The following is a 57,671-nucleotide window of genomic DNA, read 5'->3' on the forward strand; positions in this document are numbered from 1 at the left end:
TTGGAATGAGTATACCTTTTAAGCCGCCTCAATATATTGCTATCAAATATATTCACATAAGTGGGAAAAAAAATGGTAGCAATAGTTGAAGCTATAGATTTAAAAAAAACCTATATGCTTGGAAAAGTGCCGGTTGAAGCACTCAGAGGCATAAACCTCCACGTCGCCGCCGGCGAATTCGTATCGATCCTTGGACCATCCGGAAGCGGCAAGTCCACCATGCTCAACCTCATCGGAGCACTCGACAAGCCAACATCAGGCAGGCTCCTAATCGACGGCTTAGACGTCGCAATGCTCAACGATAACCAACTCTCCGAGCTGCGACTCAAAATAGGCTTTGTTTTCCAGTTCTTCAATCTCATCCCCAGGTTAAGCGCCCGCGACAACGTAGAGTTAGCCCTATCCATCGCTAACGTACGCAAACGAAAAAGACGCAGACGCGCAACCGAGCTTCTTGAAACAGTGGGCCTCAAAGACAGGATGAAGCATAAACCCACTGAATTAAGCGGTGGACAACAACAACGAGTCGCAATCGCAAGGGCGCTAGCTAACGACCCCAAGTTCCTGCTGCTTGATGAACCCACAGGAAACGTTGACTCAAAAACAGCAAAGGAGATTCTGGATTTAATCCACCTGCTAAACAAAGAAAAAGGAGTCAGCATAATCATGGTTACCCACGACGAAAAACTAGCCCATGAAGCCACAAGAACCATCCGGATGGTTGACGGTCAAATATCCGAGCAAGTGGTGAATTAAGATGCGGTCCAGCGATATCTTCGGTTACTCTTTCAATGCCATTCGGCTCCGCAAACTCAGAGCTGCTTTAACGACGCTGGGCGTTGTCATCGGCATCGCCGCCATCGTGGCGCTGCTATCCATCACCCAGGGGCTGGAGGCGTCACTGACAAGCCAGCTAAACGAGGGCTTAGCCGCAGACACCCTTGTCGTCACTGCCGGCGGCGGCTTTGCTGATTTCTCAAACCAGGGATCCACCAGCGGCGGCGGCTTTTCTGGCTTATCAAATGATGATTCGGGGTTTGCACTCTACCTCAACGACACCGAAATAATCAGTGACCTCTCCCCCGATATTGTAGCGACAGCAGGCGTCATCAGCCACAGCGGATACGTGCAAACCGCAGACCTTGATGAATCCGTAACCATCTACGGCGTTGACTTCGCAACCTACGAGGAAATCTACAGCAACACCTTCGTAGCTCAAGACGGCAGCATACCCTCCAACCCCGACTTAGACGAGGCCATCGTGGGCGCTAGGGTTGTTGACCCCGGCGACAACAGCACCCTCTACTTCGGCGTCGGCGACCACATCAACCTCACATGGACCAACTCGTCAGCTTACCCGCTTACCAACCAAACCACCACGATGGTTGTTTCAGGCGTGCTAGAAGAAGTCGGCGGCTTGACCCTATCGGGTCCATCGGACAGCGGCGTGTATATTCCCTTAGAGAAAGCCGAGGACTTTTTAGGCTCCGCCAAATGCAGCATGATAGTATTGAAGCTCACAGACAGCAGCGACGCCACGATAGATTCGGTAACTGAAGCGATTAAGGACCACTATGGCTCTAACGTCTCGGTTTTATCTTCCACCTCGATGCTCAGCATGATTAACACAATCTTTAGCACCATACAACTGTTCCTCTTAGGCATCGCAGGCATCTCGCTGCTAGTCGCCGGCGTAGGCATAATGAACATCATGATTGTCTCCATGATTGAACGCACACGCGAAATCGGCACGCTCAAAGCGTTAGGCATGAAAAGCCGCACGGTGCTCTCGATTTTCCTGGGCGAATCAGCCATCATAGGCGTCATCGGCGCCGTTATCGGGATAATCGCTGGTTACGGCTTAGCAGTGGCTGTTGCACAAATCTTGGGCTCAGGGCTACTGGGCGGAGGCGGCGGATTAACCATCACTCCCACGTTGACTCCGCTAGTGCTTTTGGGCGCCTTCGGCTTCGGTATAGGCGTCAGCGTTATCTTTGCCCTGTACCCCGCATGGAAGGCATCAAAGCTCAAGCCCGTAGAGGCGTTGAGGTACGAATAAAGGTGAATAAAATGAACGGAAAACAAATGTATAAAAAAACTCGTAGCTTCGCAGCTTTAGCGGTGCTCTGCGCCATGCTGGCTATGCCCCTATTGGCGGTTGCGGACGCATCCACCGTCGCCATCATAAATGTTGCTCCAACCAGCGACAGCAAAGTAATCACTGTAATCGGCAACGGCTTTGACCCAAGCGAGCAGGTTTACCTTGCCTTGGCCAACGCAACCACCGGCGTGGTCGTGTATAACTTCACCGAATCCATAACCACCAGCAGCATGGGCTTATTCACCAAAGAAGTAACCCTGCCCACCCTGCCCTACGGCAACTACTACATAGTCGCAAAAACCTCCACCGTCACCGCCTACAAAGAATACAGCCTAGCATATGCAGCTAACCCCAAAATCGCGGTGACACCCCCAAACAGCAACATCATCAAAGTCGCAGGCATCGGCTTTAGCCCCGCTGACATCGCGGCTTTCACTTTACTGGGGCAGTACTACACTTCAGCCTTCAACTTCACCGACTACGCCTTCGCCGACGCCCAAGGCAACTTCACAGCAACCCTGATAATCCCAACCAGCCTCAGCGGCAACTACACCCTACTGGCCGCAACCCGAACCGGGTTAACAGCAAACGCATCCATAACTGTGCCGGATTTAACTGGACCCAAAGGCGACACAGGCGAAGCGGGGGATCGGGGACCAAAAGGCACAGCGGGCATAGATGCGGAGGCTGCAGACGGCACTTTAGTCTATGTGGCTATAATCATAAGTGTCATAGCCGCAGTTGTCTCTGTGGCTTCTTTACTAAGAGACCGCGAACCCGACGAGGACTAAACCCGCCAAGCCGGAATCAGAATTACTCCCTTTTCTTTTTGTGGCTGCCAGACAAATGGTTTGAGGCATTTCGCCCCTGTCAATATTCAATCATTGAGCATATAAATATCCGTACTTGATATTTATTGTAGCAGTAACGGCGATTTATGATTAGAAAACGACGAGGCTCCTACTTGAATAAAGCAAAAAACATGTTTCTTTCTGATGGCTGCAAGGAATCAGGAATCGACATGCGCGTGCTCCTCGAAGCTGCCCTGGCGGGTATCGAAGGCTCCTTTTTTGTTCTCGATACAAACTACCGATACGTGTTTTTTAACATCTTCCATAAAGCGCGAATGAAGGGTCTCTACGGCATCGACATTGCGCGTGGACTAAATATTCTCGAATGCATACCCAATGCCGTTGACAGAGCAAAACTCAAGGCCAACGTCGATGAAGCATTGACTGGAAAATCCGTTGAGGAACAGACAAAAATCAGCGGCGACAAACAAAAACCAACATGGGTTTTAGCCCGCCATGCCCCCGTAAAAGCTGCCAACCGAAAAATAGTGGGGGTCTCCGTTTTCACTGTGGATTTAAGCAAAGAATTGAAGATGCAGGCTGCTTTGCGTGTGAGTGAAGAAAAATATCGCCAGATCGTCAACGCCGCACACGAGGGCATCTTGATACTGGATACGCAGGGCAAAGTCACATTCGTTAACAAGATCTTGGCAGATTGGGTCGGCTATAAAGTCGAAGAGCTGATGGGCAAAAGCGCATTCAAATTTGCTCCAAAAAAAGAGCTCCAGCAAGCCTACAGTCACTGGGAAAAACGCAAGTCGGGGGCACCCGAAAGCTATGATTTCAAAGTCCAAGCAAAGGACGGATCGGATGTCTGGCTGATAATAAGCGGTGCACCACTCAAAGATGGCTATGGTTACTTTGCGGGTACTCTGGCGATGTTTTCCAACATTACTGCTCGCAAGAAAACCGAAATTGCCTGCAAAGAGGCTGAAGAGCGATTTAGAGCTTTGGTTGAGAGTACGAGTGATGTTATTTGGCAGGTGGATGAGGATGGAGTCTACACCTATGTTAGCCCAAAAATCAAGGACGTTTTAGGATATGACCCAACTGAAGTGGTGGGTAAGACTCCGTTTGATTTGCTTGCTCAAGAGGACTGTGAAAAAATTCTCAGTCAATATGTAGATATCGCAAACAGGAAGGAGCCCTTCTATAATCTTGAGAACTGGAATGTAGCTAAGGACGGGTCACTTGTGCTTCTTGAGACCAGCGGCGTCCCCATTATAGATGAGAAGGGACAGTTGAGGGGCTACAGGGGGATCGATAGGGACATCACTGACCGCAAAAAAGCTCAGGACACCCTAGGAAAATCTGAGGAAAAATTCGCAAAGGCCTTCAATAACAGCCCCATAGCTATAACTATAACCCGGCTAGAAGATGGAGCAGTTTTAGATATTAACGAATCTACCTATAGCTTGTTTGGTTTCAGCCGAGAAGAAGCGATTGGAAAAAGCAGCACAGATTTAGGTATATGGGGAAACGCTGATCAACGCGTCAATTTCACAAGGACTCTTCTATCCGACGGATACCTTCGTAACCATGAATATGAGATGTACCGAAAAGGCGGAGACAAAGTAGTTGTGAATGTATCCGCTGAACTTATAGAGATCAACGGGGAAGACTGCATTTTATCCTCGTTTATCGACGTTACCGAACGCAAGCGAATGGAAGCGCAGATAGAAGAGTATAACAAACGTTTGGAAGCGCTTGTTGCACAGCGCACGGCGCAGCTAAGGGAAGCCGAGCGGTTAGCCGCTATCGGCCAGACAGCCGGTATGGTTGGGCATGACCTGCGCAACCCCCTGCAGACAATCGTTGGAGAACTGTATCTTGCCAAGATTGAGATATCCGACATAGATGACAGCGACCCAGGGAAAGCAAAAATGCTCGAGAGCCTGCAAAACCTCTCTGACCAAGTCAGTTATATGGATAAGATCGTTTCTGATTTGCAGACTTTTGTTAAGCCGGTTACGGTTCAGAAGCAAATGCTTGATTTAAAGCAACTAATCAGCGGGGTCTTAACGCAGGTGGATGTTCCAAGGAACGTTGAGTGCACCTTAGATGTTAAGGCTTTAAGCGCTTATGCTGACCCTCAACTGCTAAAGAGGGTGCTGATTAACTTGGTGACTAATGCCGTACAAGCGATGCCTAATGGCGGGAGATTAACCGTAGCGAGTACATACATTGACGGTCAAAAATCCGTGGAGGTAGTGGTTAGTGATACTGGAACTGGAATTTCTGATGAGATAAAACCGAAACTCTTTATGCCGCTCTTCACCACCAAAGCCAAGGGACAAGGCTTCGGGTTAGCTGTCTGCAAGCGGGTTATAGAGGCGCAGGGAGGCAATATCCGCTTTGAAAGCACAGAAGGGCAGGGAACCACATTTTTTGTTACTCTCCCAACCAACTAACCGTTGGATAAAAAAGGCGGCCCCGCAAAACGCCATCACAGCCTTTTCCACAGGAGTCATGTATAGAGCAGGCTTCCTCTGTCTCCGCCAGAGGTCTCAAACGTAGCTCACTTAGAGTCAACGAAAAGAAAAGATTGACTTAGGGTTTTTGGTTATGGTTAGGCTTGTTTTTGGGTTTGTTTGGTTTTAGTGGGCTGGTAAATCATTAGGCCTTCGTCTTCTTCCTGCATCGAGAGCTGATATTTTTGTGCTATCGATGATACTTGTCGTTTGCGCACGTTGGTGAGGAATGATTTGATTAGGATGGTGTAGCCGTCGGCATGTTGGACGTTGTTTTTTATTTCGATTTGCTGCTTGTCTGCTTGGGAGAGGTCCATGCATGCGTCCTGTATCTCGTTTATGCAACTGAGTGCCTGAGTTCGCTTCATATCGGTCATCAACCTATCTTTATGTTGAATGCGGGATAAAAGGGTTTGCAATTCATGCCTTTGAGTGCTTGTTTTGATTTTTAGCATGCATTTAGCGGATAAAATTGTCTTAATTATCGAGTATGATGTCTTGAATATTAACAGCCTTCGGCTAACTCGCCATATTTGTTACAGCAGCAGTGAACCCACAACGTCTTTTATTGTTTAGAAAAATTCTAATCCTGTGTGGAAAAGCGTTCTGGTGCCCGACAAGTTAGGCGGGTCCGGCTGCTGAAGCCGAATTGGCATATGGGTCGAATATTTTTGTGCCGCTCGACCTCAGCACATGGCTGAATCCGCTTAACACTCTTTTTGTGGAAGCTTCTGTTGTTGCCTAACTACAGTCACATGATTATTTATGCTTCAATACATACATTATATGATAACGGAAAGGGTTGGCTTAAAAGCAGGTAATTGTTTCCCCTCTCTCTTCCTGAATTTTACCTGCTTTTAAGTTAACTTTCCCCTCTCTCAACCTTCTAATTTCATTGGTCAGAACCAATTAAAACTTATTTGCGGGTTAACGTTAATTCGCTTTTTCTTATTTGATGGGGCCACATTTGATTTGGTGGGTGGTTTGGCGCTTTTTGGTATGTTTATGGTTGACTGCAGGTTTTTTTATTTATTTGCTTTTTGCCCTATGTCTTTTTGGCATTTATGTGCTTAAAGGATTCATGTTAGCAAGCAAGCGTTCCCTTATTTTAGCTATTTTTCAGTACTCACTCCATGTGAGTGAAGCTTAAAGCTAATTCTGATATCTAAATGGCTATACATTAGGAGAAAAAACCAAATGAAAATGCTAAAAACCAGATATACAAGAATAATGGCTATATCAATTGCAATACTACTAATGATATCTGCCGGAGCAACAACACTACTGCCAAGCGCCAGCGCACACACCCCTCCATATGAAATCAGCACTTACGCCGCAGTATCCGCCCAGCCTCCAATTATCGGGGTTGGACAGTCAGCCCTAGTCTATGCTTACCTTCGAATGAACCCACTATCCGGTTCAACGATGTTTAACACCTTTAGAAACCACAACTACACCATCACCATCACAGATCCAAACGGCAAAGCAGAAGTCTACCACTGGGATACAGTGGAGGATACAACCGGTGTTCAGTTCTTCCGCTTCACACCTACAGTTGTTGGTCAATATAACATCAGCTTCCTGTTTGGTGGAAACGTGCTTAACTCAACCTGGTTTGACACAACCACTGCATCTGCTGTTGGAGACAAATGGCTTCCAAGCACTGCTAACTGTACATTGATTGTTCAAGAAGACCCCGTGAAAGAGTTCCCTGCTAGCTATGCTTTGCCTGTTGAGTACTGGACGCGTCCAATTTATGGCGAAAACAACTACTGGTTTACCATCTCGTCTGACTGGTTAGGAATAGGTTCAGTGTGCCTCTCTGATGTGAGCTATGGCACAATAAGCACTGTTCCAATGAGTCAATCGGGGATTCAGAGGTATCCAGGTGACGCAGTCGGTTCTTTGACTAGCCACGTTATGTGGACTAAGCCGCTTCAGGAAGGCGGTGTTGTTGGAGGCGACAGATTTGAGACCGCTGGCGACACTTACTTTGAGGGTTCTGCATACAACAACCGATACACCAATCCCATCATCATGTACGGACGCTTATTCTACAGAGAACCAGTTTCCTTTACGGGCGTAAGCAGCGGAGACAGTGTCTGCGTTGATTTACGGACTGGTGAGGAAATTTGGAGACGCAGCGACCTTCCAGCTATTGCCTGTGGCTATACCTTTGATGTTCAGTCACCTAACCAGCACGGCGTTTACCCTGCGTGGCTTTGCACAAGCGCAAGCAACTTTGGTAACGTCTATGACATGTGGACCGGCAAGAACCTCTTTAACGTGTCAGGTTCACCGTCGGGCTTTTCAGTGCTTGGTCCTCAGGGTGAATTGCTAAAATACAACGTCTTTAGCAACGGCACAACTGGCTACTTCCTTTCGCTATGGAACTCTTCCAAACTCTTCCGAGGCGCAGGCTACACTGGCACAGGAAACACCATTACCATTGACACTTCCACTGGCGGTTCCAGAACAACATATGCCTTGGTCAACACAACCACCTACGTTAACAACGTCAAGACAGTTACAAGCGAGAACGTTTCAACTACTGTATTGGGTTCAACCACAGTCAACGCAACCATGAGCATACGCTACGAGTACCTAGATGCTAACACCCAGAACGTATCCTTATCCTGGTGTAGAGCGGCACCTACGGTTTTGGCAGTGAAGTACGCGGATTACATGCTTTGCAGAAACGGATCCTACTCAAGCAACTCTGGTGTGACACAGAACACTTCAGGCACAGTCTATGTGACAAGCGCAAACTGGACGTACTACAAGATTAACTTGAATTCGTCTAAGGGCGCAATCGGCAGTATTCTTTGGACCAGTCCAACCATCACGCACAAGAACGATGAATCCTACACTTTCGGTGGCTTTGATCCAGTCGCTGAGGTTGTAACTGAAGTTAGCAGAGAGACACAGAACATTAAGGGCTACAGCACTAAAGATTCTGATAAGGGCAAGCTGCTTTGGGAAACCAACAAGGTTAACACTTTAAACCAGCAGGATATTACGCCGCTTGACTACTTTGGCAACCCCTACTTCCCGTATTACTCTACTCAGACGGCCTACGGTAACATTTATGGTCTTGCTTATGGCGGTGTTATGTACTGCTATAACTTGACTACGGGTGTTAGAACGTGGACTTATGGTAACGGTAACACAGCGGGTAACACTACTGACACGGGCACTTCGGTTCCAGGCTACTTCCCATCCTACATACAGGCTGTTGGTAACGGCGTTATCTATGCGGTTGCGACACAGCACACTATCATTACACCAATCAGCAAAGGACAAATGTCATATGCGGTCAATGCGACTTCGGGCGAGTTGATCTGGGAAATCTCAGATTACACTGGTTCATTTAACACCTTTAGCTATGCTATGGCTGACGGCTACTGCAACTGGCTTAACGGCTATGACAACAACATCTACACTGTCGGGCGCGGTCCAACTACGCTGTCGGTTTCTGCTCCAAACCTTGCTGCTGCCTCAGACCAGCCAATAGTTATCACTGGCTCGGTTCTAGACATCAGCGCGGGTTCAAAGCAGGATGAGCAGGCAGCGCGGTTCCCCAATGGTATTCCATGCGCTTCCGATGCAGCTATGAGTGATTGGATGGGCTATGTCTATCAGCAGAAGCCTTTGCCTTCTACCTTTGAGGGTGTCACAGTTGACATCAGCGTGGTGGATGCAAACGGTAACTATCGCAGTATTGGCGAGGCGTTGACTGATGCGAAGGGTAACTATAACTTGGTTTGGGCGCCGGATATTCCTGGCACTTATCAGGTTATTGCGACTTTTGCCGGTACTAATGGGTATTGGCCTTCGTCTTCGACGACTGCCTTCTCTGTGATGGAGGCTGCTCCTGCAGTTACTGCATCGCCGACTCCGGCACCTTCGATTTCGGATCAGTATTTTGTTCCGGCGATCGCTGGTTTGTTTGCCTTTGTGGCAATCATCGGCGTCGTTATCATCCTGGTGCTACGCAAACGACCATAAAACAGTGCAACAACAAATCTTCCCCCTTTCCTTTTTTTGTTTAGTTTAAATCAACCCTATTATCCAAGCAAGGGCACCGCTTCACAAGATTAGACCTAAAATCTCTTATACCCACGTTTGTTTCTTTCCATCGATTGATATGCCCACGTTTGAATGTCCAGTTTGTCACCGAAGAGTCCGAGGGGAATACGAGGTCAGCTGCACCGGCGATGTTAAACGCAACGTGGAGAAGGCTCCTTGGTGCTGTGGCCGAGAAATGATTGAATCCCTCGATGATTAGTCCTGCTGTTTTATGTTCTCAATAAAGTTGCTGAGGAACTGTTTTAGGTTCTGGTGCAAGCGGATAGCTGGTTGGCGGAGTCCCTCGGTGAATTCGGGGCTTGGCTGGAAGTACCCGTGCTGTGTTAGGTAGAAGATTACGCTGGAGTAGTCGCCGGCTATGGCGCAGTCAATTTCTTGCCGGCCCAGTTCCCGGTAGGCGTAGTAGCGGTGGTGTCCATCTAGAACAGCGTAGAGTTCTTTGCGTGGATGCTTAACGACGATGATAGGGCAGATTTTTTGGTTTGTTACGATTCTGTTTTTGTAGGCTTCGATGCCCTGCCGTGACACCTTCGAGTCTGCAACCACCATGTCGATGGGTAAGCAAACCGCATATTTAGCGGGGTGAAAGAAGACGTCGGCGTTAACTTCGCTTTTTCCGCTAAACCAGTAGGCGACGTCATGTTTGATAGAAGAAAATAATTCAAAAACCGTCATCCCAAAGAACCCGCTGATGCAGTATCTTGGTTTCTCAGGAAAATAGATAAGGCTTTCATTGCCCGCTAACCTGACATGCCGAGCAGCGATGTGTATTTTTATACTTAAACTTCCACTTTATTTATGTGCAGACGGTTCTGACTTTTGAGGTTGTCGCCAGCTTGCTTTTAGCGATTCTGCTTGGCGGCATCGTGGGTTTTGAGCGGGAAGCCATCCATAAACCAGCTGGGCTTCGAACCCATATGCTGGTCTGCCTGGGCGCCTGCCTCTTCACCGTTGTCTCCTTAGGCTTCAGCATGGATCCGGCGCGGGTAGCAGCGGGGATAGTGGCGGGCATCGGGTTCATCGGCGCCGGCACCATCTGGGCAGACAAGGATAAGGTGCAGGGTGTAACCACCGCGGCGAGTCTTTGGGCTACCGCTGCGATAGGTTTGGCTGTGGGCGTCGGCGATTTTCTGTTGGCTGCTTTGGTAACTGCTCTGGTTTTTGCTGTTCTGTCCTCTCGGTACCTGTTCAAAAAGCTCGGGGTTGAAGAGAACCCGTAGGTTACTTGTAGGGTTTTATGATGCCTTTTTTCTCTTTGATGCTTGCCTGAGCCGCCGCCAGCCTTGCCACGGGGACGCGGTAGGGTGAGCAGCTTACGTAGTTTAGGTTGATGCGGTGGCAGAATTCGATGGAGCTTGGTTCGCCTCCATGTTCACCGCAGATGCCTATTTTGAGTTCAGGGCGGGTTTTGCGTCCATACTCCACCGTAATCGCCATGAGTCTGCCGACGCCTTTGACGTCGAGGATTTCGAAGGGGTTGTCTTGGAGGATTTTGTGTTCGTTGTAGAAGGGGAGAAACTTGTTTTCGGCGTCTTCCCGTGAGAAGCTAAAGGTCGCCTGGGTCAGGTCGTTGGTTCCGAAGCTGAAGAACTCCGCCATCTCCGCCAGTTTACCCGCCCGCATGCAGGCGCGGACCACCTCGATCATGGTGCCTACCGAGTAGGGGATGTCTATGTGCAGTTGATCTTTGACTCGGTGTTCCACACGGCGGATCATGCCGTAGACGCGGTTGAGTTCTTGGCTGGTGCAGACCTGCGGAATCATGATTTCCACCTTCACCGGGAAAGCTTCCTTTATGAGTTCGCCGACGGCTTGGAAGATGGCTTCGATTTGCATCTCGTAGATTTCAGGGTAAGTTATGCCTAACCTGACGCCGCGGTGCCCCAGCATCGGGTTAACTTCGCGGAGGCTGCGGATCTTCTGCAATGTCTCCATTTTCTTGTTAAGTTCCGAGGTTTCCAGTGTAGCGAGGTTTTGCAGTGCATGCTCGTTTTCGGTGAGGGCTGGTTCAAGGCTGGGATCTATGCTGCGTAGCAGTTGGGGAAGCTCGCAGAGTCTGCTCAGGGCGTCTTGGCATTTCTGGAGGGTGTCGATTTGGCGTTCCACGGCTTGCTCTGTGGGCAAGAATTCATGCAGCGGCGGATCCAGCAGGCGAATAGTAACGGGGTTACCTTCCATGGCGCGAAGAATCTCCACGAAGTCCCTTCTCTGGAGGGGCAGCAGCCGAGTTAACGCCTCCAAGCGTTCCTCTCTGTTATCCGCTAAAATCATGTCTTGGAAGAGCCCGATGCGGTCAGCGGCGTTGAACATGCGTTCAGTGCGGCATAGCCCGATGCCCTCGGCGCCGAATCGCAGCGCCTGCTCCGCATCCTGGGGGGTATCGGCGTTTGCCCGCACGCCTAGCCTGCGGAATTTGTCTGCCCAGCCCAGCACCGTCTGCATTTCCTCTGAAAACTCAGGCTCCACCATGGGAACCTCGCCCAGCCACACCTTGCCCGAGGTGCCGTCGATGGTTATGAGTGTGCCCTCTGTTAGGGTGGTTGCGCCGACCTGCGCGGTTTTCTTGTACTGATCAATTTTGATGTCTTGAGCTCCTGAAACGCAGGGTTTACCCATACCTCTGGCTACAACTGCGGCGTGGCTGGTTTTACCGCCGACCGAGGTGAGGATGCCCTGTGCAGCGAAGAAGCCGTGGATGTCTTCGGGTTTAGTTTGTTCGCGGACCAAGATGACTTTTTTGCCTGCTTTGCCCTGGCGTTCGGCTTCGTCGGCGTCGAAGACCACTTCGCCTGAGGCTGCGCCGGGGGATGCGCCTAACCCGGTGGCCAGCGGCAGCAGGGTGTTGGCGGGGTCGATTTGGCGGTACATCAGCTGGGTAAGCTGTGATGCGTCGAGGCGTAGCAGCGCGTCTTCTTTTTGGATTAAGCCTTCGTTTTCCATGTCTACGCTGACTTTGATGTTGGCTGCCGCGTTCATTCTGGCGTTGCGGGTTTGAAGCATGTAGAGTTTGCCTTCTTGGATGGTGAATTCCATGTCTTGGGGCTCATGGAAATGCTGCTCTAATGTGTGGCGTACGCTTTGGAGTTCACTATACATCTGGGGCAGATCCCGGCGCATCTCCACGATGGTTTTGGGGGTGCGGATGCCCGCGACTATGTCTTCGCCCTGTGCCTTTAGCAGGTAGTCTCCGAAGAGCTCGTTTTCTCCGGTGGCGGGGTCGCGGGTGAAGGCTACGCCTGTAGCGGAGTTTTTGCCCATGTTGCCGAAGACCATGGTTTGCACGTTGACGGCGGTTCCGTTGGCGATTTTGGATGTGATTTTGAATTCTCGCCGGTAGTCGACTGCTCGTTTGCCGTTCCATGAGGCAAAGACGGCTTCTATGGCGAGGTAGAGTTGTTGGTAGGGGTCCTGTGGGAGGGGTTTGCCTGTTTTCTGTTCGATGATGTGTTTGTAGATGCTGACGAGTTCCTTCATGTCAGCGGCGTCAAGCTCGGTGTCTGCTGTGGCGTGGCGGTCCTGCTTGAGTTTCTCCATGGCTGAGTGGAATTCTTCGTCGCCGATGTTGAGTACGATGCTGCCGAAAAGCGAGATGAAGCGGCGGTAGCTGTCATAGCCGAAGCGTTCCTCTCCGCTGCGTTTTATAAGACCCTCCACGGTGCAGTCGTTTATGCCCAGGTTAAGCACGGTGTCCATCATTCCGGGCATGGATATGGCTGCGCCGCTGCGTACCGACACCAAAAGCGGCTTGTCGGGGTTGCCAAAACCCAGATCCATGTCGTGTTCGACTTCTGCCATGGCGGCTTGTATTTGGTCGGCTAGGCCCTGGGGGAACTGGAAGCCAGCTTGGAAGTATTCAAGGCAGGTTTGGGTGGTTATCACAAAGCCCGGCGGCACCGGCAGGCCAAGCTGAGTCATCTCGCAGAGTCCCGCGCCTTTGCCTCCGAGGAGTTTTTTGTCTTTTCCATCTCCTTCACGGAAAAGGTACACATATTTTGGGGCGGCGCGGATTGGGCGTTGTTGCTGTGTGGCGGCGGAGCTGGTTTGTTCGATCAAAATTGTCGTCCTCACTTTAGCCTAAATTGGGCGTTGAAATAAACCTATGTGACTGCTAAGCCATGCCCACAGAGACTTAGTCAAAGATTCGACGCGGTTTGTTTTGGCGTAAACCTAAAAAATCAGTTTGCCTTAGATTGTATGTAGTTTTGGGTGGTTTTGTGTTAGCTCAATCTGATGTTGTGCAAAGTGTAACAGAGTATCTGCAGCGTAAGGGTTATGAGGTCTCTGCTGAGGTGGGCAAGAACTCTGTTAGCGTTGAGCTGGCTGCGGTTCGTGACCGGGACCATTTTTTAATCGAAGCCATATGGGAAACAGGGCAGCCCAGTGATTGGGACATAATCTTTGCTGTGGGCAAGCTTGTTAAGCGGATGAAGATGCAGGGGGTTTGGTTCCACTATGCATTGGCTATGCCTAAGGATTATTTTCGGTTTCTGCGGGAATTCGAGTTAGCCGGGGTTGAGGCGCTTGGTCTGCACCTGTTTTTGGTGGAGAGCTTCTATACCCTCACGGAGCTGGATCATAAAGAAACGGTTGAGTTGATAAAGGAGCTTAAGGCAGGTAACGTGTCGAAGCTGAATCTGTGGGGCATCAACTACTACTGAGCCCGCTTTTGTGTTACTGTTAATATGTTTGTTTCTTGTTTTGTCTAGCTGGTAAAGATGTTTTTTGTGTGGTTGCGCTGCTTCTTTTCTGGCCATCGATTAGCACTCATATTAGCGGTGGGCATAGCTGTTCGGCTGGCTTTGATGCCGATTTCTGCGCATCCCTTTGACATGTACGTGTGGTATCTTCTCTCGGAGCGTATTTTGCAGGAGGGTCCGCTGGCGCTGGTGGGTTTTCCCCCGCTGTGGTACCACTACATGATGGTGCCAATTGCCTACGGCTACAGCGGTCTAAGCGGGGTGCTGCCGACTGGAACCATAGCTATGTCGAGTTTGCCCTCTGCGCTTAATTTCTATCCCTCATACTCGGTGACGGTGGTTCCCGGCTTGCTCTTTGATTTTGTGGTTAAAGTGCCCTTTTTGGTTTCGGATGTATTGCTGGCGCTTCTGCTCTACAAGCTTGTGGCGAAGGTTTCGGGGAAAGCCGGGTTGGGGGTGGCTGCGGCGGCGCTTTGGTTTCTTAATCCCTACGTGATTTGGGTTTCAGCGGGGTGGGGCATGTGGGATACGTTGCCCGCGTTGTTTTCGCTTGCAACCCTGTATTTTCTGTTGGAGCGGCGGCTGGGATGGGCCGCGGTTTGCCTGAGCCTAGCGGTGGCGCTAAAACTCTATCCGCTACTTTTCTTGGTGCCTATTGCGTTTTACCTCTACAAATCCGCCTCGCCGACCAAGCGCTGGAGGAGCAGCCGCAGCTTCTTTTCTGTGTTCTTTGCCTGCTCGCTGCTGATTTTTTTGCCCTATCTGGGCGCGGCGGGAACCTTTATTTCTGATTTTTTCTTGCTGGGCGGGGCCGGCGGATTGGGCACGGTTACGCCGCTGGGGCCGCTGAGTTTTGGCCTCACGTACTGGTCGTTTGCGGCGGGGCTGGAGGGTTGGGCGTTGGGGTCGCTTTTGGTTTCTGTGTCCTCGCTTGTGCTGGCGGTTGCGGTTTTGCTCTGGGTGTACTGGCGCATCAGCCGCATGGTCTTTGTTCTGCCCGCCTACGCTCTGTCTGTGGCGATGCTTTTCTGTGTCGCCGCGTTCTTCCTCACCTACCGCATCGTCTCTGAGCAGTGGGTAATTTGGCTGCTGCCCTTTTTGATTGTGACATGCACCGTAGGCGGCGTCAAGAAGACGTTCTACTGGGTTCTCTCGCTGCTGGCGCTATCCTACGCCCTGCTGAATTGCCCTTTGCCCTTCTATTTTTTGCCGCTTGCACCCTGGGCTTCGGGGGCGCTGCTTGGCGGCGTGTATTTCTTTTGGTGGATTGAACCCCTTCGGGTTTGGGCGCTGGCTGCTTTGGCGGTGGCTTTCTCAGCGGTTCTGCTGCTGCTTGTTTATCGCTTAAACCGGGCTCGCCTGCTTTAACAGTGGTCTATGTTGGCTTGTGGCTGTTTGCAGTGTTTTTTTGCAGTTGGATAAAAGGTACGTCTGTTGCCTCTGTGTGAGGAAAATATAATAGGGTCTACTAATCGTCAGTAGGCAGATAACGTGTGAGGGTAAGAGGAATCAAAAGTTTGGGTAGAAAATCGCCCGCCAACTTGAACCGGATATGCAGACAAATCTGTTTAGGGCATCTTGGGTTTGATTGGTGATGGCTGCAAACCGCTACCTCGGCAAACTCTGGTGCATTCTCAGAAGCAACCTGTGGCTTTTAGCGGCGTTCTTTATTCCTCTCTTGATCAGGGCAATACCCACCATGCTGGCTTGGCCCTACCTCCTAGGCCTTGACACCTTGACCGTTGTTCCGTTAATAGGGTCGGGCCATGTTCTGCTATCGGGTCCAAGTGTTTTCATTTATAGTCAATTATTCTATTCGTTTGCAACGTTACTTAACTGGGTTTTTAACGACACAGTTTTTGTCTTGAATATTTTGGGCCCAATCTTGATGGGCATGGTTGCCCTGATGATGTTTCTTTATGCCCGGCGAGGCTTAGGCTGGAGTAATTTCAAATCATTCTTGGTGGCCCTGCTAGTTGCCACGTTTTTTGTTTCGCTGCGCAACTCCTGGGACTTATATGCCCAAAGTTTCGCTTTGGTTTTTCTATTCGCCGCTCTAATCGTAGTAAAGTCGGTTAAATCTAACTGGCGCTTTCCCCTTGCCTTGGTATTTACATTATTAACAGTTTTCAGTCACCAGCTTGTTTCGGTTATAATGTTTTTTGTCTTGGGGCTTGAGGCGCTGTATTTGCTCAGGTCCTCTCGGAGGTCCTCGCTCCTCCTGATTCTTTCGTTAATTCCCGCGGGGCTTTTCTTTCTTTTCAGAACCTATTCTCCCCGAGCTGGCGCGATAGCCATACCGCCCCAAAGTGTCGCTCAAGAGCCCTCCTTTGCTTTAGGTTTGCATATGGTGGGGTTGCTGGTTTACTGTTACATCCTAATAGCGCCGCTTGCCTTGCTGGGCTTGAGCAGCTGCAAAGATCGATTGCTAAAGTTTTGGGCGGTTTGGTGTGTTGCAGCTGTTTTGCTGCTGGCCTTTTTCCCCAATTTACCGCTGTATTATTGGAACCGCTGGGTTTACCTGCTGGTGTATCCTCTGCTGTTCTTTGCGGTTGAAGGGTTAGATAGGCTGTGGAACCTGCGGATTAAGCATAAAATCAAATTTAAGCCGCTGCCCAAGGTCTTGGCGCTTTCCTACATGACTTTGATTTTGGTGCTCTCCGGGTTCTATTTAACCGCGACTCCTGAGAATCAGATATCGGTCTTCTCAACTCAGAACCCCTACTTGACTTACATACCGTCCAGTATGATACAAAATACAATCCCCATCAAAGATAATCCCTCTTTAATTGCCTGTGTTGATTGGATAAACACCAACACATCTAACGACTCTGTGATCGTAACGCACTATGCATTATATGATTTAATAAAAATTTACGGCGATGGCAAGCCTGTTATTCAGGCTGTACCGGATTCCATGTGGGATTATGTACAAAATGAAACCTCGATTGTAAACGGGATGATTGATAGGTCAAATCAGGCTGTGGCTGAGGGACATACGGTTTACACGATTTGGTGGATAAATGGTGAGGATGCATGGTATAGGGTGTCTTCTTTGCCTTCTGATTTCCGTCTGGTTCATCAGTACAGTAATATGGGTGTTTTCTTGTATTCGAAATGATTCGGTGGCGAAATTTATGATTTTTTCTAAGATTTTTCTTCTAAACTGAAAGTTGAATGCTTATCTGATGCATCAATATTCCATATAATATTCATCCCGCGACCACAAGCTTTTTTAGCTGACAAAACAGAAAAAGTAAGACATCCGAGAGAGGCTATCTTAGTGGAAAAGGTTCAGGGGTATTCAGCTAAAATCCTAAACAGAATACAACTAGCAAATCTCAAACGGAAAGCCGTACGTGCAGGCGTATGGTACAGAGCCCTGCCCAGAATAGACCGAGTGCTTGTAGATTTAACGATAAAAGTAACTGAGAACATCCGCAGCCCACATCTTGCAAAAAGTATCTTTGCCGTCGTAGGAAAGCTGGAAGAATTATTGATGAGCCGAATCCACCGGTTAGCCCACACAGTCGGACGCTCCCTTGCAGAGAAAACCAGCCAAATCGCCCAAAGCTGGGGAAACGCTTCTGCAAAACGCTGGTCGACTGATTGGTCCTTTGCAATATACTTAGCAGTGCTGCAGGCGAATAAATGACGTGGTAGTTGTAACTTTAAATGGCTAAAGCAATGGGGCAGGTTCTGGTTACCGGCGGCGCTGGCTTTATAGGCAGCCACGTGGTCGACCGCTTAGTCAGGGAAGGTTACTCAGTCAGGATTATAGATGACTTGTCCTCTGGAAAGATGGAGAACATAAACTCGCATCTGGCTTCGGGCAAAGCGACTTTAATCAAAGGGGACATACGTGATGAATCCTTTATTCGCGAGAACTTGCAGGCTGCGGATGCTGTTCTGCACTTTGCCGCAATGATAAGCGTACCCTTATCTGTAGTAAATCCTGAGTTAACATTCGATATTAACCTCCGTGGAACCCTCAACTTGCTCAAAGCAAGCATCGAGGCAAAAGTAAAACGGTTTGTTTTCATTTCCAGCTGCGCCGTATGTGGAGAACCCGTCAGTCTCCCCGTAACTGAGCTAGCGCATCCTAATCCCATATCCCCTTACGCTGAATCCAAACTCTTGGGCGAACGCTACTGCTTGGGCTTCAAAGAGCGGGAGATGCTGCAGTCTGTGGTCTTACGCTTCTTCAACGTTTATGGACCAAGACAGGGTCTAAATGATTACAGCGGAGTGATTACCCGCTTTGTAGACCGGATAACCCGCAAGGAACCGCTAGTGATCTATGGTGATGGTTCACAGACGCGGGACTTCGTTAATGTAAAAGATGTTGCCGAGGCTGTTTATTTGGCCATGACCTGCGAGGACGCGGTTGGGCAAATATTCAACATTGGGTCAGGCAAGGCAACTTCCATTAAAGAGTTAGCCACAACTCTTCTAGAGCTATCTGGCGAAGACTTGCCGATCAACTACTTCCCCGCCAGAGCCGGAGACATCAAAGACAGCTACGCCGATATTTCTAAAGCTAACCTACACTTGGGATATGCACCCCAGGTTTCACTGAAAACTGGCTTGCGCACTTTACTGGAAGCAGGCTCGATGGTGGACTAGTATGGTTGAAGTAGACGAAACCTGTAAAATGCTGGGAAAAATCGATCTTACAGCAAGCGGTTTGCTTGTTGTCGTTGGCATACCGGCGTTCAATGAAGAAAGAACCATTGCCAAAGTGGTATTAGGCGCCCAAAAACACGCCAACATAGTCGTCGTTTGCGATGATGGCTCAGCTGACTCAACCCCCGAAATTGCCGAGCGCCTCGGCGCCATCGTAATTCGACACTACAAGAATCTGGGGTACGGTGCCGCCTTACAGAGCTTGTTTAAGCGGGCCAGGGATTTGAAGGCTGATGTATTAGTTACCCTCGACTCCGATGGGCAGCATGATCCCTCCGAGATTCCCCGACTGGTCAAGCCCATCGAAGCAGGTGTAGCGGAGGTTGTTTTAGGCAGCCGATTTATAACCAAAGACGGCACCGCTGAAATGCCTGCCTATCGCCAACTCGGAGTTAAAGTCATAACAAAATTAAGCAACGGCTCGGGGAAAAACGCGGTAAGTGACTCCCAAAGTGGCTATAGAGCCTACAGCAGGACCGCCATGGAAACCCTGGGCAACATATCTGAGAAAGGCATGAGTGCCAGCATAGAGCTTATCCGTTCAATCAGGAAAAATGGATTAAACATCTGTGAAGTCCCGGTCACCTGCAAATACGGGGATAATACCTCAGATACATCAACTAAGCATCCGCTGTCACATGGAATAGGCCTTATCATGTCCCTTATTAAGCTCATAGTTGAAGATAGACCTCTTCCATTTCTGGGGATACCTGGCATATTGTGCTTGATGGCTGGAACAGTATTTGGAGTCTGGATGATGCAGCTATACGCCATAGAGGGAGAGATAATGACTAACATCGCTTTAGCCTCGATTGGCTTTATTCTAATCGGTTTCTTCCTGATCTCAACTGCGATTACTTTGTATTCGATCTCTAGAATAGCTAACAAAATTCAGTCTAGCTAAACCACGGCAGACCCCTATGTGCGGCATATTCGGAATTGTAATCGGAAAGAACCTCAACCTGTCCCCTGCAGAACTTAACAGGGTCGTCAACAGCCTCTTCCGGCTCTCTGAGTCACGTGGAAAAGAAGCCTCAGGCATAGCGCTAAGAGTCGCCGACCAAATCTATGTCCTAAAGGAACCGGTTTCATCATCAAAACTAATCAAGACCGAGCAGTACAAGGCATTGTTCAAAGAGAAACTCAAACAAGCCTACCCTGAAGGTAAACTTGAGGCTCCCATTGCTGTTTTAGGTCACTCTCGGCTGCAAACTAACGGAAAAAGCGAAATCAACACAAATAACCAGCCCGTCGTTAAAGATGGGGCGGTGGGAATCCACAATGGCATAATAGTAAACGACGGTAGCTTATGGAAAGAGTTTGCTTCTATCAAAAAGAAATATGACGTAGACACTGAAGTTTTCCTTAGCTTGCTCCAAATGTTTAAGGCTCAGGGCAACAGCACGGCGGAGTCGATGAAGCGTGTGTTTCAATGCATTGAGGGCTCTGCGTCGGTTGCAATACAGTTCGATGGCGAAAACAGTTTGGCATTAGCCACAAATACGGGTTCCCTCTACATGGCATATAGCGAAAACATGGAAATGCTTGTTTTTGCCTCAGAGAAATTCATCCTCCAGCAAATCCTAACCCATGAATTGTTGAGGAAATGGTTCAGCCCAAACGCGGTTGTGCAGGTTAAAGCCGGTTACGGGTGCATATTAGACCTCAACCTTGAGCATAAGCATGATTTTGCATTAAGCGACCCCGCGGCGGACCCCTTTTCTGTAAACGCATCCGGCTCTAAAGCGCATATCGTTGAGCTATACGATACCACTGTTGTGCCGCCGCCGGATACAAGCCAATTCCAACTACATGAAGACATAAAACAGTCCATGATGCAGAACTGGGAAAACCTATTTGCAAATCCAACCATGCTAAAAAGGTGCACTCGTTGTCTGCTCCCCGAAACTATGCCCTACATAAGCTTCGACGAAGAGGGCGTATGCAGCTACTGCCGAGACTACGAAACCCGGGGATGCTACCGAAAAAGCGAAAAAGACCTCCAAGAATTCGTCTCCAGCTACCGCAGCAGCACCGGCGAGCCCGATGTACTTATCGGATTTAGCGGCGGCAGAGACAGCGCGTTTGGCTTGGATTACATCAAGAACACTCTGAAGTTGAATCCAATAACCTTCACCTACGACTGGGGCATGGTAAATGACCTTGCTAGGCGCAATCAGGCAAGGGTCGTGGGTAAACTCGGAATTGAGCACATCGTGATCTCTGCGGATATTCGAACTAAACGCATCAACATCCGCAAAAACCTCAAAGCTTGGCTAAAAAGACCCGACCTCGGCATGGTCCCAATTCTAATGGCGGGCGACAAGCAATTCTACTATTACTTCCATAAAGTCCGCAAACAAACAGGAATTAAACTTTTCATCTTCTGCGGCGGCTATGAGGGCGAAGAGGGAACAGGCCTTTTCAAATATGGCTTCTGCAACGTTACAACGCAGGGTAAAAACAATGCGCTCAAACGCATGACCGGCATCTCATCGAAGAACAAACTCAAAATCATGTCCTATTACCTCAAGCAGTTCATCTTAAACCCCGCATACATCAACAAATCCATGTTTGACACGTTATTTGCCTTCTACTCGTCATATGTTTTGACCGACGATTACCTCTACCTCTTCCATTATCTGGATTGGGATGAAAAACAAATCGTCCAAACCATCGTTGACAAGTTTAACTGGGAAAAAGAAACCGACACCATAGCAACATGGCGCACCGATGATGGAACAGCAGCATTCTACAACTACATTTACCTGACAATGGCGGGCTTCACAGAATTCGATATTTTCAGAAGTCACCAAATCCGCGAAGGAAAACTGACCCGCGAAGAGGCATACGAGATCATCAAAGAAGAAAACAAGCCACGAGTCAAGTCGATTGAATGGTACGGACAAGCCATCGACTTCGACATGAACAAGGCAATTGAAGTAATTAATAATGCGCCCAGACTTTACTTTAAACCCTTCAAAAAGGATTAATTGCTAACTTGAATGTGCTCCTGATTACCCAGTATTTTCCACCTGACCTTGGAGGCGTCGCTACTCGGACAAACAATTTAGTCAAAGGGTTAACTCTGAACGGTTGTAAGGTTACAGTCATTGCTGCCTTTCCACACTATCCGCATGGCAAAATTCCCCCGTCTTATCGTTGGGCCCCAATTAAAGTAGAATGGTTGGGGCAGACCAAAATAATCAGGACATTGATGCCTCCAGTAAAGTCACAGGGCTTTTTCAAGAGGTTATTCTTAATGGCTTTCTTTGCTTTTTCAGCTTTATTCGCTTTTCCGTTTGTGGGCCGCACAGATGTAGTCTTTGGAACCAGTTGGACTCCTGGCTTAGTATATAGTAAACTGAAAAGAGTGCCCTTAGTGCTTGATGTTTGCGATTTAACCCTTGAGGATATGCCAAAATTAAAACTTGCAAACGAAAACTCTTTAATGTTAAAAACAGCTGCGAAATTGTATAGATTTTATTATGTTCAAGCTGACGCGTTAGCCCCAATCAGTCCTGGCTATTGTCCAACGATTACAAGTAAGTACTGTGTAGAAAAAAGCAAGGTCCACGTTATCGAAATAGGGGTCGATACCTCAGAATTTAAAAAATCAGGGTTTAGCTATGCCCCTCATAACTCCTTTACAGTCATATACGCTGGCGTTTTTGGAGTTGGATACGATTTCGAGCAGATTTTCCAGGCTGCAAAAATTCTTAAGGAAAAACAGTTGGATGTAAAATTTATCCTTCATGGATCAGGCGAATGCTTGGAATCTTTGAGGAATAGAATCAAAGAACTAAATTTAACCAATGTTGATCTAAGCGATAAGCTTCTTAACTCAAGACGCGAAGTTGCGAACCTCTTGAATACGGCTGACGCCTTAATTCTGCCTCTGAGGGATTATGGCAACCCATATCCCGGAATTCCCTCAAAGCTATACGAATATCAAGCTGTAGGTAAACCAATTATTTGTTGTGCAGAAGGGGAACCAGTAAATTACATTAACGCATCGAAATCGGGCGTGGTAGTTAAGCCAGGTCAACCAGGTGAGTTATCTAAAGCGATCCTTTTCCTATCTCAAAATCCAGAAGTTGCTTTATCAATGGGGAAAGCAGGCAGGTGCTTTGTTGAGAATAACTCGAGCCTAGAAAAAATCGGACTAAAAGTCATGAATTCAATGAAGAGATATGTTTAAATTACTGTGATTATGTTGCAAGAGCACGTATCTATAATTGTTCCTACATACAATTCAGAAAGAGTTCTTGAGGCATGCTTGAACTCAGTAATCGCTCAGACGTACAAGCCGTTGGAGGTAATTTTAGTTGATGGGGGGAGCACAGACAGAACCCTTTCTCTTGCAAGTAAATATCCTCTAACAATTATTAGGTCAGAAAAGGCTAGTCGTACTTACCAGCGCAATTTAGGTGCGTTACGTTCGAAAGGTAAGTGGCTGCTGTTCTTAGATTCAGATGAGACTATTCATCCAAAACTAATAGCAGATTGTATTACAAAAAGTGTAAGCAAAAATGTCGATGGTATATTAATTATTACCATAGATACGGGTTTTACCTATCTGGGGAAATCAAGGTGTCTCGGCGATATCATTAATAGTAAATTTGGTAGTGAACTTGATGTTGCTAATTATACGCTTCGTTTTATTTCTAAAGAAGGCTTTTTAACCTCAGAAGGTTTCAATGAAAACCTCGTTCTCGGCGAAGATGTTATTCTAAAATTTGATTGGCTTAAGCGGGGCAAAAAATTCAATAAAAGTAATTATGTGATCATACATTATCCAACCGAAGGGATAAGAAAAATTTTTCAAAAAAAATTCTTGTATGGAAAAACTGCTATGTTATTCAACAAACAAGCACAAGAGTTGGGGTTAGCTCTTGATAAGGTGTACACCACTACTGGTATTTTCTACATTCAAAATCTATTTAGGTTTCCAGAATATTGCGCCCGTTATATTTTAGGCTTCATGTTTATCAAAGTCCTTGAAAATACTGCGCTGATATTAGGCTATCTTAGTTCAATTAGCTTTAATGAAAGAAATCAGTGATTTCGAATTTTACGACGTCGGCAAAGCGTTCTACAACTTTAACTTGTTCGAGAACTGTCAAATGGCGGTGAATAAATTTTTTCCTTCGGTCTCCATAGTAATTCTCAATTGGAATGGCGGCGATTACGTTAGAAAGTGTGTTCAATCTGTGTTAGAAACAGATTATCCAAAAGAATTGATTGAAATATTGGTTGTGGATAATGGAAGCACAGACAAAAGTGCAGATTCTATTGCGAAATTCGGGCGGATTATCTTAATTAAGAATGATAAGAATTATGGTTACTGTATAGGAAATAACATTGGTGTTGACAATTCTTCTGGGCAATTGATTGTATTGCTCAATAATGATGTAATGGTCGACCGAGCTTGGCTCAAGGACATAGTAAATAAAGCTAATGACCCTGAAGTTGGCATTGTTGGTTGTCGCCTTTATTATCCGGAAACAAAGATTATCCAATCGATAGGTTTTTCAAAAAAATGGCTTGGTTTCTGGGAAACAGTGGGCAGCGGATATGAAGACAAAGGACAATTCAATAAAATCAGTGAAATAGACTTCGTTTCTGGAGCTGCATTAGCAATAAAAAGAGAACTTGTTCAAAAAATTGGGCTTTTTGACCCCGACTTTTATGCATATTGTGAAGACCAAGATCTATGTTATCGTGCAAAAGCAGCTGGTTATAAAGTAGTTACTTCGCAGGCGAAAGTGTATCATTATGGCTCAATGTCTTTTTCTAACTTTCCAATTAGAAAGCTCTATTTAACCTATAGAAATACAACACTACTTATATTCAAAAACTATGATATGGAATCCGTTATTACATATTTATTACAGTTTCCGTTTAAAACATTTATTTGGGATGCATCTAAATTTCTCAAAAAAGATTCTGTACTTCAAAAGCTGGATTCGAAGAAGGGTTCCCCCGTAAGATTATTCCATGAAGCAATAAAAATGGAAGCGCTGACGATTTCACTGTTTTTTGTTTCGCTAATCCCTTGTTTGATAAAGCTCCCCAAACTACGTAAAAGCTATCGCAAATCTATAACAGAACAGCAACGCTAAAGCGCTATAACGGTTACTGATTTTCTGACTCAAAATAATCTTCGATTACTATACTATTGTCCAGCAGTGGGTTCTCCTGGGTATGCTGGAAGTCAACGTACAATAGAGTTTGCACGATCACTTTCCAAAAATGGAATAAAAGTTTTTTTGGCTTCTCCGTATTTAAAGAAGGGCTCTAAAGAAGAGAATCTTGAGCTAATTCCGGTTTCGAAAAATCCTTTAGCTATCCTTTTGAGACTTAAAATTATCATTGTTAAAGAAAGAATAGACTTGATTCTGGAGCGCATGGAGGGTGAAAGTTTGCTTTATGACGGTTTTGGACCATTTTTCGGCAACGTTTTCAAAATACCCTCAGCAGTTGAAATCCATGTCCCCCCTTATGATGTTAAGACGCGATTGACTAGTTTTTTGTGGCTAAGATACAGTCTAAAACATTGTTCGAAAATTTTCCTAATTAGCAAAAATGTGGCTGATTATCTCTGGCTTCATAATCGATTCTTGCAAGGAAAAGTAATTTTGATGCCCAATGGCTTTGATCCTTCAAAGTCTCATGCAGACGTTGATGAAGTAGAAAAACTCAAAAACAATCTTCCAAGAGGCCGACCTATCATATGTTATTTTGGCGAATTAAGTGCAGATAAAGGTATAGATATTATTATCGAGCTAATAAAAAATGACGTTGGACCATTTTATTATCTAATTGCTGGTTGGGGTCCATATGCGCAAATGATTAGTGATCTAGCCAAAGAGCGGTCAAACCGGGTAAAATACCTTGGCGAAGTTTCCAAGGAAAAAATATATGCTTATCTCAGAATATGCGATTTGTCGCTGGCTCCTTATCGAAAAACACAGCTCGGCGGAAAATTTTTTGGTCAGCCCCTAAAGGTATATGAGAGTTTAGCTGCTGGTACAAATATTTTAGTAACGTCTCAAATGAATTTGCCCAATGAAGTTTTTGAGCTTTGCACACTAACTGAACCATCCGTAGACGGTATTCAAGCAAAATTACGTCAGGCGTGTCTAAAGAAATCCGATGCTAAATGGCTAAGTTCTTTGGATGAAGTCATGCCCAAATATAGTTGGGACAATATTGTCAAGCGTTTTTTTGTTCCAGAGTTTAAACAAATGGCTGAATTGAATAAAAAACCAGATGCTTGAGCTTGGTCTCTATTTCTATGCTAAAAAGCCTTTTTTTTGAAGCCTCGAGCAAGATTAGGCTTTCGAGGTTCTTACCCCTCTTAATCTATCTGATCCTAGCAATATTACTGCCATCTATCGATCCAACAGTCAGCATATATCTTTTTGCTTTCCGGCTACTATTAGGTCTGATTGCTTTAGTTTTCATACCTGGGATTATGCTTACTTTAATAATCCGCAAGGGAGCATCTAATTTTGAGCTTTTTGGACTAAGCGCTCTATTTGGAATTGCCTTCCAAATGATTAATATTCTCATGCTATATGCGGTAACCTCATTTTATGATGGTATTCTGAACTTCTATCAATATTTGACTATCGCAACTGCCTTTATTATATTAATATGCTCGTTTATTAGATCACCCAATGTGAGTTTTCATGTAGATTTATCGGCTGTTAGAAAATATGTGGCTGAACTTTTACGAGTCGATGGATTCCTTATTGCTATCATTTCAGGCTCAATTATCTTACATCTCTTTTTCCAGAATTTCAGCTTGGGGCCCGCAACTGATGGTGCGAGTTATTTAGATTATGCAAGAAATATTTTTCAAAACGGTTCTTTCACTTCAAGGATTATTGATCCCAGTCCAGCGGTCACGCTGACCTTCCTGACGGGTTTAACGCAGCATGTAGGAACCCCCTTTGGGTTATCACTTTTCTTTGCAATAAGCGGGGTGTCTTATCTCAGCGGTAAAATGATGGTGATATTTTTTGGAGTATTCCTTGTCATTCCTGTTTATTTGCTTTCAAAAGAACTCTTTGGTAAAAAGGTCGGTCTCTTAGCGGGCATACTAGTAACTGCTGCGCCTTTAGTGCTTGAATATTCTTCTATGCTTTATGGGCCTGAGATAATGATGACTTTCTTTCTTGTTTCAGCATTATATTTTTTTGTATCAGCGGTCAATAAAGGCGGTATTCTAAAAATAATTATAGCTGCAATATTTGCATTTTTAACTTTCATAACTTGGTTTCCAATGTTTTATCTTTTTATTTTCATGATTCCTTTTTTGTTCATGATTTTAGATGGAGTGCGAAGCATTAAACATTCTCTGATTATTTTGGGGTTAGTTTTTTTTTATATTTTCTTCATTCAATTCTCGGCAAATATTCCAGTGGGGCTTATCTTCCATGTGGGTATTTTTGCCTTGATGATACCTATTTATCTAAAAAGAACCGCGATCTCGTTACGTTTGCTGAGCATTTTCTTCATAACTTTAAATACATTACTAGAAATTTACTGGATTAGATCATACTACTTCAGCGAGGTTTTTATCAATCCCTCATCTTCTTTCTCAGCGAGCGGAGCTGTTTCAACACTATTGCAAAACCGAGTGATAGTTGATGCGCCGTTTGGCTTATTCAGCCGCTTTTATCAATATTTGGCACCTGCTTATGTTGAAAATCTATCATACATTTTGATAGTTTTCGGTTTACTTTCATTTATTAGTTTTAAAAGTTTAAGAAAAAAAGGTATATTGATTCTTTTCATAATATTTCAAGCGATCTTCTATATTGTATCTGTCCCTAATGATATGTTATCAAATATTAGTGTACTTGAAAATCGTCTTCTTTTGTCAGCAGTTCCAATATTTGCAATCCTATCCGCTGTTTTTATGAAAGAAATTACTGAAATTATACCGTCCGTGGAAAAGAGGTTACATATAGGCAAAAAATCCTTCCGGGTCAGTATCTCTCTAATTTGTATTATTGTGATTGTATGCACGCTATTTGTAGTTCAGTTTTATCCTATTAGTCAAAATGTAGAAGGTCAGGTGAAAAGAGCTAATATCAATGTGTTGTATACTGGTATGGGCAGTGCAATAGCCTGGATAAATTACAATACATCTTCGCAAGATATAATTGCAACACGTAAGCCTTATGAATGGGCATGGTACACCGGTCGAGAGACGGTGATGTTTAATCAAAGCACTACTCTGGATGAGTTATTAACTACCGTTCGGGAATGCAAAATTAATTATGTCGTAGTTGACCCAATATTCAACGATTATTATGTTAACCTTCAGGGATTGTATGCGGACCCAAATAATGCTCCGCTATTTATGCCTCTTGTTTATAGCGTCGATAATAGTGATGGCTCATATGTTCTAATATATAATACAACAGGCATTATTACTGGCGATTTTAGTCTTGAAACAGTAACTATCGATACCCTGGATGATTCAATTAACTGGATAACTGCCTATGGAAAACTTTCAGTTGACAAAGTTGATTTTCAACAGGGCAATAGCAGCTTAAAGCTAGAAAGTCAGCTTTCACCCAACCCGTTATACTGCAATCAATCAATTGCTAAAATCTACAAGGATATTCCCATATCTAATTTTTCCAACAGTACACTTTTTAATATATTAGTGAAATCCAGCTTGGATTTGGATGGAAAGGTTTTTTTCCAAATTTTTGATAAATCTGAAAATTGGGCTGTTTTCTACTTAACTTCAACTCGTCTTAATGAATGGCAAGAAGCTGATATTCCTATACATTATTCTTCAAGTCATTCGCCCACTTATCCAGATTTAGCTAATATTCATAGGTTTGTTATCGGAGTTTTTGAAACCTCTATGCCATTTACTATTCAGTTTGACAACCTTTCCGCAACTTATATAGCAGCAAACTGATTTTTAGACTACAAATAGACGGTTAGTCAAAACATGCCAAATCTGCCAATAAATGTTTTAATGCTTGGTGAAAACCTTCCACCTATAGAAGGAGGTATCGAAAACCATATTCATAATCTTGTTAAGGCGTTGGGCTTATATTGCAACATTACGCTTCTCGTTTCCAATCGCCCACCAAATACTCCCTTTTACGAAAAAATGGGTAATGTGAAAATTTATCGGTTATCTCCCAATAAAATAAGTTATTCTGCTCATATATTGGCTGCATTAAAGCTTGCTGAGCAAAATAATATTCAGCTGATTCATGTACATACTTTAGGAAGAATCTCTATTGTTGGTACTGTTTTAAGTATTATTTTACGGAAGCCTCTAATTATCACTGTTCATGAAAGCAATTTCATCATTGATTTGACTTCTAAACGGCATAGACTTCGTACTTTTCTAACATATTATTTATTGCTTAAATTCTCCAAGTTAGTGATAACTCCCAGTTATGAATTAAAGTATTATGTAAAACAAGTAAGTGATGGAAAAAAAGAAGTTAGAGAGATTTCTAACGGTGTCGACGAATCGCTTTTCAAACCCATGTCTGGTCTCCAATTCTTAACTAAATATGGTATAGCAGGAAACAGAGTAATTATTTGCCCCAGACGGATCACCCCTAAAAATGGGATAATTTACTTAATCGAGGCTATCCCAAAAATAATAGAATCCGTTGGGGAAAATGTTAAATTTGTATTTGCTGGTCCAGTTAGAACTGAATCTTACTTCCGCTCTATTCAGCGTAAGGTATGCGAGCTAAAGATAAATCCGTATGTGATATTTACAGGAGGAATTCCTTTTGCTGAAATGCCTGTTGTTTATGCCGCCGCTGACATAGTAGTTATCCCTTCTTTAATTGAAGCAATAAGTTTAGCAGCTCTAGAGGCAATGGCTTGCGAAAAACCTATAGTGGCAACAGCTGTAGGAGGTCTTACTGAAATAATAAACAACGACTATAATGGTCTGCTAGTAAAACCAGCAAATGCTGAAGGTTTAGCTGAGGCAATCATTAAGTTGCTAAAGGATTCGGAATTAGCCTCCAAATATTCTCAAAATGGCGCCAAAACGGTTAAGGCTTATTATTGGAGTTCTATTGCAAACGATACGCTGAATGCTTATCATACCGTTACTCGTGAATCAAAACCTATCGTTGAAAGCTGATTAACGGTCAAGACTATTATGAAGTATTTTGAAGAACGACCCCGTTGTCCCGCATGCTACTCGGAACAATTCATCAGTTTATTTTCTTGTTCTTTTGAAAATCCACCGATTCGCCAGTATATAGAGTCCTTTTATGGACCAGAAGGACGGATAGAATATCAATACCTGCGTGAAACTAATTTTATATTGAGCGAGTGTAAGAGATGCGGTTTAGTTTTTCAGAAAGCAATTCCTAACGACTTTCTAATGAAGAAACTATATCAAAATTGGCTCGATCCCGAACCAACTTTCATCAAACAAGTAATGGATAGACGCGATCTAAATTATCACATAAATGATGCGGGAGAAGTTATGATGATTGTTGCTTACTTAAGGGATAACCCTTCAAACCTGAGCTTTTTTGATTTTGGGATGGGTTGGGGTTCATGGGCGTTGATGGCTAAAGCTTTCGGTTGCAAAGCATATGGCTCAGAACTTTCCAAGATCAAACTTGACTATTGTATTTCTCAAGGTATTACTCCAGTCCAATGGGGTGATTTAGTAAATTATAAATTTGATTTTATTAATGCTGAGCAAGTTTTTGAGCATATTAGCAACCCTTTAGACTCTCTTATCCACCTTGCGAAGGCACTTGATCCGAAACATGGCTTGATCAAGATCAGTGTCCCTGATGGAAATAATATCATTCGAAAAGTTCGTATTGCTGATTGGACAGCAAAAAAGTACTCGAAAAATTCATTGAATGCTGTTAGTCCTTTGGAACACATTAATTGTTTTAGCCGTAATTCGCTTTTACGAATGGCTAAACTTGCCGGGCTGCGAGAGGTAAAAATTCCACTTAGCCTCCAGTATACTTATGGGGTTAATTGGGAACCTTTCCGACCGTTAGCTTATACTCTTTTGAGACCCTTCTATCGTAATATCCTAAAGAAGGGAACAACTCTGTTCTTTACGAAAGCTTATCTTTAGTGGCATACAAATAAGAACAAAATTTTAGAGGTCGTACTTTAAAACCATTTTTTATAAGAAAACTGATGATTTGTTCTCTATCCTCAGATGCTTCTAGTACGATTGTTTTTGTTTTTTGTAAGAGATTCTTTGCTCCTTTTAGAATTTGTAATTCAGCAGTCTCTGCATCTATTTTTAATAGGTCTATTTTGTTTATCCCTTGCAATTCATCCAGGCACATTGTCTCAACTTTATATGTGCTGACAGAACATTTGGGTCTGTTGATGGTTCCCCATCCGAAGAATCCTTTGGGGACAAAAAACATCTTTGATTCCTTACTGTTCCAAGCGGCTTTCTGGATGACTTTTGTGTTTCTCAGACCATTTAATTCAAGATTGTATTTAAGTACTTGAGTTGTCAATGGCGTTGGTTCAATAGAGATCACGTGGCCATTTTTACCTACAATTTTTCCAACAAGAATTGAATAGCATCCAATATTTGCTCCGACATCTATGAATGTGTCTCCACTTTTTATTGAAGATAAAATTAAGTCGCAAACGTCTTCTTCTCTTCGAGGTAAGATTGAATATAGGTCGTCACTGAAAGCCCTGACATAAAAGTAAGCATCGTAAGGTCTTGAATAGACGATTCCGGAAAACTGAACTTTAAGCAATTTTGCGTCCTGAGAATCCATCGATAAGCGGGTGACGTCAACGATTAGTGATAAAAGTAGCCCTAATTGCATCTTTAATCCAATAGCGTTCACATTTTTCAGAACATCTATCCAGATCATAAACCTTGAAAATACCTTTGCTACTCTGTGAAATCTATCATTATTAGCGCTAATTTTTTGCCCCTCTTTTTGATGATATACCAGTTCTAATTAATCAGACTATCATTCTATTTGCGCATAAATTAAAAAAGTTTATGTGCGGGGTAAGCAACTATTTGTGCTTAATTGAGAGGGAAACATGATGACCGTTTGTGTAATGGGTTTAGGGAATATCGGATTAGCTGTCGCATTATATGCTTCCAAATATGTCTCGGTTATAGGCTATGATATTAGCCCAAAGGCAATAGCTGTCGCTATCAATAATGGGATAAAAGCCTCTGATAAGGTTGAGGCTGTTGATATTTACATAATAGCAGTTAATACTTACTACCGAAATAACGCTCCCGATATGTCTGCCATAGAAAGTTGCTGTTCAAAAATTAAGGAAATGAATAGAAATGCTCTGGTCTGTTTTGAATCAACCCTTTGCGTAGGAACATCAAGACAACTTTCTGTTAAGTTTGGTTTACGAAACATGGCTGTTGTCCCCCATAGATGGTGGGAAGAGGATCAGGAGAACCATGGGGTCAAACAGTTGCGCGTTATTGGTGCTCTTAATAAGGAAAGCATGAAAAAAGCAATGGTGTTCTATCAAACTCTCGAAATACCCTTGCACCAGGTCTCATCTTTAGAGCTAGCCGAAGCAAGTAAAATTGCTGAGAATGCTCATCGCTATGTACAAATTGCATTTGTCGAAGAACTCAAACTGATAGCTATTAAAAACAACTTAAATTTTGAAGAATGGCGCTCAGCAATAAATACAAAATGGAATGTTGATCTTCCCGAAGCTAGGAATGGAATAGGAAAAGAGTGCTTGCCAAAAGATACGGCTTTTTTGGCATCGCTTGACCCAGAAGCTGCCTTACTGAATGGAGCCATGAAGGCAAACGACAATTACATAAAAAGATTAACTGCTACTGAGGCGATTTATAGCATAAAAGTACCCCATAGCAGAGTTTTGGTTACCAAACCAATTCCTAAAGTAAAAGAAAAGGTGTTGCCGAAATCCTAAAAGTGGATGGGACCAAGAAGACATTTATTCCAGTGTTACGGTCAAGACAGCTCACATCTTTTCTGAAGCATTATTCTAAAATTTAAAAACCTTAGTAGAATATCTGCCGCTAACGCGGCAGGATGAAAGCGTCCACAAATTCTATTTTTCAAAGTCCTGATAGGTCTGTCACCATTAGATAGAGGTGATAGACCTAAAAAGGCAAGGTCTTACGCCTTCCAAAACTACCACCTCATCTGGGCCACTAAATACCGTCGCAAGGTACTCTTAGGCCCAGTTGAAGTTAGGTTGCTGGAAGTGCTTAAGACGATTGCTAGTCAGAGTGGCTTTCAAGTGTTGACTGCCAGAGTGTATGAGGGGGATTATTTGCATGTATTTGTTTCTGCTCCGCCAAAGGTCGTTATTTCCAGAGATGGTTATTTTGCTAAAGTGTAATTCTGCAAGGGTGCTCTTTGAGGAGTTTCCGCAGATTAAGCTGAGGCTTTGGGGTGGGCATTTTTGGTCGGAGGGCCTGGAGAACGCCCTAAAATATGGACGGTCTCCATTGATGTCTCTCTACTTTGGATTCTACGGTATTCTTCTTTTTAGTATATATGAACCCATAACGGCTTGCCTGTTATGCTGTATGCCGCTTGAAAAATAAGTCTAAAAAATAGAGTGATTAGTCTGTTAAGCTTGGTTCAATTTTTTGGCAATTTAGTTCCTTAGTGGTTCTCTCATGTTGTCGATGATGTTGGTGGACTTTTATGAAGCTCGAAGGGTTGTTTTTATGTTGGTCATTTTTTTACGGCGTTACTTCTTGGGCTGATTAAGACGAACTTTGATTACTCTTAAGCCGTATCAATCGGTTTTGTCTAGACCAGTTTTTTACCATTACGTCTCGGCGAAAAAGTATGATTTGGCATCGACGAATCTGATATTAGTATTCCCTTGTGAATTGGTTTGCTAATTGTATGTTCATACCATTATTCTCCTGATAGTTGCTGCTTTAGGTCAGGTCCTCGGAAGTCGCAAAATAATTCACACTATAATGTTTATACTCTAATCTTAAATACCGCTAAAACCAAATAGCAGACGGTAAACGGTATGACGAGAGCTTTCATAACGGGCATAACAGGTCAAGATGGGTCATATCTAGCCGAGTTTCTGCTTTCAAAAGACTATCAAGTTCATGGCATCATCAGACGGGCCAGTACCTTTAACACAGGCAGAATCGATCACATATATGTTGACCCCCATGAGCCAGAGGCAAGGTTATTTCTACACTACGGCGATCTAGCAGACTCGGAGCAGATAGCAAATATCATACACAGTGCAGAACCCAGCGAAATCTACCATCTGGGTGCTCAAAGCCATGTGAAAGTAAGTTTCAGTATGCCCGAGTATACAGGTAACGTGACGGCGCTAGGAACAACCCGAATTTTAGAGTCCATTAGGCGTAGCGGGAACCACATTAAATTCTATCAGGCATCTAGCAGCGAAATGTTCGGGCGGACTCCCTCGCCGCAGAATGAAGAAAGCCCATTTAACCCAACCAGCCCCTATGCAGTGGCGAAGGTGTATGCCTACTGGATCGCCAAAAACTATCGCCTTGGATACAACATGTTTGCATGCAACGGCATACTATTCAATCATGAATCCCCCCGTCGTGGCGAGATATTTGTTACCCGAAAAATAAGCATGGCGGTGGCGAACATACTGGCTAAAAAACAGAATTTGCTTTATCTGGGAAATATGGATGCCAAACGTGACTGGGGGTATGCTCCAGAATACGTTGAAGTCATGTGGCAGATCCTGCAGCAGCAAAGCCCTGACGACTACGTGGTAGGTACAGGTGAGCAGCATTCAGTTAAGGAATTTGTGGCGGAAGCATTCTCTTATGCTGGGCTTGATTGGGAAAAATATACGCGCATAGACCAAAAATATCTACGGCCAACCGAAACTGAAGACCTAGCTGCAGACAGCCGAAAAATCAAAAGAGTAATCGGCTGGGAACCAAAAATACGCTTCAAAGAGCTAGTTAAGATAATGGTTGACGCCGACATGCGTAAGGCAGGTTTAACTGCAATCGGTGAAGGCGACGAAATAATAAAGAAAAAGTTTCCTAATCGGTGGTGGAAGGTAGATTGAGTAGTTTTTGGGCAAACAAGAAAATTCTCGTAACTGGCGCCGCTGGCTTTTTGGGCTCTCATGTAGTAGATAATCTGGTGCGTAAAAGAGGGGTTGATAAATGCCAAATCAGCTCGACAAGAAGCTCAGATTCTGATTTGCGGGTATTCGATAACTGTGTGAAGGCTGTTGAGGGCACTGACGTTGTTATCCATTTGGCGGCTCGCGTCGGAGGCATCGGTTTCAACCAGAATTTTCCAGGAACTTTATTTTACGATAACATCATTATGGGAACGCAACTCATCGAAGCCTCAAGGATTGCTAGGGTTGAGAAGTTTGTTCAGGTCGGCACTGTTTGCGCTTATCCAAAATACACTCCGGTGCCATTCAAAGAAGATGATATCTGGAATGGTTACCCTGAAGAAACCAACGCACCCTACGGCATAGCTAAAAAAGCGCTCTTGGTTATGGCGCAGGCTTATCGTCGCCAGTATGGGATGAACATCATTTACCTTCTACCCGTGAATCTCTATGGTCCTAAAGACAACTTTAACCCCGACTCATCTCACGTTATCCCCGCTTTAATCAAAAAATTTGTAGACGCAAAAGTCAACGATGAAAAGAAGGTAATTGTATGGGGAACTGGCAATGCTTCTAGGGAGTTTTTGTATGTGGAGGATGCAGCCGAAGGAATTATTTCTGCAGCCGAGAAATACGACAAACCCGAGCCAGTAAACATAGGCGCAGGACGAGAAATTACGATCAAATCATTGGTGGATTTGGTGGTTGAACTCACTGGTTTTAAGGGTCAAGTCATTTGGGATGCCTCAAAGCCAGATGGGCAACCTAGACGCTGTCTAGATGTTACCCGCGCGAAATCTGAGTTTGGGTTTGAAGCAAAAACCGACTTCGTTGAGGGTTTAAAGAAAACAATAGAATGGTATATTGCTAGATTTAGCGGTAACAATTAGAAGCGTTTTAGGTCCCTGAGTACTTCCAGCATGTAAGGATGCAAACCCTCAGGAGGAACCTTAAAGAGACCATGAGTAGAATGCTCAGAATCGACAATGATTGTAGTTCCTTTCGATTGGCAGAAGTAGACTATCGTTATATCATGTCTTTCGGGAAAAACTCTCGAATATACATTAACCAACCGAAAACTATCAATTTCAAGTCCTGTTTCCTCCAGAATCTCTCGACGCAGAGTATCCTCGAGTGATTCCCCACGTTTGATTCTGCCACCTGGAAACCACCACTCACCCTTAACCGGCGGATTGTTTCTTTTCATGTAAAGCAATGCGTCGCCTACTTTTATGACTGCTTCAACCGATGAAATCGGCATTACCTTTGATATTTGTTCGTAGAGTGCTGAAGAGATAAAACTTGATTCCGGAAGAGTCATGGCATTCACTTGTTTATGTGTTGCAATTGCTCACCCAGCCTCTGGATTTAAGTATACCGAATGTCATTCGGCATAAGCCAACGATAACTGTTTGATATCCTTTTAATCTGGTTGAGTTATTTTACCGCAACCGATAAACCAGCCTATAGGTTCCTTACTGAGAAACGGGTACTTCAATGAGTAAGGCTGGGGATATTGCTAAGGTTTCAGCGAAGGGCAGCTTCCATGTTCTATGGGGCCTAGTTATCTCTACAATCATCAGCTCCCTAGGAACCATATTTATCGCCCGGCTGCTGGGCTCTGACCTTTACGGGTTATATACCGTAGTATTGACGGTTCCAACCATCATCCAGGTTTTCAGGGATTGGGGAATAAATTCCGCCATGGTCCGCTTTACTGCGCAGTTTCGTGCAGAGGGAAGATTTGACGAAGTACGAAGTATATTCTTAATCGGCATCATCTTTGAGGTTTCCGTGGGCTTGGCTCTTTCCCTTTTTTCCTTCTTTTCCGCAGATTTCTTAGCCGCCAGCATCTTCAATCGCCCGGTTATCGCCCCTTTGATCCAAATCGTTTCCTTTTCGATCCTGGCAAGTGGTCTGATTGCGGCGGCAACTGCAGCTTTCACAGGGTATGAGCGGCTGGAATTCAACAGTGTTATGCTTGTCTTTCAAAGCGTCATAAAAACCGGCGTCATAATTGCGTTGGTTATTTTGGGCTTCGGTACAGCTGGAGCCGCAATAGGTTACACCGTAAGTACCGCAGTTGCCGGCATTATCGGTGTTATATTAATCGGTGTTATCTACCGGCAGCTTCCAAAGCCATCGACTCGTAAGCTTGAACTCAAAGCATACTTTTCAACGATGTTAACGTACTGTCTGCCGCTGTCTTTTGCGACAATTATAACTGCGCTTCTTCCCCAATTTTACGCTTTTCTGTTGCCTATTCATTACGTAACCGATAACGTGGCAATTGGCAACTATGGAATTGCACTGAATTTTGTGGTCCTGATCTCTTTCTTTATTGTTCCTATTTCAACTGTGATGTTTCCTGCTTTCTCCAAGTTAGACGCTGAAAAAGATAAGGAATCACTGCGCAATATCTTCCGGTTTTCCGTTAAGTATGGTTCACTGCTTGTGGTGCCTCCGACGGTTCTGGTGATGTGTCTTGCTGAACCGGCTGTGGCAACCCTTTTTGGGGACACCTATACTACCGCTGGTCTATTCCTTGCCTTGTTTGCTATTCAATACTTGTTTGTTGCATTTGGAAACATTAGTTTGTCTGCTATTTTGATCGGTCAAGGCAAAACAGGTTTCGTCTTGAGGATGGCGATATTAGCTGGTGCAATAGGTTTTCCACTCGGCTATGCATTAATAATGTCCTTTGGCGTAATTGGCTTAATCGCTGCAACCATTATCTTCTCCGTTCCGGGCCTCATCTGGGCCTTGATCTATATCAAACGGATTTTTGGCACGACTGTAGATTGGGGTTCTTCAGCCCGAATTCTCCTTTCGTCAGCTTTTGCCGGCGTTTTAACGTACGTTGTTGTTTCACAGGTGGCGTTTGCTGCATGGATTCTTCTTTTGCTAGGCGCGGTTTTATATGTGGTGGCTGTGGTTCCTGCGCTTCTTTTGTCTAGGTCAATTACGAGGGCTGATATTGCCAACTTACGGTCGATGTTGGGCGGGGTAGGCGCCCTCGGCGGGCTGATTGGCAAAGTGCTTAGTTTAGTCGAGCGGTTAATGGCTCTTTTAAGGGTGTAATGCCTAAGCCATAGCTGACTCGATTGACGCAACCCTGCTCTATAGGGTTGTTTTTAAACTGGTTATTTTTGCAACTGAGTTGCTTGTTGTATGCCTGAGGCGCACCCAGTGGTGTTCTAATGGCCATGGGGTGTCACTATTACGCAAAATAACAACGGGTCAACAAATCCCCCGTTGTATTCTTCATTTAGAAGTAGTAGAACAGTGAATAAACATTTGTACAACTACTTCTAAGTGTGGATGTTTTGGTAGAGTTGTCGGGTCAGTAGGCATGGGTGTATTTGACAAGAGCGCATCATGGCACCGGTTCTCTATCTTCAAAAAACAAACTCCAACATAATAAATAGTAATATTTTCTATAAGGATAAAAAAGAAAATTGCGTCTAGAAAGGCGCGAATACTCCTATGAACACAAGCCATGCCAGTGCTGTTTTGGCGCCAAAACTAAGTATTATATAGACTCTTTCGCCATAGAGATAATCCTTCCAGCGTCCTATGCCTTTGTACTGTAATACCATGTTGAGGGCAAATACGTTGAAGACTGCAAAGTAAATGAGCAATATCGAATATACAAAGGCGGGCGGCTCAACACCTGTTGATGTGATCGCTGCTACGAAATAAGCGAATAACACCACCCATGTAATACCTCCTGAAATGCATCCTACCAGAAATGCTGACCATGACGTTTTATCGGTATGCTGATTTACTATTTCCATATAGTACCCGAACATTATCATCATAGCATTTAACGTGAAGATCATGACTAATGACCAAAAGTCCCAGACTCCGACGAAGGTCGCAATTAGTACAATCATTATTGAACTGGAAAGGGCGTATTCGTACCAACGGTATGGGTTCATTCCCTTCTTCAAGTTTTTGTTATAGTCCTTGTTTTTTGGAAATGCGATAATGAAATGCGCTAGTGCTGAAAGCAGCGGAAATGATGCAACGATGACTCCTAAGTAGCTTAGGGTAAACCAGACTTGAGGGTCAGGTGCTATGTTAAAGACTGGTGGCGGTCCAGGGGTTATGTCGAGTTTTAGGTAGAATGTGTATATGTCTTGATCCCACGTTAGAAGCGTGCCTAAAATGAGCATAATGATTCCCGTCGATAAATGCAGGATCCCTGCGCCCAAGTTGAATTTCTTGAGGTAGCTATAAGAAATGGGCGATTTGGCTATGATTTCTTGTCTTTCTTTATAATTCAACCTGTCACCTCCTTTAAGTGAAATGGAAAAAAACTGTCAATCCGTTTCAGCCTATTATTGAGTGTCTGCTGTATCAGTTATGAATTTTTTATCTCTTACTGATTGACTACTTGGTTGTATGCAGTTAAATCGCAAGTTAGGTTAGCTTAATAAAAATATGTGACTGTACAGGGTCAATAACATCAACAGATTTAGTGGTTGAGTAATTGTATTATTAAGGCGAGTAAAGCAAGTAGCATATGGTTTTTGGGGCTCGGTGATTGTGGTCCAAAGTGTAGAATATGAGATTATAAAGAAATTAAACTCGGTTGAGATCAGGCGCTACCCCACAATTGTTATAGCTAAAGTATCGAATTTCGAGCAAGATAATTTTGGGCTCCTTTTTCGCTTCATCTCTGGAAGCAACGTGCAAAAAGAGAACCTAAAAATGACCTCGCCAGTTGTTTCCCAAGCGGTCTCCCAAGAAATTAAGATGACCTCGCCAGTTATTTCTGAGTTCTCAAATCAAGGCTTCATGGCGTTTGTTATGCCTTCCAAACTTACTCTGGAAACAACACCGGTACCCTTAGACAGTCGTGTCAAAATAGAAGAAATACCTGCAAGGATGGTGGCAGTTTTGCGATTTAGGGGAAACTGGTCTGAAAGTCACTTTGAGGAAAAAACCAAAGAGCTACTGCAAGAGCTAGCTAAAGCAAACATTAAGACAAAGGGCAGCGTCTTTACTATGCTGTATAATCCGCCTTTTACTCCAAGCTTTCTACGAAGAAATGAAGTAGCAATCGAAGTTGAGCATACAAGCGATCCTTGACTAAATAGCGCGAAACCATTTGATTTCAATATGGAGCAACAATTTCAGATAGCCCTCAAGATTTGATGCCAAATCCTAAGTTCAGTAAACATCAAAATCGCTTAGTTTGCCGCGGTATGGCTATTCTAAAAAAGTAGAAGGGAGATTAGTAATTTGGTGTTGAAGTGACAAAAGTAGAGTTGCCGAAAATGGATGAAAACGAGATTGAACAACTAATTGGAGAGCAATTGCTTTGTCGAATAGCTTTCAAAGGAGACTTGCAGCCGTACATCGCTCCTTTTCAGTACGCTTATGTCGAGGGCAAACTTTACTTTCATTTCACAGATTACGGTAGAAAGATGAGTTTTTTTAAGCAAGAAACCCCAGTTTGCGTTGAGATAGAACGATATACTCCAAACCTTAGCGAGTATGGGTTTGTAGTGCTTACCGGGAAACTAAGATTAGTGGAGGATCGCGAGGAAAGGAAAATGGCTATTGAAAAGATGGCTGAAGGGGGTAAACAGAAACTTTCGCCAAACTTTCTTTTGGCTCATGGCTTTTCCCAGGGCTCAGATTGGCTCGATTTTACTGCAGACAAACCGATTTTGATAGCTTGACGAAGTTACGGAGAAGAAAGGCCTCAAGTCACTTTAACTTACCAGAAAACGATTGATAAAAGAAGAAGCCTAATTTTTTTCCTCTTTCTTCTTTCTACAGTTTGATTTTGCAGATGTGTTTTGGCTACTGATTAGCCGGTTTCTCGCCTTGTAGCGCCACAATTTGTACATCGAAAGAAAGTGACTGACGCATGTATTGTCTCATTGGCTGTTTCCACTGTCCAAGTTTCGCTTTCAGTGTGTCCGCATATCGGGCAAACCACTTTAACTGTTGATAGTTGTCTTAGCGAGGCTGCCTTTCTATCTATGACTGCTATTTCTGCTGATTTGCCAAGGCGTAGGGTTGCTTTTTGTTTTGTTTCTTCCTCTTTTAGGGGTTCTTGGTATTTGCATTTAGGGCATCTGAGGGCGGCGCCTTTCTTGGCTACCTGGAGCAGTGCTCCGCATTTGGGACAGAAGTTCATATGATCACTTGATTGCGGCTTAACTGTTTCAGGCTTCTTTGCTAATAAATGTAGGTTCAAATGGTCTTGCGGTCCCTGCCAAAATTGGGCTATCTGCAGCGGAAGCAAAATCCTTTGCCCTTTCTATAACAAAAAATGTTGTTTCAAACTTGGTCAACAGGACATTTCTTATAAGAAGTAGTCGTCGGTAGAACACTAAAGACTACTACTACCCAAGCGGCACGCTGTCTTTTAAGAAGATGCCCCGGGCCCCTATTGTTTCAATAACGGCGCAGGTTTGCTCTATTCGCGTGTTGCTTTTGAAGAGCCTAAGTTTCGCCTGGCTCTCTTTCGCCATCCTTGTTCTATTGCTTCTTTTTCTGGAATCGTTTTTATGATCAAGTGCTCGTTATCATTGCCGATCTTGACAGTGCATGGAGCGCCGATTTTAAATGGAAACGCTGGATATTTACTAACCTTCGTTGGAACGTGGACCCAGATCCTTGCGTATTCTTTGCCTTTGCTTGCGGTTTTTCTGCCGATGATTGTTCCTACGCCTGTGTGCGCCAAAATTGCAGTTCTCTATTGCTCGTAGGTGCTCTAGCAGTTTTCGTCCTTGGATGCTACTTCCTTCCCCTTTCTAAACGCAAAAAACGTTACCTGCAGATAACCAATCGGCGGGACCCTCTTCACCTCAGAAAAGCTCTTTTGCTCTTTATGCCTAACCGCCAAGGGTACCCAGCCGGACCCCTCATCAAACCCTGGTGAGCCCGCGGCCAAAAATGTATATGCAAACTGTATATGCAAAACGTATATGCATCGGAAATCCCCTCGTCAAGTATGCGCCCCCAAAAACTTCAATCTAACATAAACATTAAATTCCGTCTCAATGCTATGTAAGCAAATGCAGCCGACCACAACTAAAATCAACATCGACGACCAAGCCCTAAAAATTTACGGATTAGAGGGCATCGAGGTTCTAGTTGGCTTGGGCTTGTCGAGTCGGCAAGCAAAAGTTTTCCTGGCACTGCTTGCCCTAGGCGAATCAAGGGCCCGCGCCATCGGAACCCTCTCGACGATTCCCCGCCAAGAAGTCTACTGCCTACTCGAAGACCTAAAACAACTAGGCCTAATAGAGCAAAGCCTCACCATGCCCGCCACCTACAGCGCCGTTACTCTAAATAGTGCCATAGAGCTACTGATTGAGCGAAGAGAAAACGATATCGCTAACGCATCAACCAAAGCTAAACAGTTCATACAAAAATTTAACCAAACAAAAATCGGCATCGTAGCCAACCCCAAACCCAGCTTCGGCATAATATGCGAAGGCTCATGCGACAAAAAATTCGAAAACGGCCTCCTCCAAGCCAAACGCCACGTTGATGTAGTTACAAGCTGGGAACGCTTCAAGCAGGCAAGTCTACGATTTGAAGCCCCCCTAAAAGAGGCAATAAGAAAAGACGTAACCGTACGCATAGCCTTCGATAAACCCCCAAACCACAAGCTGCCAAAATGGGTAAACGAAGCATCAGAAAAATACCTGAACTATAAACTCGCTTTCCTGTCCTCACCCCTTAAAGCAGTAGTCGCCATATTCGACTATACTCAAGCTGCAATAACCATCAGCCCAGCAGCAAATCTAAGCGCCGGACCCACAGTATGGACAACAAATCATTCCTTAGTTGCGCTGGCCCAAACCTACATCGACTCTATATGGGCGGCAACTTAAACTAAAAGCCGCATCCCCTAAGCACCTGACCCTGTCAGCGGAAAACTGCAACACACCCCGATATTTAGACGAAACGGCGTTTATAACCCTCACAACTTAGGAGAAAAACACATTGAAAAAAAATTATACAACTATAGCATTTTTAGGCATAACAATACTTGCAATAATGCTTCTTTCATCAATCGCTTCACCCTTCGCTGACGCTCATACACCTATCTACAAAATCACTTCTTACGCATACATAATGGTGGAGCCTAATCCAGTAGGCGTTGGCCAATCAATGGCTGTCGTCATGTGGATAGACTCCCCCCTCCCCGGCGCAACAGTTGAAAACGATGTTAGACGACATGATTACACCTTAACCATAACAAAACCCGATGGAAAAACCGAAACACAACACTGGGACGTAATAGCCGACACAACCAGCGTGCAATACTACAAATACACACCCGACCAAGTAGGCACATACCAATTCAGCTTCGAATACGCAGAACAAACCTTCACTTGGAGCGGCGAATACCAAGGCGACATATTCTTAGGCGCAAGCAAATCAACAAACCTCACCGTCCAAGAAGACCCAATAGCTGACCCAATAGATAGCTATCCGCTTCCAGCCGAATACTGGACCTACCCCATAGAGGGACAAAACACCTACTGGTACTCAATCTCCTCAAACTGGCTCGGTGAACCCTACATAGTCTCCGGCGCCGCCATCGGGAGCGGAACATCAGGCAACTATTTCGGCAGAATCCAACCTAACGGAATAGCCCCCAACAGCCCACATATTATGTGGACCAAACCCATCCAAGCCGGAGGACTCGTAGCTGGCAACAGCACTGGAATATCAGGCGAAATGTTCTACACCGGCAGTTCATACAACACAAGATTCCAAAACGCAATCATAATGCAGGGAACACTATACTACCAGGAACCCTACGGCAACTCAGGAACCGGCGGCTACTTCGTCGCAGTCAACCTGAGAACAGGTCAAGAGCTATGGAGAACCAACGTCACCGCTACAGGTGCCCCCGCATTCGGCTACCTATACGCAAGCGATGGACCAAACCAACACGGTGTCCTTTCAAACGGACTGCTATTCACCAATAACTTCGCATCATCATATGACGCGCTCACAGGCGAAGTCACACCTATGAAGGTAACTAACGTTCCCTCAACCGATACAGTGCTAGCATCTGTCGCTGGACCAAGCGGCGAAATCATACGCTACAAAGTAGTTAACATCGGCAACACCACAAATCCAAACTGGCGCTTACTACAATGGAACTCATCCAAAACAGTCGGTTACCTATCCGGTACAGGCATCGGCGGCTGGTACTCAGGCACCATAGACGCAGGCTTAGCCTCAAGATTCGACTACAACGTTTCATTAAACCTGCCGAATTCTGGATCATGGCGTGTCGATCGAGCTAGCCTAGATAACATGTTACTGTTAGTTCAGGGTACCTTTGGGGCACACACCACAGTCTCCGATGGCGCAAACCTCACTGCAGTTAGCTTAAAACCCAACTCCTATGGACAAATACTCTGGACCAAAAACTTCGCACCCGCGGCAGGTAACATAACTGTTGCCTTAACAAGCTGGGATGTAGACAAAAACGTCTTTGTACTGTCTTATAGGGAAACCAACACAATGAAAGGCTACAGCCTAACCGACGGAAGCCTACTGTGGACAACAGAACCAACCAACGACTATACCTACTTCAGACAACTGCCCACTGCCGCCTACGGCAAACTCTACTACTCTGGATACGGTGGCATACTCTACTGCTATGACATCAAAACAGGTGGCTTACTTTGGACCTACGGAAACGGAGGCGAAGGAAACACCACCTATGCTGGATTCACAACACCCTATGGCAGCTACCCCATCTTCGTAGACGTAATCGCTGACGGAAAAGTCTACTTAGGCTCAACAGAGCATTCACCCGACTCACCCTACTACAAGAACGCTCAATTCCGATGCCTCAACGCCACCGACGGCACTGAAATCTGGACCATGATGGGCTGGGGCACAGGAATGGATGCCGCTGGCTACGATCGCGTTGCAGACGGATTCTTCATCTACCTTAACTGCTATGACATGCAAATCTACAATGTAGGTAAAGGCCCAAGCGAAATCACAGTAGATGCACCCGCAACCTCAACAAACCTCGGCAAATCACTAACTATCAGAGGCACAGTAACCGACATAGCGGCAGGTACACAACAGGAAGAACAAGCGGCACGGTTCCCCAAGGGCGTTCCTGCAGTTTCAGACGAAAGCATGAGCAGCTGGATGGAATACGTATACATGCAAAAACCACGCCCAACCGATGTCACAGGCGTACAAGTCACCCTTAGTGTTCTTGATGCAAACGGCAACTACCGCGAAATAGGCACAACTACAAGCGATGCCGACGGCTTCTACAGCATGAATTACACCCCAGACATTGAAGGCAAATACACACTATACGCTAGCTTTGCTGGCAGCGAATCCTATTGGCCCTCTCATGCAGTCACAGCATTCACAGTGGACCCTGCAGATGCTACTCCAGCGCCAACACAACCTGCACCAGACTCCATCGCGGACATGTACTTTATCCCCGCAATTGCCGGTCTATTCGTCGCAATCATCGTTGTCGGCGCAATGATGATGCTGATAATGCTTAAAAAACGACCATAAAGCCAAAATCCAACCAATCCTTTTCTTTTTTTAATGAGCTTGACCTTACTTCTGTTCTTCTTTATCGCCAAATCCTTCTTTTCCGGACAAAGATTTGAAAGAGGTGGGGATTTTCTTTTTATTAACACTGAAAACGCCAAATTCATTATTGAAAAAGTGCCTGAAGGCTTCGGGCCTAATTGGTCATCAAACATAGGAATAGAATACAAAAAAGCTTGGGGTTCTATTCCTGACGCAACATTAAGAGCGAAAATTTGCGAATTATGCAGCTTTGTTTTTGGCAGACAGCTTCTCAATATCGGATATACTGCGTATGATGAAAAAAATTATGTTATTGAGTCATACGCTCGCAGTCCATGGGGTAATATTGCTAAAAGTAGCTGTAAAAAGGTAGACAAAACTCCAATCTTTATGTTATCGATCCCTCAGGGGCCGATTCCTTGCGCTGAAATGGTGATAGCACAATTACTGCCTGAGTATATAAAATATCGTGAGGTTTTTCGTTTAAAAGAAGCGTTATGGAACTTATGGATTTCTAATCAAATGCCCATTGGACCAAACATTCCAGTTCTCGCCTCAGCATTAGAATCAATCATTAAGGGTTGGTTTACATCGGTTAGGTCAGAAAGCCAAGGTTGTTTTATAAGCAATAGTGATTACCAAAAAATGATCGAACCAGAGGTTTCAGCTATCAAAGCAAAATTAGAGGCTCAACTTAAAGAAAAAGAGGCAAAAAAAATAATTAGCACCATTGTGAATTCAAATTCCTTTGGACACACAGAAAGATACCGCTCGTTTTTTCAGGAAATTAAATTATCTCTAACAGACGTTGAAGATGAGGCGATTAGGGAGCGGCATAAGTTCGTTCATGGCGGTGCTATCTTCGACAATGAAGATTGGACTCTAATCAGTCGTCGAGCGGTTGCTTTTGAAAAGTTAGTTTGCAAAGTTATCTTGCGAGTGCTATCTTACTCTGGAGAATTCATCGATAAACCTGCTATGACGTGGGGATACAACGAAAATTTAAAGAATTTAACAAGCCCCTGAGAGAGAATTCTAAAAAAGATTCAGGGGATATTTTTTCCGTTGTTTCTTTTACTTTTCTTCGTTTCTGTTATTAGGTTTAGTTCTTTGGCGTAATCTATCAGTGCCAGCCGCATGGTTTCGCTCTCGCTTGTGCCCAGCCGCGCCGAAACCTCACATAGCATGATGCGTTGTTGCGGGCTAAGCGCCACTTTCACCAGACTTTTCTTTGGCATCCCCCAGTTTTTCCCCCATTACCCCACCGAATGGCCCGTAGGCGACCCCACGCGTGGCCCCGCAGAGGGTACAATTCGCCTTTTCTGTTTCTTTGCTTATTAAGTGGGTGTTAGACCTGTGAGGGATATGAAGTGACATGGGAAGAGAACCAGCAAACAATTAAGGGCAAATTAAAAAACCCGCATCAATTCCAGGAAGAAACCCTGAAAACAGTTACGTTAAACCAAAGAGACGGCATAGAAGCGTTGGTGGGCAAACCCCACGGCAAACAGGCGCTCTCTATCCAAAGCTACATTTTCAGCAAAGAACACGGCTGGACCCTTGAGAAAGCCAAGGCATGGTTCAGCAACCTGCATGGCAGCCCCGAGCACGTCTGCGCGCCCAACGTGCCCTTCTCCGTCGAAGAAAAGATGCTTGAGGCGCCGCTTCGGATTTCGGGGCTCGCGATGACGGTGGGGATGAGCCGCAACTTCAACATCTACACCGCCGAGGAACTGCAGTCTTTCGCGGAGAAACTCACCGGCGCCCCCATCTACCTTGAGCATGTCACCGCCCAGGACGCCGTTGGCAAAGTCACCAAAACCCAGTGGGACGGCCAAAACCTGCTCTACGAAGCCGAAATCTACGATGAAGCCGTCGCCGAAAAAGTCCGCCGCGGCCTAATCCGCCACGTCAGCGTCGGCGCCGACTACCAATCCGTCGACGTCGTCAACGGCAAGGTGCCCCATGGACTGTGCAACGCCGAAATGAGCCTTGTGGCGGTGCCCGGAGTCGCCAACGCCAACATCGAGGTCCTAGAGCACCTCCAAGAGCAGCTGGAACCCCAAGTGGCAGGCAACTACATCCTGGGCTTTAGCCAGGACGCCTCTGCCTTTATGCCCGAGCACTACAGCACCCTGTGGCTGGACCGCGAAGCCGGCGTGTTGGCGCTGATGGGCAAACCCAAAAGCGACCCCGACAGCCAGCGGACAGCGGCGATTTTTTTCTCTAAAGAGCACCTTTGGGACCAGAACCGAATCCGGGACTGGCTAAGCGCGCACCCCGCCTACCTCACCCTTGTTGCCGCGTCCCAGCCCCCGACCGATGCCTTAGCTGAGAGCCTGCTCCAGAAATGCAGCCCCGCCGCCATCCCCATAGGCGAAGCCATACGCCTCATCGAGGAAGTGCTGCCCAGCAGCATCGTGCAGCGCAGCTGGAGCCTTGGGCCGCAGCGGATGTGCCAGGAACTCGGCAGGGTGCTCTATCGCCTCCGTAAACTCCAGAATTCAAGTCACAAAGAGTTGACCGCCAGTACCTGAGGATGAACTCGGAGAAAACGAAGCAAGGGAGAAATGATACACATGACTGATTTAACAGGCAAAGCTTGGATGGCTATCGGCGAAACCGACGACCCCAACGCCGTCATCGAATCTTACATGGCGGAAGCCGCAGTGGCAAAGGGCGACCTCGTCTACTTAAGCTCAGACGGCAAGGTCTCCGCGGCTGCTGAAGCACAGGACTGCATCGGAGTGGCAGTGAAAGCCGCCGACGAAGATGCTCAGTGCCCAGTTTTGATCCGCGGCAGAGTCAAAGTGAAAGCAGGCGGCGTCATCCACCGGGGCAAAGCCGTCTACGGAGCAGACGCTACACAACGCATCCTTGAACTCTCAGACCAAGCCGTAAACGAAGCCGGCAACGCAACCTACACCGTCACCTACAACCGCAAACTCGCCACTGCACTGCAGACCACCGCAGCAGCCGACGACCTCCTCTTCATACAGCTATAGGTGAAGATGATGAAACCGCATCTTTTTGAAGCCCTCCAAGGCAACAGCGAATTCCGCGAACACATCGAAAACCAGAAACACAAAACCGCCAGTCACCCCTTCCTGAAACGCTACAGCGAAGTCGGCATCCGCGAGGGCCTCTTCAGCGACTCCGCATCGGCTCTTGGGCGTCTACATGACACCCTAGTCGAGGCGGCGTACCCCGAGATGATTGGACGCGAAATCATCACCGTGATGCCCACCACCGAACCCATGGAGCGGTTCCCACTTGACACCAAAGCAGTCGCCTACCGATACGCAGAAGGAGCAGCTACACGGCTCAGCGGCAGCAAAAACAGCATCGCAGACGTCTACACCAACGTCGCAGCAGAATCCTCCGAGGAGTGGACCCGCGAGTTCCTCGAAGACGCCACCTGGAACGTGCTAAACCGCATGGTTGAGAAAGTCGGCCGCGCCTTAGGCGAGGAAGAAACCAGCCAGATCATCGGGCTCTACGGCGCCGTCGCAGACGCGGACCTGGCAGGCGGAGACGCCCTTGACCAGGACGGAGCATTTCTGGATTGGGAAGGCGTGGTGAATCTGCATAATGCGGTGCGCAGCGAAAACTGGCGCCCCACGGTGCTTGCCGTCAACGAAACCCAGCTGCATCAGCTGCTATCCGACGACAAATTCATCCATGCCCAGTACCTGCCCAGCGGAGCAACCAACCTCGACGAAGCCACCGTCACCAGCGTCCTTGGCATGCGCGTGCAAGCCAGCACCCTGGTGCCTAACGGAACCGCCTACGCCATCGACACCCGCGTTGCCTCCGTGATGCTTCTGCGCCGAGACGTAACCGTCGAGGACTGGGAAGACATCAAAAACGGCAAGTACGGGGTAAGAGCCACCACCCGCTTCGGTTTAGGTGTGCTTCGCAGCAACGCCATCGCTAAACTCACCAACATCAACCAGAGCCTAACTGCCTCCACAGGGTAACAGTGCAAGCCATGACCCATCCTCTTTCCCCCCTTTTTTGCATCATCAAACTGAGAGGTTATAGCAATGAAGTGGTTAATTGAAAAAATGAATCTAATAAAAGCAATCCTAAAAGAACTCGGTTACGCGCCGCTGTGCCGAACGGAACTCGAGCAACGCGTGGTGCTTAAAGCAGGATCCCATGCCACCTTCGAGGACATAATCCGTTACCTAACACATGCGGGCTACATACAGAAAAGCACGCCTAAACACCGCGCAAACTACCAGATAACCCCCAAAGGCACAAAACTTTTGGAGGCCCTCTTATGAGCAGCTCCCTGCGTCGCCTCATAGAATCCTTTCCGGTTAAGGCAAGAAGCGGCTACGCCACCCCCAAAACCGCATTGGTATACGAAACCCCCAGCATACCCCTCGTCGACGTCGTGAAGCTCTACGAGCGCGACCCCACCTGCAAAGCAAGCGTGGATTTGCTGGCGGCCTCCGCCGTGGGCAGCGGCTTCTCCACCACCATAAACGGCGGCTACGAGAAAGCCAGCCAAGCCAAAGCCGCAGTGGACAACTTTAACGAAGACATAAACCTTGACGCGTTGCTCTGTGACATGGCCCGGATGCTTATCGCCTGCGGCAACGACTTCTGGCTTAAACTCACCCCCCAAAACACCAAAAACCTACATCGCCTCCCCGTCGACGCCGTCGAACGCATAGAGCAAAGCTACCTCGAGGAGAAAACCCTTAAAATCCCCTACAGAATCGAAGGCTACAAGCTGCGGCACAACTACGGCGGCGAAGCCCTCTCTGCCCAAGCCATCGTGCATTGGCGCATCAACTGCCTTGACCACTCCGGCTTTGGCACGGGCGTGCTGCAGGTGCTGCTGCATTCGTTGGCATTCGGTTCGGATCGACGCCCCCCATATGCCTCGATGAAGGCGAAGATCGAGCGGATTATGCCGCGGATCTTTGAGAAGTACGCTGGACCCGACGTTTTGGCGCTGCTGGAACGCGCCGACGACGCCACGATCGAGCAGTTTCAGCAAGCCATCAAGAACCGCGATGAAGAAGGCGCTTGGCTATTCTACAACGGCAAAGGCAGCATCCAACCCGTCAGCATCGACCCCCGCGCCCGATTCGAATACTACGTCGATCACATCATCAACCAGTTCTATCTAGGCTGCGAAACCCCGCTGCCCCGCCTGTTTAGCACCCCGGGCTTCACGGAGGCATCCGCCAACGCCGCGTTGGAGCTGCAGAACATGCTGATTCAGCCCATCCAACGCTACATCAAACGGCAGGTGGAACGTGACCTCTTCGACACTGTACTTTCCCAGGCTGGCTTTGACCCCGCCAAAGCGCAGGCGCGCCTCAACTGGAGCCAATATAAAACTAAAGAAGTCAGCATGACCGATCTTCTTTCGGCGGCGCAGCAGGGCCTAATCCGCCAGGAGGAATTCCGCAAAAACGCTTCCAAATTCGGGTGGCAGCTTTGGGATGCCGCCGCAGAGGGGTAGGTGGCTGCATTGACGCAGGTTCCCTATGGCCGCTACGAGGAAGCCTACCGCGCCATCCATAGTGCATTGATGGGTTTAACGGCTGCTCCGCCAGGGCATAAACTAACTAAACTGGGGTTCAGCTGGGCTGCTGATGGCTCTTTAGCCTCGCTAAGAGGCTACGAGGGGGATGATTTGCTTTTTTCTTTAGCATTCACATGGAACCCCGATGGGTCGATATCTGAAGTGGTCAGGTCATAGATGGAGGGAATGAAGGTATGGTTAAAGCAATAATCAAGTTGGCTAAGCTAATCCAGTATAGCCTCGCAGTCGAGAACCTAAGGGACGAGGGCGACTGGCTCATTTTCTACTATGCGCCTGATGGAGTAACCCAGCATAAGATCAAGTTAGATGCCGATAGCGTGGCTGCACTGAAAAAGAAACGTGACGAACTATTGGCTTTTCTGGATCAAGTTGCCTTAAGCGGTGAGGTTGTGGCAACTTGGAAACTGGAAGATATGGCGGTTCCCGCCAAGACAAATGCGGCGTGGGTGCGGAAATAATTGGGCATAACCTACAATGCAGCCACCAACACCATCACGGTAACAGGCTACACCAGCGGGGTGCCCTGTACCTTCATGGACCTCTACAATGCTGATGAGGCAGGCGGCTGGGGCGTGGTGAGCAAACAGGGGGTTAATCAATATCTGTTCAACGCTAAACTATACATAGGCGATTCCACTGGGAGTGTGGCGACTTATTTTGCTGACAAAAATGTCCAGGTGACGTTCGCTGATTTTCTATCTGCCGGTGAGGTATTTGTCTACATCTGCGCCGCTTGGACTAACACTTATGCTACTTTTGGTGTTTTGCATGATGAATCCACAAAATCGACGAGTGATGGATGCGACTTTTTCTTTTTGACTCCTGCCAACTATCAGTATGCATTCATTAGTCAATGGGGAGTCGATGACTTCAACATTAATTTTTATAGTTGCACGTTTAAAAGTGTGAGTTCGGCCTCGTCAGTCTATATTTTTGGCAGTCGAGTTTGGAATTGCTATTTTGACCGTGGTGTAACTATCGAGACTTTGTCGGCAAATGGCTCTTTGTATAATTTTCAAATGCATGGTGCAGGCGTTGGTTCAGGGTTAAATCTTCCCCTTTTAGACGGCGTTACCTGTGAGGAATTAAGAATCATTAATGCTTATCAAGGCTTAGCAGTTTTAGCGGGCAGTAAAGGAACATATTCAGTATCAAATATTTTTATGCGTAACAACTTTTACGATTTTAGTTTTTATGGCGCAAGCGTCGTTACCTCTATATTTTTAGTTAATTGTGACTGCGATGGCTGGGTTTTCAACTGGGCAGATTCCACGCCTATTACTGTTTATCGCCAGTACGAGTTTAACCTCACTTTAAGGGAGTCTGATTGTACGCCGATTGAGGGGGCATCCGTTAAGCTCAGCAAAGGCGCAGTGACTTTGGAGCTTGAAACCGACCAAAACGGGCAGATAGCTACCCAGGCGTTAACGCATGGCTACTTCGACCAAGCCCACGGCAGCACCGAGCAGGACACGGAGAACTGGACGCTAAACATTGAGGCAGACGGCTATATGCCCTACACTGCAAGCTTTCCTATAACTGAAAAAACCCGGCTGCAAGTAGCCCCTAAACCGCAACTTAGCGGAACCGCTGTGCCCAGCGATGTTGCCGCTGGAAAAACCTTCTATGGGGATGACGTGGATTCGATGCTGACTGGAGAGCATGTTAATCCCGCGGTTTTTGTGGATGTTTCTTCGGGGAAGCCTGTGTTGAATTTGAACCGGGGAAAGCTGGATAATCAGCTTGTTTTGGGTTTATAGGATGATCTTTTTGTTCCCTGTGGTTGCGGTGACGGGTGGCTGCTGGAGTGCACGGGGCAGTCCCAGATTTTTTATTTTCAAATGTGGCTTTAATATATGGTTTATTTTAAAGACCATTCAATATATGGTCTTTAAATCATGGAAATTCTTTAAATTGTGCTTGAACAATTTATTTTTGAAAGAGGTTGAACAGATTGGCAAACGTTTCATTAAGCGATGTTCGAGACACAATCAACGTTGGCAGCGCCGACATACCCGACGACAAAATCCAGAAAATGATCACCCGCGCAGCCACCACCCTCTCGCTGGAACTTGGCCGAGAAATCCACTCGGATGACTGCTCCGAGGCGGAAAAGGAATTCGTCACCTTGCTTGCCGCGGTTTACGCCATCTGTTATTTGACAGGCGGCTCCGCTGTGGGCCTAAATTACAGCGTCGGCGACCAAAACATCTCCGTTGCCGCCGCAGCGCCACCCCTAGTTGTTCTTCAAAACGAGCTGGAGCGGATTTTAGGCAGCCTCAAAAAACCCACCCTGCGGAGCGCCTAAACATGCCTGTCCCCGAAGCCTACTGCCAATTCGTTATGGACTACGCGCCCTACCTCTACGTTACCCCCGAGTCGGGGCCAGATCTAACTTGGGGAAAGGCTGCGTTGGCCGCTGGGTTTGCTGTGGATTTTCTCTACGAAGCCTACTTTGACCCCCAATTTGACAGCCGCAGCAGCGAAATAGAAACAAAAATCGCGGAGCTCGCGGACTGGATTTTAACCCAGCAAATCACCGACGAAAACGCGGCGGCGTATGGGGGGTTTGTGAGTGCCGAGGGCAGCAGCGCATGCTACAGCGTCGACGTGGGACGTGTCGTGCCCGCTTTGCTTAAAGCCCACGAGTTAACCAGCAACGGCGCCTACCTCGACGGTGCCAAACTCGCCGGTGGCGTCTTTCTCTATAACATGCAGCATAAACCCGCTGAGTTGGGCATCCATGACCGCTACTACGGGGGCTTTGCCCGGGCGGTTGATGAGGCGGAGGCGTGGCTGCCCCAGATGGACACGGAGTGCCTCTATGGATTGGTTGCGCTCGGTATGCTTGGGGAGTCTGATCCCCTTAACGTCGCCAAGTATCGGGTGATGGTGCAGGACGCCGTTAACTTTTATCGTCCTGGGCTTGAGGCGCTTGCTCTCTACTTTGACCCCCTCCCCTCCGGGGATGGAGGTTGGCATCGGGTAGGCTTGGGCGATGACACAGTCTATGATGACTCCATCGCCTATGCGCTGCTGGGCCTCTACGACTATGAGGGCTACAGCCTCACCGTGCAGAGGACCTATCAAGCCCTCAACTCCATAGGTGCATCGCCGCAGTACCCCGCCTACAACCCCGCGGTATGCTGGGCAGGCTACCTAAACGTCAAAGCCAAAGTCCCCGCCTGCATCTACTACGACTGCGTCACCGCAGGCATCCTGGGAAGAATCCGCCAGAGCCACGATAAACCCGCCTACGCCTTCTGCGCCCAAACCAGCCTTCGCCACCCCGAAGAATTCATGTTTTGGGGCATCAAACACGCCGACTACGCCTCCATCGAGAATCAGCAGGCGATGGCGACGGTGTGCTGGCTGGGACAGATGCTTAGTGGCTATGCGCCGCCGCTGACCCGCTTCACGCAGATTCTCAAAAGCAAGGGCGAAAACCTCACGCTTTATCCCCTTGCCGAATCTGGAGAAAGCACAAGCTACGGCGAAGCCCTTGATTTCAAAGCCATCGTTTTACTCGGCAAAGCCGAAGAAACCCAGATTGAGGCAGGCTACCTCTACAGCGACTACTTGACCCTGCATGTGTATGCGCCGCTACGCCGAGGCGACAAAGTCAATCGTGCCGGCGTAGACTACGAGGTCACCGCCATCCAAGATTTTAGGCTCAAAGATGAGGTGGCATTCTACAAGGTGACGCTTAGGAGGCTGCTTTGTTGAGTACAATTGAAGACCCCTCCGTCACCGTGGCGCGGCTGCTGCGAAGCCAGCTGCGTGTGGTCCTCGACAACGGCGGCTTAGCGTCGGTTAACGTGTCGGCAGAGTACCCGGGCAGCGACGCATTCAAGTTAGGCGACGGGCAAGTGACGGTTGGACTGGCGGATTGCAGCGACCAAAAACTGGATTTAACCGGCAAAATCCGACGCCGAACCGCTGCGGTGCGGGTAAACGCATGGGCAACCGACACGCCCGCGGCAGCCGAAAGCGGCAAAAGCCTCCGCGGCAAAATCGTGGAGGAAATCAACCGGATAATCCGACAGAACCGCACCACACCCAACCAGACAACCTACACTTTCGTCAACCAACCAGCGGGTGGGGAAGGCTGCAGGGCTTTTGGCGGAGCCGCAGAGTCAGCGCCAACTGAGAAGTGGACAGAGTTATCCGACATGGACTACGCGAAACTATGGTACAGAGACGACAGCCGCTGCCAAATCAGCAGCAGTCAAAGCGGTGAATCCGCGGTTTTGCTGGTCGGCTTTAAAGTAGAGAGCTGCCCCGGCGTGGTTGCGGAGGCGGCTTTCTGCTTTGAGGGCTACGGCGTGGCTCCAGGCGGCGACGGCGTGGCGGTGAAGGCATGGAACAGCGCCCAGCAGGCCTGGCATAACATGCAGAGCAACAGCGAGGGGCAAACCGACGAGGCTCTAACCTTAACGTTGTCTTCGGGCTTTTCGGATTTCATAGACGCCGACGGCTACCTATGGTTCCTCGCCAAAACCTTGGGCACCAGCGACGACGAAACCGAAGCGGTGCTCACCTGCGATTATGTCTCCTGCCGAGTTACGGTGAAGGGCATAACCTACTGCGACATCGCAGGTTACCGCCGCCTCGACCGCACCGACACCAAGCCCCCCATCTACCGCACCGAATTCAGTGTTAAATCATGGTTCATCGAGAACATTGGAGTGTAAGATTGTATGCCAGAAACGTATGGTTCCCATGAAAGCAAAATCTACTACGTTGAAGAAACCAGCTTCGGCGTAACCCCCCAAACCCCCACTATGCTCAGCGTACCCGCCCAGAGCCTGGAGCCCCAAATAAGCCCCAACAACATCAAAGTCCGCGGCGTCGGCTCCGTGGACCTGCAAGCCATCAAAGGCGGCCAGCGGGCGCCGAGCCTGAAACTGAGTTTTCCGTTGCCCAGCGAGGCACCGATTAACTTTCTGCAGTACTGCCGCGTGGAACTTGCCAAGTCATTGAGTATGCAGCTGCTCTACTACAAGGGCGCCTTTGCCTCGGCAACCGATATTCTCTCGCTGCTCTACACGGGCTGCAAAATCCAATCAGGCACCGTGCAATGCAGCATCGACGAGGTGGTGCAGGCCAGCGTGGACGTGCTCAGCCAAAACCTCACCGCGTCCACAGCCAAAATCGAAGACGCCGTCTACAGCGACTACGGCGGCGCGGTGCCCTTCTATGAGAGCTACATCAAAAAAGGTGGGGTGGCTCTGGAGCGGGTGACGGATTGGAAGTTCACGGTGGAAAATAACCTGCGGGGTGTGCCTGTGATTCGCAGTAGCGGCGGCAACGTCGTGAAGTATCTTCCGAATCGGCATCGGGACCTGACAGGAGAGGTGGTTTTTGAGTTTGAAAGCAAAGACGAATTCGACGACATCATAAACGACTCCGAATTCGACCTCGAGTTCGGCCTAGGCGGCGCAAACAAAGCCGTCTTCAGCGACTGCAAATGGGAAACCGCCGCCGCCCCCACCCGCATCGAAGACTTAGTGAGCCTCAAAGCCGCGTTTGTAGCCAAAACATTCACCATAACATAGGAGAAAAAAACATGCGAAAACAAACCATAACCCTTGGAACCGAACACGGCGCAGAATACGCCGGCACCTACATCTTCGGAGAAATCACCTGGGCAAAACGCAGCCGCATAATCCAGAAACACACCAAATACCACCCCCTAAGCGGGCAAGTGCAAAGCAGCGACTTCATCGCCATCCAAGCCGAAACCATCTGGGCCGCCCTCAAAGAGCAGCCCCAAAGCGGCCCCATCACGCTGGAGAAGCTATTAAGCGAAGAATGCGGCGTCCCCATCGCTCTGGGCGAGCTCTTCTCGCAGGTCGTCAACGGCCTCTGCGCGCTGAGCCGGGAGGAAACCGCTTTTTTATCCGATGCATCCGCCGCCAAAAACCCCACGTCGCCATCACCGACTTCCGACTGTGCAAAGAATTCGGCTGGACCCCAAGCGAGCTCGCAAAGCAGTCCTCCCGCGTTATCCACCAGTACACCGTTATCCTCAACGAGATAGACCGAGCGGCTGAGGAAGAAAAAAACAAAGCAGAAAAGGAAGCAAAACACTATGAGCGTTTCAGTTAACCTTACCCTATCAGGCTCCGAGGAGTTCCAAGCCGCAGTCAGCCGCTTCGACGGCGCCATGCAAAGACAAATACAAGAGAAGCTCTCCGAGTGGGCGCAGACTGTGAAGTCCGAGGCGGAGCGGCTGGTGCCTGTGCGCACGGGTTTTTTGCAGAGCAGCATCTTTGCTAGGAGCGTGGGCTGGCAAATTCAGGTTGGCGCAGAGGCGGAGTATGCGGCGGCGGTGGAGTTCGGCACCGGCAACATGCGTGCCCAGCCGTATTTGGCGCCGGCCCTCGAAACCCATCTGCCCAGCCTTGAACGTTATCTTTTGGAAGCGATAAATTCAGCTAAGGCGGAGGCGCAGCTATGAGTTTTCAGGAAATCGCCATAACCGTCCGCGCCGTCAAC

54 protein-coding genes (1 of these 54 only partly in view) are annotated in these 57,671 nt (G+C 46.8%); 46 read left to right on the plus strand and 8 right to left on the minus strand.

Annotation, left to right across the window (positions count from 1 at the left end):
* Positions 1–72 precede the first annotated feature (72 nt).
* The 4 genes from NWE93_00490 (at position 73) to NWE93_00505 (ending at position 5,363) form a co-directional block, all read left to right on the plus strand.
* On the plus strand, positions 73–756 hold the full coding sequence (locus NWE93_00490) for an ABC transporter ATP-binding protein (GenBank protein ID MCW3998700.1): 684 nt from the start codon (positions 73–75) through the stop codon (positions 754–756).
* Position 757: 1 nt separating this feature from the next.
* Entirely contained in the window at positions 758–2,059 is a 1,302-nt protein-coding gene (locus NWE93_00495; protein ID MCW3998701.1) for an ABC transporter permease, read from the plus strand.
* A gap of 11 nt (positions 2,060–2,070) precedes the next feature.
* Positions 2,071–2,892: a hypothetical protein gene (locus NWE93_00500; GenBank protein MCW3998702.1), complete on the plus strand. Its 822-nt coding sequence runs from the start codon at positions 2,071–2,073 to the stop codon at positions 2,890–2,892.
* A 173-nt stretch (positions 2,893–3,065) separates the two neighbouring features.
* Positions 3,066–5,363: a PAS domain S-box protein gene (locus NWE93_00505; GenBank protein ID MCW3998703.1), complete on the plus strand. Its 2,298-nt coding sequence runs from the start codon at positions 3,066–3,068 to the stop codon at positions 5,361–5,363.
* Between the two features lie 158 nt (positions 5,364–5,521).
* On the opposite strand, the gene NWE93_00510 is transcribed toward NWE93_00505, so the two are convergent.
* A complete protein-coding gene (locus NWE93_00510; protein ID MCW3998704.1) occupies positions 5,522–5,800 on the minus strand; it encodes a hypothetical protein in 279 nt (92 codons plus the stop codon).
* 880 nt (positions 5,801–6,680) lie between these two features.
* On the opposite strand from NWE93_00510, the gene NWE93_00515 reads away from it, so the two are divergent.
* The gene (locus NWE93_00515) at positions 6,681–9,431 is read left to right on the plus strand and encodes a hypothetical protein (protein ID MCW3998705.1); all 2,751 of its coding nucleotides are present in this window, start codon (positions 6,681–6,683) and stop codon (positions 9,429–9,431) included.
* Positions 9,432–9,570: 139 nt separating this feature from the next.
* Positions 9,571–9,711 (plus strand): hypothetical protein, encoded by a 141-nt coding sequence (locus NWE93_00520; protein ID MCW3998706.1) that lies wholly within the window; start codon positions 9,571–9,573, stop codon positions 9,709–9,711.
* Here the strand turns inward: NWE93_00520 and NWE93_00525 are convergent.
* Complete coding sequence (locus NWE93_00525; GenBank protein MCW3998707.1) at positions 9,708–10,187, minus strand: ParB N-terminal domain-containing protein; 480 nt, start codon at positions 10,185–10,187, stop codon at positions 9,708–9,710. The two genes, NWE93_00520 and NWE93_00525, sit on opposite strands and share 4 nt — an antisense overlap.
* A 125-nt stretch (positions 10,188–10,312) precedes the next feature.
* Here NWE93_00525 and NWE93_00530 point away from each other — a divergent pair, with 125 nt between their 5' ends.
* Positions 10,313–10,732 carry an MgtC/SapB family protein gene (locus NWE93_00530; protein MCW3998708.1) on the plus strand — a complete coding sequence of 140 codons (420 nt, stop codon included), beginning with the start codon at positions 10,313–10,315 and terminating at the stop codon, positions 10,730–10,732.
* A gap of 1 nt (position 10,733) precedes the next feature.
* Here the strand turns inward: NWE93_00530 and ppdK are convergent, their stop codons facing one another.
* On the minus strand, positions 10,734–13,565 hold the full coding sequence (ppdK, locus tag NWE93_00535; protein MCW3998709.1) for a pyruvate, phosphate dikinase: 2,832 nt from the start codon (positions 13,563–13,565) through the stop codon (positions 10,734–10,736).
* 161 nt (positions 13,566–13,726) lie between these two features.
* On the opposite strand from ppdK, the gene NWE93_00540 reads away from it, so the two are divergent.
* The 14 genes from NWE93_00540 to NWE93_00605 all read left to right on the plus strand — a co-directional run bounded on the left by NWE93_00540 (position 13,727) and on the right by NWE93_00605 (position 31,019).
* The gene (locus NWE93_00540; protein MCW3998710.1) at positions 13,727–14,170 is read left to right on the plus strand and encodes a hypothetical protein; all 444 of its coding nucleotides are present in this window, start codon (positions 13,727–13,729) and stop codon (positions 14,168–14,170) included.
* 144 nt (positions 14,171–14,314) lie between these two features.
* Positions 14,315–15,577: a hypothetical protein gene (locus NWE93_00545; GenBank protein ID MCW3998711.1), complete on the plus strand. Its 1,263-nt coding sequence runs from the start codon at positions 14,315–14,317 to the stop codon at positions 15,575–15,577.
* A gap of 223 nt (positions 15,578–15,800) precedes the next feature.
* Positions 15,801–17,330: a hypothetical protein gene (locus NWE93_00550; protein MCW3998712.1), complete on the plus strand. Its 1,530-nt coding sequence runs from the start codon at positions 15,801–15,803 to the stop codon at positions 17,328–17,330.
* A gap of 162 nt (positions 17,331–17,492) precedes the next feature.
* Complete coding sequence (locus NWE93_00555; GenBank protein MCW3998713.1) at positions 17,493–17,864, plus strand: hypothetical protein; 372 nt, start codon at positions 17,493–17,495, stop codon at positions 17,862–17,864.
* A gap of 20 nt (positions 17,865–17,884) precedes the next feature.
* The gene (locus tag NWE93_00560) at positions 17,885–18,835 is read left to right on the plus strand and encodes an SDR family NAD(P)-dependent oxidoreductase (protein MCW3998714.1); all 951 of its coding nucleotides are present in this window, start codon (positions 17,885–17,887) and stop codon (positions 18,833–18,835) included.
* A 1-nt stretch (position 18,836) separates the two neighbouring features.
* The gene (locus tag NWE93_00565) at positions 18,837–19,799 is read left to right on the plus strand and encodes a glycosyltransferase family 2 protein (protein MCW3998715.1); all 963 of its coding nucleotides are present in this window, start codon (positions 18,837–18,839) and stop codon (positions 19,797–19,799) included.
* 16 nt (positions 19,800–19,815) lie between these two features.
* Positions 19,816–21,888, plus strand: coding sequence for a hypothetical protein (locus NWE93_00570; protein MCW3998716.1), 2,073 nt, complete (start codon positions 19,816–19,818; stop codon positions 21,886–21,888).
* 14 nt (positions 21,889–21,902) lie between these two features.
* Positions 21,903–23,096: a glycosyltransferase family 4 protein gene (locus NWE93_00575; GenBank protein ID MCW3998717.1), complete on the plus strand. Its 1,194-nt coding sequence runs from the start codon at positions 21,903–21,905 to the stop codon at positions 23,094–23,096.
* Positions 23,097–23,108: 12 nt separating this feature from the next.
* Positions 23,109–23,960, plus strand: coding sequence for a glycosyltransferase (locus tag NWE93_00580; GenBank protein ID MCW3998718.1), 852 nt, complete (start codon positions 23,109–23,111; stop codon positions 23,958–23,960).
* A 61-nt stretch (positions 23,961–24,021) separates the two neighbouring features.
* Positions 24,022–25,020, plus strand: a complete 999-nt coding sequence (locus tag NWE93_00585; GenBank protein ID MCW3998719.1) for a glycosyltransferase family 2 protein — start codon at positions 24,022–24,024, stop codon at positions 25,018–25,020.
* Between the two features lie 147 nt (positions 25,021–25,167).
* Positions 25,168–26,178 carry a glycosyltransferase family 4 protein gene (locus NWE93_00590; protein ID MCW3998720.1) on the plus strand — a complete coding sequence of 337 codons (1,011 nt, stop codon included), beginning with the start codon at positions 25,168–25,170 and terminating at the stop codon, positions 26,176–26,178.
* A gap of 197 nt (positions 26,179–26,375) precedes the next feature.
* Positions 26,376–28,847 carry a glycosyltransferase family 39 protein gene (locus tag NWE93_00595; GenBank protein MCW3998721.1) on the plus strand — a complete coding sequence of 824 codons (2,472 nt, stop codon included), beginning with the start codon at positions 26,376–26,378 and terminating at the stop codon, positions 28,845–28,847.
* Positions 28,848–28,880: 33 nt separating this feature from the next.
* Positions 28,881–30,050 (plus strand): glycosyltransferase family 4 protein, encoded by a 1,170-nt coding sequence (locus tag NWE93_00600; GenBank protein ID MCW3998722.1) that lies wholly within the window; start codon positions 28,881–28,883, stop codon positions 30,048–30,050.
* A gap of 18 nt (positions 30,051–30,068) precedes the next feature.
* Positions 30,069–31,019, plus strand: coding sequence for a class I SAM-dependent methyltransferase (locus tag NWE93_00605; GenBank protein MCW3998723.1), 951 nt, complete (start codon positions 30,069–30,071; stop codon positions 31,017–31,019).
* Here NWE93_00605 and NWE93_00610 read toward each other — a convergent pair.
* The gene (locus NWE93_00610) at positions 31,000–31,692 is read right to left on the minus strand and encodes an FkbM family methyltransferase (GenBank protein MCW3998724.1); all 693 of its coding nucleotides are present in this window, start codon (positions 31,690–31,692) and stop codon (positions 31,000–31,002) included. The genes NWE93_00605 and NWE93_00610 overlap by 20 nt on opposite strands.
* Positions 31,693–31,972: 280 nt before the next feature.
* Here NWE93_00610 and NWE93_00615 point away from each other — a divergent pair, with 280 nt between their 5' ends.
* The 3 genes from NWE93_00615 (at position 31,973) to NWE93_00625 (ending at position 35,922) form a co-directional block, all read left to right on the plus strand.
* Positions 31,973–32,842, plus strand: coding sequence for a hypothetical protein (locus NWE93_00615; protein MCW3998725.1), 870 nt, complete (start codon positions 31,973–31,975; stop codon positions 32,840–32,842).
* Between the two features lie 1,086 nt (positions 32,843–33,928).
* Positions 33,929–34,972, plus strand: a complete 1,044-nt coding sequence (gmd, locus tag NWE93_00620) for a GDP-mannose 4,6-dehydratase (GenBank protein MCW3998726.1) — start codon at positions 33,929–33,931, stop codon at positions 34,970–34,972.
* Positions 34,969–35,922, plus strand: coding sequence for a GDP-L-fucose synthase (locus NWE93_00625; GenBank protein ID MCW3998727.1), 954 nt, complete (start codon positions 34,969–34,971; stop codon positions 35,920–35,922). Before gmd ends, NWE93_00625 begins: the two co-directional genes overlap by 4 nt.
* On the opposite strand, the gene NWE93_00630 is transcribed toward NWE93_00625, so the two are convergent.
* Complete coding sequence (locus NWE93_00630) at positions 35,919–36,353, minus strand: NUDIX hydrolase (protein ID MCW3998728.1); 435 nt, start codon at positions 36,351–36,353, stop codon at positions 35,919–35,921. The two genes, NWE93_00625 and NWE93_00630, sit on opposite strands and share 4 nt — an antisense overlap.
* A gap of 176 nt (positions 36,354–36,529) precedes the next feature.
* On the opposite strand from NWE93_00630, the gene NWE93_00635 reads away from it, so the two are divergent.
* Complete coding sequence (locus NWE93_00635) at positions 36,530–38,113, plus strand: oligosaccharide flippase family protein (protein MCW3998729.1); 1,584 nt, start codon at positions 36,530–36,532, stop codon at positions 38,111–38,113.
* 383 nt (positions 38,114–38,496) lie between these two features.
* On the opposite strand, the gene heR is transcribed toward NWE93_00635, so the two are convergent.
* A complete protein-coding gene (heR, locus tag NWE93_00640) occupies positions 38,497–39,321 on the minus strand; it encodes a heliorhodopsin HeR (protein MCW3998730.1) in 825 nt (274 codons plus the stop codon).
* A gap of 256 nt (positions 39,322–39,577) precedes the next feature.
* Here heR and NWE93_00645 point away from each other — a divergent pair, with 256 nt between their 5' ends.
* Positions 39,578–40,129 carry a heme-binding protein gene (locus tag NWE93_00645; protein ID MCW3998731.1) on the plus strand — a complete coding sequence of 184 codons (552 nt, stop codon included), beginning with the start codon at positions 39,578–39,580 and terminating at the stop codon, positions 40,127–40,129.
* 188 nt (positions 40,130–40,317) lie between these two features.
* Positions 40,318–40,725, plus strand: coding sequence for a pyridoxamine 5'-phosphate oxidase family protein (locus tag NWE93_00650; protein MCW3998732.1), 408 nt, complete (start codon positions 40,318–40,320; stop codon positions 40,723–40,725).
* 131 nt (positions 40,726–40,856) lie between these two features.
* Here the strand turns inward: NWE93_00650 and NWE93_00655 are convergent, their stop codons facing one another.
* Entirely contained in the window at positions 40,857–41,189 is a 333-nt protein-coding gene (locus tag NWE93_00655; GenBank protein MCW3998733.1) for an RPA12/RPB9/RPC11 RNA polymerase family protein, read from the minus strand.
* A gap of 277 nt (positions 41,190–41,466) precedes the next feature.
* Here NWE93_00655 and NWE93_00660 point away from each other — a divergent pair, with 277 nt between their 5' ends.
* From NWE93_00660 to NWE93_00675, 4 genes are all read left to right on the plus strand, one after another.
* On the plus strand, positions 41,467–41,763 hold the full coding sequence (locus tag NWE93_00660; GenBank protein ID MCW3998734.1) for a hypothetical protein: 297 nt from the start codon (positions 41,467–41,469) through the stop codon (positions 41,761–41,763).
* Between the two features lie 309 nt (positions 41,764–42,072).
* Positions 42,073–42,897, plus strand: coding sequence for a hypothetical protein (locus tag NWE93_00665; protein ID MCW3998735.1), 825 nt, complete (start codon positions 42,073–42,075; stop codon positions 42,895–42,897).
* A 112-nt stretch (positions 42,898–43,009) separates the two neighbouring features.
* The gene (locus NWE93_00670; protein ID MCW3998736.1) at positions 43,010–45,580 is read left to right on the plus strand and encodes a PQQ-binding-like beta-propeller repeat protein; all 2,571 of its coding nucleotides are present in this window, start codon (positions 43,010–43,012) and stop codon (positions 45,578–45,580) included.
* Positions 45,581–45,613: 33 nt separating this feature from the next.
* Complete coding sequence (locus NWE93_00675; GenBank protein ID MCW3998737.1) at positions 45,614–46,627, plus strand: hypothetical protein; 1,014 nt, start codon at positions 45,614–45,616, stop codon at positions 46,625–46,627.
* Positions 46,628–46,647: 20 nt separating this feature from the next.
* On the opposite strand, the gene NWE93_00680 is transcribed toward NWE93_00675, so the two are convergent.
* Positions 46,648–46,839 carry a hypothetical protein gene (locus NWE93_00680; protein ID MCW3998738.1) on the minus strand — a complete coding sequence of 64 codons (192 nt, stop codon included), beginning with the start codon at positions 46,837–46,839 and terminating at the stop codon, positions 46,648–46,650.
* Between the two features lie 132 nt (positions 46,840–46,971).
* Here NWE93_00680 and NWE93_00685 point away from each other — a divergent pair, with 132 nt between their 5' ends.
* The 15 genes from NWE93_00685 to NWE93_00755 form a co-directional block, all read left to right on the plus strand.
* The gene (locus NWE93_00685) at positions 46,972–48,138 is read left to right on the plus strand and encodes a hypothetical protein (GenBank protein MCW3998739.1); all 1,167 of its coding nucleotides are present in this window, start codon (positions 46,972–46,974) and stop codon (positions 48,136–48,138) included.
* Positions 48,139–48,180: 42 nt separating this feature from the next.
* Complete coding sequence (locus tag NWE93_00690) at positions 48,181–48,606, plus strand: DUF2190 family protein (protein MCW3998740.1); 426 nt, start codon at positions 48,181–48,183, stop codon at positions 48,604–48,606.
* 9 nt (positions 48,607–48,615) lie between these two features.
* Positions 48,616–49,581 (plus strand): phage major capsid protein, encoded by a 966-nt coding sequence (locus NWE93_00695; protein MCW3998741.1) that lies wholly within the window; start codon positions 48,616–48,618, stop codon positions 49,579–49,581.
* Positions 49,582–49,647: 66 nt separating this feature from the next.
* On the plus strand, positions 49,648–49,890 hold the full coding sequence (locus NWE93_00700; GenBank protein MCW3998742.1) for a winged helix-turn-helix domain-containing protein: 243 nt from the start codon (positions 49,648–49,650) through the stop codon (positions 49,888–49,890).
* Entirely contained in the window at positions 49,887–51,086 is a 1,200-nt protein-coding gene (locus NWE93_00705) for a hypothetical protein (protein ID MCW3998743.1), read from the plus strand. Before NWE93_00700 ends, NWE93_00705 begins: the two co-directional genes overlap by 4 nt.
* A gap of 9 nt (positions 51,087–51,095) precedes the next feature.
* Positions 51,096–51,326 carry a hypothetical protein gene (locus NWE93_00710; protein ID MCW3998744.1) on the plus strand — a complete coding sequence of 77 codons (231 nt, stop codon included), beginning with the start codon at positions 51,096–51,098 and terminating at the stop codon, positions 51,324–51,326.
* 17 nt (positions 51,327–51,343) lie between these two features.
* Entirely contained in the window at positions 51,344–51,628 is a 285-nt protein-coding gene (locus NWE93_00715) for a hypothetical protein (protein ID MCW3998745.1), read from the plus strand.
* Positions 51,629–52,930: a hypothetical protein gene (locus tag NWE93_00720; protein ID MCW3998746.1), complete on the plus strand. Its 1,302-nt coding sequence runs from the start codon at positions 51,629–51,631 to the stop codon at positions 52,928–52,930.
* Between the two features lie 194 nt (positions 52,931–53,124).
* Positions 53,125–53,478, plus strand: coding sequence for a hypothetical protein (locus NWE93_00725; protein MCW3998747.1), 354 nt, complete (start codon positions 53,125–53,127; stop codon positions 53,476–53,478).
* A 2-nt stretch (positions 53,479–53,480) separates the two neighbouring features.
* Positions 53,481–54,896 carry a hypothetical protein gene (locus tag NWE93_00730; protein MCW3998748.1) on the plus strand — a complete coding sequence of 472 codons (1,416 nt, stop codon included), beginning with the start codon at positions 53,481–53,483 and terminating at the stop codon, positions 54,894–54,896.
* Positions 54,893–55,864 carry a hypothetical protein gene (locus NWE93_00735; protein MCW3998749.1) on the plus strand — a complete coding sequence of 324 codons (972 nt, stop codon included), beginning with the start codon at positions 54,893–54,895 and terminating at the stop codon, positions 55,862–55,864. Before NWE93_00730 ends, NWE93_00735 begins: the two co-directional genes overlap by 4 nt.
* A gap of 6 nt (positions 55,865–55,870) precedes the next feature.
* Positions 55,871–56,728: a phage tail tube protein gene (locus tag NWE93_00740; GenBank protein ID MCW3998750.1), complete on the plus strand. Its 858-nt coding sequence runs from the start codon at positions 55,871–55,873 to the stop codon at positions 56,726–56,728.
* 11 nt (positions 56,729–56,739) lie between these two features.
* On the plus strand, positions 56,740–57,213 hold the full coding sequence (locus NWE93_00745; GenBank protein ID MCW3998751.1) for a hypothetical protein: 474 nt from the start codon (positions 56,740–56,742) through the stop codon (positions 57,211–57,213).
* A 51-nt stretch (positions 57,214–57,264) separates the two neighbouring features.
* The gene (locus NWE93_00750; protein MCW3998752.1) at positions 57,265–57,633 is read left to right on the plus strand and encodes an HK97 gp10 family phage protein; all 369 of its coding nucleotides are present in this window, start codon (positions 57,265–57,267) and stop codon (positions 57,631–57,633) included.
* Positions 57,630–57,671, plus strand: the beginning of a protein-coding gene (locus NWE93_00755; GenBank protein ID MCW3998753.1) for a hypothetical protein. It continues 501 nt past the right edge of the window; only the first 42 of its 543 coding nucleotides appear in the window; the start codon lies at positions 57,630–57,632; the stop codon falls past the right edge of the window. The genes NWE93_00750 and NWE93_00755 overlap by 4 nt, the downstream gene beginning before the upstream one ends.

Source organism: Candidatus Bathyarchaeota archaeon (genome assembly GCA_026014735.1).
In the GTDB taxonomy this organism is placed as follows: domain Archaea; phylum Thermoproteota; class Bathyarchaeia; order Bathyarchaeales; family Bathycorpusculaceae; genus Bathycorpusculum.

What these genes read in the sequence shown, in the direction of transcription:
- NWE93_00490 (MCW3998700.1), top strand. Translation starts at nt 73, where the DNA reads ATGGTAGCAATAGTTGAAGCTATAGATTTAAAAAAAACCTATATGCTT.
- NWE93_00495 (MCW3998701.1), top strand. Translation starts at nt 758, where the DNA reads ATGCGGTCCAGCGATATCTTCGGTTACTCTTTCAATGCCATTCGGCTC.
- NWE93_00500 (MCW3998702.1), top strand. Translation starts at nt 2,071, where the DNA reads ATGAACGGAAAACAAATGTATAAAAAAACTCGTAGCTTCGCAGCTTTA.
- NWE93_00510 (MCW3998704.1), bottom strand. Translation starts at nt 5,800, where the DNA reads ATGACCGATATGAAGCGAACTCAGGCACTCAGTTGCATAAACGAGATA.
- NWE93_00515 (MCW3998705.1), top strand. Translation starts at nt 6,681, where the DNA reads ATGATATCTGCCGGAGCAACAACACTACTGCCAAGCGCCAGCGCACAC.
- NWE93_00520 (MCW3998706.1), top strand. Translation starts at nt 9,571, where the DNA reads ATGCCCACGTTTGAATGTCCAGTTTGTCACCGAAGAGTCCGAGGGGAA.
- NWE93_00525 (MCW3998707.1), bottom strand. Translation starts at nt 10,187, where the DNA reads ATGACGGTTTTTGAATTATTTTCTTCTATCAAACATGACGTCGCCTAC.
- NWE93_00545 (MCW3998711.1), top strand. Translation starts at nt 14,315, where the DNA reads ATGCCGATTTCTGCGCATCCCTTTGACATGTACGTGTGGTATCTTCTC.
- NWE93_00560 (MCW3998714.1), top strand. Translation starts at nt 17,885, where the DNA reads ATGGCTAAAGCAATGGGGCAGGTTCTGGTTACCGGCGGCGCTGGCTTT.
- NWE93_00565 (MCW3998715.1), top strand. Translation starts at nt 18,837, where the DNA reads ATGGTTGAAGTAGACGAAACCTGTAAAATGCTGGGAAAAATCGATCTT.
- NWE93_00570 (MCW3998716.1), top strand. Translation starts at nt 19,816, where the DNA reads ATGTGCGGCATATTCGGAATTGTAATCGGAAAGAACCTCAACCTGTCC.
- NWE93_00580 (MCW3998718.1), top strand. Translation starts at nt 23,109, where the DNA reads ATGTTGCAAGAGCACGTATCTATAATTGTTCCTACATACAATTCAGAA.
- NWE93_00585 (MCW3998719.1), top strand. Translation starts at nt 24,022, where the DNA reads ATGGCGGTGAATAAATTTTTTCCTTCGGTCTCCATAGTAATTCTCAAT.
- NWE93_00595 (MCW3998721.1), top strand. Translation starts at nt 26,376, where the DNA reads ATGCTTACTTTAATAATCCGCAAGGGAGCATCTAATTTTGAGCTTTTT.
- NWE93_00600 (MCW3998722.1), top strand. Translation starts at nt 28,881, where the DNA reads ATGCCAAATCTGCCAATAAATGTTTTAATGCTTGGTGAAAACCTTCCA.
- NWE93_00605 (MCW3998723.1), top strand. Translation starts at nt 30,069, where the DNA reads ATGAAGTATTTTGAAGAACGACCCCGTTGTCCCGCATGCTACTCGGAA.
- NWE93_00610 (MCW3998724.1), bottom strand. Translation starts at nt 31,692, where the DNA reads ATGGATTCTCAGGACGCAAAATTGCTTAAAGTTCAGTTTTCCGGAATC.
- NWE93_00615 (MCW3998725.1), top strand. Translation starts at nt 31,973, where the DNA reads ATGACCGTTTGTGTAATGGGTTTAGGGAATATCGGATTAGCTGTCGCA.
- gmd (MCW3998726.1), top strand. Translation starts at nt 33,929, where the DNA reads ATGACGAGAGCTTTCATAACGGGCATAACAGGTCAAGATGGGTCATAT.
- NWE93_00630 (MCW3998728.1), bottom strand. Translation starts at nt 36,353, where the DNA reads ATGACTCTTCCGGAATCAAGTTTTATCTCTTCAGCACTCTACGAACAA.
- NWE93_00635 (MCW3998729.1), top strand. Translation starts at nt 36,530, where the DNA reads ATGAGTAAGGCTGGGGATATTGCTAAGGTTTCAGCGAAGGGCAGCTTC.
- NWE93_00650 (MCW3998732.1), top strand. Translation starts at nt 40,318, where the DNA reads ATGGATGAAAACGAGATTGAACAACTAATTGGAGAGCAATTGCTTTGT.
- NWE93_00655 (MCW3998733.1), bottom strand. Translation starts at nt 41,189, where the DNA reads ATGAACTTCTGTCCCAAATGCGGAGCACTGCTCCAGGTAGCCAAGAAA.
- NWE93_00665 (MCW3998735.1), top strand. Translation starts at nt 42,073, where the DNA reads ATGCAGCCGACCACAACTAAAATCAACATCGACGACCAAGCCCTAAAA.
- NWE93_00675 (MCW3998737.1), top strand. Translation starts at nt 45,614, where the DNA reads ATGAGCTTGACCTTACTTCTGTTCTTCTTTATCGCCAAATCCTTCTTT.
- NWE93_00680 (MCW3998738.1), bottom strand. Translation starts at nt 46,839, where the DNA reads ATGCCAAAGAAAAGTCTGGTGAAAGTGGCGCTTAGCCCGCAACAACGC.
- NWE93_00690 (MCW3998740.1), top strand. Translation starts at nt 48,181, where the DNA reads ATGACTGATTTAACAGGCAAAGCTTGGATGGCTATCGGCGAAACCGAC.
- NWE93_00695 (MCW3998741.1), top strand. Translation starts at nt 48,616, where the DNA reads ATGAAACCGCATCTTTTTGAAGCCCTCCAAGGCAACAGCGAATTCCGC.
- NWE93_00700 (MCW3998742.1), top strand. Translation starts at nt 49,648, where the DNA reads ATGAAGTGGTTAATTGAAAAAATGAATCTAATAAAAGCAATCCTAAAA.
- NWE93_00705 (MCW3998743.1), top strand. Translation starts at nt 49,887, where the DNA reads ATGAGCAGCTCCCTGCGTCGCCTCATAGAATCCTTTCCGGTTAAGGCA.
- NWE93_00715 (MCW3998745.1), top strand. Translation starts at nt 51,344, where the DNA reads ATGGTTAAAGCAATAATCAAGTTGGCTAAGCTAATCCAGTATAGCCTC.
- NWE93_00730 (MCW3998748.1), top strand. Translation starts at nt 53,481, where the DNA reads ATGCCTGTCCCCGAAGCCTACTGCCAATTCGTTATGGACTACGCGCCC.
- NWE93_00740 (MCW3998750.1), top strand. Translation starts at nt 55,871, where the DNA reads ATGCCAGAAACGTATGGTTCCCATGAAAGCAAAATCTACTACGTTGAA.
- NWE93_00745 (MCW3998751.1), top strand. Translation starts at nt 56,740, where the DNA reads ATGCGAAAACAAACCATAACCCTTGGAACCGAACACGGCGCAGAATAC.
- NWE93_00750 (MCW3998752.1), top strand. Translation starts at nt 57,265, where the DNA reads ATGAGCGTTTCAGTTAACCTTACCCTATCAGGCTCCGAGGAGTTCCAA.